The following is a 55,864-nucleotide window of genomic DNA, read 5'->3' on the forward strand; positions in this document are numbered from 1 at the left end:
GCTGGCCGAGCATCCGCACCTGGAAAACCCGGTGGGCGACCCAGCGGTATTCCTTCCTCAGTTGGCCGGGCGGGTCGATATCGCCTATTGCTGCCTGGGCACCACGCTGAAGCAGGCCGGCTCCGAATCGGCGTTCCGTGCGGTGGACCTGGACATGGTGGTGGCGTTCAGCAAACGTGCCCGGGAAATGGGCGCGCGGCATCTGTTAGTGGTCAGCGCGCTGGGGGCCGACCCGAAATCGTCGATTTTCTACAACCGGGTCAAAGGTGAGATGGAAGAGGCGCTGAAGGCTCAGGACTGGCCGCAGTTGACCATCGTGCGGCCGTCGTTGCTGCTGGGCGAACGCATTCAGCCACGCCTCAGTGAGCAGTTGGTTTCGCCGTTTTCCAAGCTGATACCGGGTAAATACCGAGGGATCGAGGCTTGCACCCTGGCACGAGCGCTGTGGCGCCTGGCGCTGGAGGAAGAGGACGGGATACGGGTTGTGGAGTCGGATGAGTTGCGCAGGTTGGGCAAGAAATAGGCGTTACCTATGACGGCCTCTTCGCGGGTAGCCCGCGAAAGGGCCGTTACAGGCCACCGGTGGCCTGGAAGCCTACACCGGCTGCTGTCAGCAACGACAACGGCAACAACAGGGTATCGAGCAACATGCTCCCCGGCAGGTCCAGCCCAGGATAGGCTGGTGCATCAGCCCCGTAGTGGTCTCGCGGGCAGCACCCACCATTGATCACGTACAAATCCAGCCGGGTGCCGGCATACACCACCGGCGCCCCGGGCTTGGCGGCATCCAGCGTGCGTACCGTGGCGCAGCCCCCCAGCATCACCAGCGCCAGCCCCCCCACCAACGCTCGCTTCAATCATCCACCCCAAAGTGGTGTTCACCCCAGCGCGGCAACATGTCCTGGGGAATGTTCAGCAGGTTGAGAATACGCGCCACGACAAAGTCGACCAGGTCGTCGATGGTCTGCGGCTGATGGTAGAAGCCCGGTGCCGCCGGCAGGATCACCGCGCCCATCTGCGACAGCTTGAGCATGTTTTCCAGGTGGATGGTGGAAAACGGCGCTTCGCGTGGCACCAGGATCAGTTGCCGACGCTCCTTGAGGGTAACGTCGGCAGCGCGTTCGATCAGGTTGTTGCAGGCACCGGTGGCAATGGCCGACAAGGTGCCGGTGGAACAAGGCACTACCACCATCGCCGCCGGGGCACCGGAGCCGGAGGCCACCGGCGACATCCAGTCTTCCTTGCCATACACGCGGATCTGCCCGTCGGCGGCGCCGGTGTATTCGGTAAGGAAGGCCTGCATCGCCTGGGGCTTGGCCGGCAACAGCACGTCGGTCTCGGTGGCCATTACCAGTTGCGCGGCCTTGGAGATCAGGAAGTGCACTTCGCGGTCTTCGCGCACCAGGCAATCGAGCAGGCGCAGGCCATACTGGGCGCCCGAGGCGCCCGTCATGGCCAGGGTGATGCGTTCCGGCCCGCTCACTTCAGCGCCTCGGCCAGTTTGCCGTGCAGGCCGCCAAAGCCGCCGTTGCTCATGATCACCACATGAGTGCCCGGGCGGGCCTGGCCCTTGACCCGCTCGATGATCGCGTCAAGGCTGTCGGCTACCACACTCGGGACCTTGCACTGCGCGGCGGTGGCCGCCAGGTCCCAGCCGAGGTTGGCCGGGGCGTACCAGATGACCTGGTCGGCGTCGTTGACGCTCTCTGGCAAACCGTCACGGTGGGCGCCCAGCTTCATCGAATTGGAGCGTGGTTCGATCACGGCAATCACCGGGGCCTCGCCAACACGCTTGCGCAGGCCATCGAGGGTGGTGGCGATGGCAGTCGGGTGGTGGGCGAAATCATCGTAGATGGTCACGCCCTGCACTTCGGCCACCTTTTCCATGCGCCGTTTTACGCTCTTGAACGCGCTGAGGCCTTCGATGCCCATGGCCGGGGCCACGCCGACATGGCGGGCGGCGGCCAGGGTGGCCAGCGCGTTGGCAACGTTGTGCTGGCCCGTCAGTGCCCAGTCCACCACGCCTTGCGCTTCGCCTTCGAACAAGACTTCGAAACGCGAGCCGTCGGGGCTGAGCAGGCGCGCCTGCCACTGGCCACCCACGCCTGTGGTCTGCACCGGGGTCCAGCAGCCCATGCCGATCACCCGCTCCAGCGCTTGCTCGGTGGTAGGGTGAATCACCAGGCCTTCGCTCGGGATGGTGCGTACCAGGTGGTGGAACTGCCGCTCGATCGAGGCCAGGTCCGGGAAGATGTCCGCGTGGTCGAACTCAAGGTTGTTGAGGATCGCGGTACGCGGGTGGTAATGCACGAACTTCGAGCGCTTGTCGAAGAAGGCGCTGTCGTACTCGTCGGCTTCGACGACGAAGAACGGCGTGTCGCCCAGGCGGGCCGATACCGAGAAATTCTGCGGCACACCGCCAATCAGGAAGCCCGGGCTCATGCCGGCGTGCTCCAGCACCCAGGCCAGCATGCTGCTGGTGGTGGTCTTGCCGTGGGTACCGGCAACGGCCAGCACCCAGCGGCCTTGCAGCACATGGTCGGCCAGCCACTGCGGGCCGGAAACATAGGGCAGGCCCTTGTTCAGCACGTATTCCACTGCCGGGTTGCCGCGTGACATGGCGTTGCCGATGACCACCAGGTCGGGTGCCGGGTCCAGCTGGGCCGGGTCATAGCCTTGGGTCAGTTCGATGCCCTGGGCTTCGAGCTGAGTGCTCATCGGGGGATAGACGTTGGCGTCCGAGCCGGTGACGCGATGGCCAAGTTCCTTGGCCAGCACCGCCAGCGAGCCCATGAAAGTGCCGCAAATACCGAGAATGTGAATATGCATGGTCGACCTCGCAAAACATCGAGGCAGGGTAGCCCAGGGCGCGACAAATCGCACCCGCTGTTTCGCTCAGTCGGCCCTCGCAATGCCGTGTTTGCGCAGTTTTCGATACAAGGTATTACGGCTGATGCCCAAATGCTCGGCGACACGGGTCAAGTGCCAGTGTTTTGCCTCCAGGGTCGCCATCAGCGCTTGGCGCTCGGCATCCTCCAACACAACTGGCCCTATCGCCGGCAAGCCAGATCCCACAGGGTTTGCACGCGCCTCAGGCTTGGTGCAGTACCTGTGGGAGCTGGCTTGCCGGCGATCGAGGGCGAAGCCCTCGCGAACAATAGCGGGGAGATCCGAGAACTCGATTCGGGCTTTCTCGCAAAGCGCCACCAAGGTACGCAGCACGTTGCGCATCTGCCGCACATTACCCGGCCAGGCAAAGTCCAGCAGCGCCTGACGCGCCCTGGGCTCCAGTTCGACACGTTGCCCCTGCGCCTCCTGATGCAGCAAAAAGTCCAGCAGCTGTGTTTTGTCACTGCGCTCACGCACCGCCGGCAACGCCACCTCCAGGCCATTCAGGCGGTAATACAGGTCCTCGCGGAAACTGCCCTGCTCCACCCGCTCCAGCAAGTCGCGGTGGGTGGCGCTGACAATACGGACATCCACCGCTTGCGGCTCGCCACCGATGGGCACCACCTGGCGCTCTTCCAGTACCCGCAGCAGGCGGGTTTGCAAGGCCAGCGGCATGTCGCCGATCTCGTCCAGCAGCAAGGTGCCGCCATCGGCCTGCAGCAGCTTGCCGCGCATGCCTTCTTTGCGTGCTCCGGTAAAACTGCCGCCTCGGTAACCGAACAACTCGCTCTCGATCAGGCTTTCCGGGATCGAGGCACAGTTGATGGCGATGAACGGCTTGCCGCGTCGCCCGCTGGCCTGGTGCACGGCCTGGGCAAACGCTTCTTTGCCACAACCGGTTTCACCACGTAGCAACAGCGGCACGTCACGCTCGAACACCCGTACGCTGCGGCGGAATTCGTTCTGCAGAGCCGGGTCGAGCAGGCAGATGGCCGGTTCCATCGGGTGCATGGGCAAGGGTTGCGCAACAGGCACCGACCACACGGGCGCACGGGCCTTGCCGCGCAGGCTGGCAAACACTTGGCGACCGTCCAGCGTATGCAGCGGCCAGACCGTGCTGCCAGCGGGGGTGGCGCGGCTGAACAGTTCGTCGTGGCTACAGGCAAAAAAACGCTCCACGGGTTTGCCCAGCACGCCACCGCGCACGCTGCCCAGCAGGTTCAACGCGCTCTGGTTGGCAGCACAAATCCGCCCATCGCCGTCGAACGCCAGCAGGCCTTCGCTGAACAGGCCGACCGACTCGGCCTGCAGGTGAAAACGCAACAGCCACTGCTGCTCGAAGTGGCGCAGGAAATAGCAGCTTTCAATCATCTTCGCCGACAGGTTCACCAGCGCCATGGTGTGGAACTGGCTCTGGCGCGAAACGTCAGGCCGCGCGGATGACACATCCAGCACCGCCAGCAACTCGCCATGCGGGTCGAACACCGGGCTGGCCGAGCAGGTCAGGCCAGTGTGGCGGCCGCGAAAGTGCTCGTTCTGGTGAATGGTCAATGCCTGGCGCTCGACCAGGCAGGTGCCGATGCCGTTGGTGCCCTCGCGCGCCTCGCTCCAGTCGGCGCCCAACCACAGCCCGGCACGCTCGAAGCTGCGCCGCTCGGTGGCCGCGCTGACGCAGTTGAGGATCACCCCGCGGGCGTCGGTCAGCAGTACCGCATGGCCGGCGCCGGAAAGCTGCTGGTGCAGGCTGTTCATTTCATGATCGGCAATTTGCAGCACCTGGCGCAGGCGCTCGCGGCTTTCCAGCAAACGCCCATGCTCTAGCACCACGGGCGCCTCGATTACCGAAGGGTCGAGGTGGTAGTCCTCCAGGCAGCGCAGCCAGGAACGGGCGATGGACGGGTCACTGCCCCCCTCCCCGGCCCCACCATGGGCAACGGTATGCACTTGCTGGGCATGGCGAATGAAAGGATTGCTCTGCATTTGTTGTAGTTCTCCGCAGATAGAGAGTCCTGCCAGCATCCTCCACCCGGGAAGCCTTTGCAATGCACCCGCCTGGGACGTGTCGTAAATGGCACAAAGTGTCACCCCTGCGCGTATCGGCGCTGGTACAAGGGCTTATCAGCAGGCCTTGGTAGCTGACCCAAGTCATTGATTTGACTGGCGTGCGAAACGCTGGCCCAACCTTTGCTCTACGCTTTCCAACTCCTCAACAAACATAACAGCCAGGAGACACACCATGCGTTACGCACATCCCGGTACCGAGGGCGCGAAGGTTTCCTTCAAGAGCCGCTACGGCAACTACATCGGTGGCGAGTTCGTAGCTCCGGTCAAGGGGCAGTACTTTGAAAACACGTCCCCGGTGAATGGCAAACTGATCGCCGAATTCCCCCGTTCCACTGCCGAAGACATCGATAAAGCGCTCGACGCCGCCCACGCCGCTGCCGACGCCTGGGGCCGCACGTCAGTGCAGGACCGCTCAAACGTGCTGTTGAAGATCGCCGACCGCATCGAGCAAAACCTCGAACTGCTGGCGATTACCGAAACCTGGGACAACGGCAAGCCAGTCCGCGAAACCCTCAACGCCGACATCCCGCTGGCGGTCGACCACTTCCGCTACTTCGCCGGCTGCATCCGCGCCCAAGAGGGCGGTGCTGCAGAAATCAACGAAGGCACCGTGGCCTACCACATTCACGAACCGCTGGGCGTGGTCGGGCAGATCATCCCGTGGAACTTCCCGATCCTGATGGCCGCCTGGAAACTTGCCCCGGCCCTGGCCGCCGGCAACTGCGTGGTGCTCAAACCTGCCGAGCAGACCCCGCTGGGCATCACCGTGCTGGTCGAACTAATTGGCGACCTGCTGCCAAAAGGCGTGCTCAACGTGGTGCAAGGCTTTGGCCGCGAAGCCGGTGAAGCCCTGGCCACCAGCAAGCGCATCGCCAAGATCGCCTTCACCGGGTCCACCCCGGTGGGCTCGCACATCATGAAGTGCGCAGCCGAAAACATCATTCCATCCACCGTGGAACTGGGCGGCAAGTCGCCGAACGTGTACTTCGAAGACATCATGCAAGCCGAGCCGAGCTTCATCGAGAAGGCGGCCGAAGGCATGGTGCTGGCGTTCTTCAACCAGGGCGAAGTGTGCACCTGCCCATCCCGGGCACTGGTACAGGAGTCGATCTACCCGCAGTTCATGGAAGTGGTGATGAAGAAGGTGCTGCAGATCAAACGCGGCGACCCGCTGGACACCGACACCATGGTCGGCGCCCAGGCTTCGCAACAGCAGTTCGAGAAGATCCTCTCGTACCTGCAGATCGCCCAGGACGAAGGTGCCGAGCTGCTGACCGGCGGCAAGGTGGAAAAACTGGAAGGCTCGCTGGCCACCGGTTACTACATCCAGCCGACCCTGCTCAAGGGCAACAACAAGATGCGCGTGTTCCAGGAGGAAATCTTCGGTCCGGTGGTCAGCGTCACCACCTTCAAGGACGAAGCCGAAGCCCTGGCGATTGCCAACGACACCGAGTTCGGCCTGGGTGCCGGCGTGTGGACCCGCGATATCAACCGTGCCTACCGCATGGGCCGCGGGATCAAGGCTGGCCGCGTATGGACCAACTGCTACCACCTGTACCCGGCGCATGCGGCGTTCGGCGGCTACAAGAAGTCCGGTGTTGGCCGTGAGACCCACAAGATGATGCTGGACCACTATCAGCAAACCAAGAACTTGCTGGTGAGCTACGACATTAACCCGCTGGGCTTCTTCTAAGCCCGTCAGCCAGAGCGGTTCGCGTTCACGAACCGCTCTGGCTCGCTTCCTGCAGTACCCATCACCATCGGCCCGGAACCCTTCCGGCCACCAAGAAAAAGAACAGGTGAAACTATGCCAAGCGATCATTCCGCCGGCTCGCCGGCAGGCTCTTCTGTCGACTTCGAAAAAGTCGGCTCGGACTATTTCCAGCAACGTGAACTGAAAAAAGGCGCCGCCGGCTGGGTACTGCTGGTCGGCCTGGGCGTGGCCTACGTCATTTCCGGCGACTATGCCGGCTGGAACTTCGGCCTGGCCCAGGGCGGCTGGGGCGGCATGTTCCTCGCCACCTTGCTGATGGCCACCATGTACCTGTGCATGTGCTTTTCGCTGGCCGAACTGTCGTCGATGATCCCCACCGCAGGCGGCGGCTACGGCTTTGCCCGCAGTGCGTTCGGCCCGTGGGGCGGCTTTCTGACCGGTACGGCGATCCTCATCGAATACGCCATCGCCCCTGCCGCCATTGCCGTGTTCATCGGCGCTTATTGCCAGTCACTGTTCGGCATCGGCGGCTGGATGATCTACCTGGCGTTCTACATCGTGTTCATCGGCATCCACATCTTCGGTGTGGGGGAAGCGCTGAAGCTGATGTTCATCATCACCGCCATCGCCGCCATCGCCCTGGCGGTGTTCCTGGTGAGCATGGTGCCCCATTTTGATGCAGCCAACCTGTTCGACATCGCCAAAACGGACGCGGTGGGCGCCAGCAGCTTCCTGCCGTTCGGTTATGTGGGCGTGTGGGCGGCCATTCCTTATGCCATCTGGTTCTTCCTGGCTGTCGAAGGTGTGCCGCTGGCCGCCGAAGAAACCAAGAACCCCAAGCGTGACCTGCCACGCGGCCTGATCGGTGCCATGCTGGTACTGTTGGCCTTCGCCCTGCTGATTCTGGTAGTCGGCCCCGGCGGTGCAGGCTCCGAAGCACTGAAAGCGTCCGGTAACCCGCTGGTCGAGGCACTGTCCAAAGCCTATGGCGGCAGTACCTGGATGGGCGGTTTCGTCAACCTGGTCGGCCTGGCCGGGCTGATCGCCAGCTTCTTCTCGATCATCTACGCCTATTCCCGGCAGATCTTCGCCCTGTCCCGCGCCGGCTACCTGCCGCGCAAGCTGTCGGAAACCAACAAAAGCAAGGCGCCGGTGCTGGCCTTGATCATCCCCGGCATCATCGGCTTTGCCCTGTCGCTGACCGGCCAGGGTGACCTGCTGATTCTGGTAGCCGTATTCGGCGCTACCCTTTCTTACGTGCTGATGATGGCCGCACACATCACCCTGCGCATCCGCCGGCCGAAGATGGAGCGCCCATACCGCACCCCCGGTGGCATCTTTACCTCGGGCGTCGCGCTGGTGCTGGCCTGCATCGCTGTGGTTGCCGGCTTCCTGGTCGACCCACGGGTGGTGATTGGCGCCGCAGTGATCTATGCGGTATTAATTGCCTACTTTGCTTTCTACAGCCGCCACCACCTGGTTGCGGGCACACCGGAAGAGGAATTCGCCGCGATCCAGAAGGCCGAAGAGGCCCTGCACTGATTGCCGCCACCCGCCGCAGGGCAACCTGCGGCTCTGGAGATTCTGTATGGCAAGTTTCGTACACACGGTCGGCCACCTGGTCTACCGCTTCGACAGCCTCAAGGAAGTGATGGCCAAGGCCAGCCCGGCACGCTCCGGGGACTACCTGGCAGGCGTTGCAGCCAGCAACGACGGCGAACGCGTTGCCGCGCAGATGGCGCTGGCCAATATCCCGCTGACGCACTTTCTCAATGAAGCGCTGATCCCTTACGAAGATGACGAGGTTACCCGCCTTATCGTCGATACCCACGATGCCCAGGCGTTCGCACCGGTCAGCCACCTGACCGTGGGCGGCCTGCGTGACTGGCTGCTGAGCGAAGAGGCCGATGAAGACAGCCTGCGCGCCCTGGCGCCCGGGCTGACACCGGAAATGGCAGCAGCGGTCTCGAAGATCATGCGTGTCCAGGACCTGGTGCTGGTGGCGCAGAAGATCCGCGTTGTTACCCGTTTTCGCGGCACCATGGGCCTGCGCGGGCGCCTGTCGACCCGGCTGCAGCCCAACCACCCGACCGACGAGCCGGCCGGTATCGCCGCCAGCATCCTCGATGGCCTGCTGTACGGCAACGGCGATGCCATGATCGGCATCAACCCGGCCACCGACAGCATCGCCTCGATCTGCGCCCTGCTGGAAATGCTCGACGCCATCATCCAGCGCTACGACATCCCTACCCAGGCCTGTGTGCTGACCCACGTCACCACCTCGATCGAGGCGATCAACCGTGGCGTGCCGCTGGACCTGGTGTTCCAGTCCATCGCCGGTACCGAGGCGGCCAACGCCGGGTTTGGCATCAACCTGAACGTACTGCAGGAAGGCTACGAAGCGGGCCTGTCGCTGAAGCGCGGCACCCTTGGGCAAAACCTGATGTACTTCGAAACCGGCCAGGGCAGCGCGCTGTCGGCCAACGCCCACCACGGCGTCGACCAGCAAACCTGCGAAACCCGCGCCTATGCCGTGGCCCGCCACTTCAAGCCGTTTCTGGTCAACACCGTGGTCGGTTTCATCGGCCCGGAGTACCTGTACAACGGCAAGCAGATCATCCGCGCCGGCCTGGAAGACCACTTCTGCGGCAAGCTGCTGGGCGTGCCGATGGGCTGCGATATCTGCTACACCAACCACGCCGAAGCCGACCAGGACGACATGGACACCCTGCTGACCCTGCTGGGGGTGGCCGGGATCAACTTCATCATGGGTATCCCCGGTTCCGACGACATCATGCTCAACTACCAGACCACCTCGTTCCACGACGCGCTGTACGCGCGCCAGACCCTGGGCCTGAAGCCCGGGCCGGAGTTCGAAGCGTGGCTGGCCCGCACCGGCATCTTCACCCAGGCCGATGGCCGGGTGCGCTTTGGTGACAACCTGCCGCCGGCCTTCCGCCAGGCCTTGGCACAGCTTGCATAGGGATGACCATGGACCCTCGCACACCTACCCCCGACAACCCTTGGCTGGCCCTGCGCAACCTGACCCCGGCACGCATCGCCCTGGGCCGCACCGGCACCAGCCTGCCGACCGGGGCGCAGCTGGACTTCCAGTTCGCCCATGCCCAGGCCCGCGATGCCGTGCACCTGGCCTTCGACCACGCCGGCCTGGCGACCCAACTGAGTGACCGTGGCCGTGACAGCCTGGTGCTGCACAGTGCCGCCAGCGACCGCCACCAGTACCTGCAGCGCCCGGACCTGGGCCGGCGGCTCAACGAAGACTCGATTGCCACCCTGCGCCAGCACGCACAGGCGAACCCCGGCGGCGTCGACCTGGCCATCGTGGTTGCCGATGGCCTGTCGGCGCTGGCTGTTCATCGCCACACCCTACCGTTCCTGAGCCGTTTCGAGGAGCAAGCGGCCGCTGATGGCTGGACCAGCGCCCCTGTGGTGCTGGTACAGCAGGGCCGCGTGGCAGTGGCAGACGAGGTCGGCGAATTGCTGGGCGCACGGATGACCGTGATGCTGATCGGCGAACGCCCAGGGCTCAGCTCGCCCGACAGCCTGGGCCTGTATTTCACCTACGCGCCGAAGGTCGGCCTGACCGATGCCTACCGCAACTGCATTTCCAACATCCGCCTGGAGGGCCTGAGCTATGGCATGGCGGCGCACCGCTTGCTGTACTTGATGCGCGAAGCCTGCAAACGCCAGCTTTCCGGGGTGAATCTGAAGGACGAAGCCGAGGTCCATAGCCTGGAAAGTGAAGACAGCGCCAACCAGAAAGGCAACTTCCTGCTCGGCAAAGGGTAAAAAACATGTCACGGAAGGCGGATTGCACTTGTGACGCGCATTGGGCAGCATGCCCTTGAACGCTGCAGGCATTCCGCTGTTTCCCTAAATGGACTCTGAGGGCCGCACATGCGCATCATCAAGGCAACCCTGGAACACCTCGACCTGCTCACGCCACTGTTCGTCAGATACCGTGAGTTCTATGGGCAGCTGCCCTATCCCGACAGCTCGCGCAGCTTTCTGGAAAAGCGCCTGAAACGGGATGAATCGGTGATCTACCTGGCGCTACCGGATGATGACGACAGCAAGCTGATGGGCTTCTGCCAGTTGTACCCCAGCTATTCGTCGCTATCGCTGAAGCGGGTATGGATACTCAACGACATCTACGTGGCCGAAGACTCGCGGCGCATGCTGGTGGCTGACCACCTGATGCGTGAGGCGAAGAAAATGGCGAAAGAGACCAACGCCGTGCGCATGCGGGTTTCGACCAGCGCGGACAACGAAGTTGCGCACAAGACCTACGAATCCATCGGTTTTCGTGAAGACACCGAGTTCAAGAGCTACATCCTGCCAATCAGCCAGGATTGACAGTCCCGGCCCTTTCGCGGGCGTGCCCGCGAAAAGGCCAGCACAGGAAGCACCTGCCGTAACCCCCCGCTACAAACTCCCCGGGCATGATCCTGACTTAGCCGTATAATGCCCCACCTGTCATGTGTGAAAATTTACCCATCCCCAGGTAACCGAGCCTACGCCCCAGAACACAGGTGCTGTACATGGATTTCAACCCGCTGGACCTTATCCTGCATCTCGATGCCTACCTCGATCTGCTGGTCACCAATTACGGTCCCTGGATCTACGCCATCCTGTTTACCGTCATTTTCTGTGAAACAGGGCTGGTGGTAATGCCTTTCCTGCCAGGCGATTCGCTGCTGTTCATCGCTGGCGCCGTGGCCGCTGGTGGTGGCATGGACCCGGTGCTGCTGGCCGGCCTGCTGATGGCTGCCGCCATCCTGGGGGACAGTACCAACTACGTGATAGGGCGAACGGCCGGCGAGCGGTTGTTCAACAACCCCAACTCGAAGATCTTCCGCCGCGATTACCTGCAGCGTACCCACGACTTCTACGAACGCCACGGCGGCAAGACCGTGACCATGGCGCGCTTCCTGCCCATCCTGCGTACCTTTGCACCGTTCGTCGCCGGCATCGCGCACATGCATTACCCACGCTTCCTCGGTTTCAGCATCGCCGGTTCGCTGCTGTGGGTGGGAGGCCTGGTTACCCTGGGTTACTTCTTCGGTAACGTGCCGTTCATCAAGCAACACCTGTCGCTGATGGTGGTGGGCATCATCATCCTCTCGCTGGTGCCGATGATCCTCGGCCTGCTGCGCGGCCGCCTGGGCCGGGCCGCCAAGGCTCACTGACCGCCGCTCATGTGGTCGTTCAGCGCCTGGCGGCGCAAGCGCACCCTGGCGCGCTACCCTATCTCCCCCCAGCAATGGCAGGCCGTACGCGAGCGCCTGCCGATGCTGGACGGCATCAGTGACGCCGAAGACCACTGGCTGCGCGAAGCCTGCATCCTGTTCCTGCTCGACAAGCACCTCACCTGCCTGCCCGGCGTCGAACTGGACGACGAGCAGCGCCTGCTGCTGGCCGCCCAGGCGCAACTGCCACTGCTGCACCTGGGCGAGCTGAACTGGTACCAGGGTTTCCACGAAATCATCCTGTACCCCGACGACTTCAAAAGCCCCCAGCGCCACCGCGATGCCAGTGGCGTGGAGCACGTCTGGGACGGCGAGCACAGCGGCGAAGCCTGGCAGCAGGGGCCGATCATCCTGGCCTGGAACGGCGTGCTGGCCAGTGGCGGCTGGGAGGCCTACAACCTCGTCATCCATGAGCTGGCGCACAAGCTCGACATGCTCAATGGCGATGCCAACGGCCTGCCCCCGCTGCACAGCGGCATGCCGGTGGATGAGTGGGCAACGGCCATGCAACAAGCCTACGACGACCTCAACCGCCAGCTGGACGCCAACCCCGACGCCGAAACCGCCATCGACCCCTATGCCGCGGAAAACCCGGCGGAGTTCTTTGCGGTCACCAGCGAATACTTCTTTAGTGCCCCCGACCTGCTGCAGCAGGCTTATCCATTGGTCTACCGCCAGTTGTCGCTGTTCTACCGGCAAGACCCGCTGGCGCGCCTGCGCCAGCTACAGGCCGAACACCCCGAATACCGCGAAAGCCACGCCTGACGGGGCCGCACATCAGGCCAGGCGTGGCATGCCCCGGCAGAATGTGCCTATAATCGCCGCCACTTTTTTGGTCAAACACGGGGGCACTGCCCAATGAGCTACAGCAAGATTCCGGCGGGCAAAGACCTGCCGAACGACATCTACGTCGCCATCGAGATCCCGGCCAACCACGCGCCGATCAAATACGAAATCGACAAGGACAGCGACACCCTGTTCGTCGACCGTTTCATGGCTACCCCAATGTTCTACCCAGCCAACTACGGCTTCATTCCGAACACCCTGGCTGACGACGGTGATCCGCTGGACGTGCTGGTTGTTACCCCTTACCCGGTAGCGCCAGGCTCGGTTATCCGCGCCCGTCCGGTTGGCGTGCTGAACATGACCGACGACGGCGGCGGCGACGCCAAGGTCATCGCTGTTCCTCACGACAAGCTGTCGCAGCTGTACGTTGACGTGAAGGAATACACCGACCTGCCAGCCCTGCTGATCCAGCAGATCGAGCACTTCTTTGCCAACTACAAAGATCTCGAGAAGGGCAAGTGGGTCAAGATCGAAGGTTGGGAAGGCGCCGACGCCGCCCGTGCCGCGATCACCAAATCGGTTGCTGCCTACAAGGGCTGATACCGGTTGCAGGAAGAACCCCGCCATGGCGGGGTTTTTTTATGCCTGAATGGGCGATGCTCAGGGTGCTGGTAATGAATCCTACGCAGTCCTACATCAACTCCCTACAAACCACCTCTTTTCGTACAACCCCTGTCAACACCCGGTTCATATCCTTGCTGACACCCCCGCCGCTACACTCGCTACCATGAACACTTCCGGCGACCGCCTCAAAGCCCTGCTCCACGAATGTGGCCTGACCCCTTCCGATTTTGCCGCCCAACGCAGCGTCACACCGCAGCACGTCAACAACTGGTTCAAACGTGGTGTGCCTTTGGCCCGGCTGGACGAACTGGCCGACTTGTTCTGTGTGCACCGCCGTTGGCTACGCACCGGAGAAGGGCCCAAACATCCCAACCCGATCCTGCGCAGCGGCGCGCCCCGGCCGACGCCCGTCAACCCGCCCTCTCCGCTGTCGGTGGAACATGGCCGGGCAGTGAAGGTGCCTTACTACCAGTTGCAACAAGGCCAGCTGTCGCCGGTGGCCAGCAAACACCTGCGCTTGCCGGCAAAAGCCTTGAGGGGGCTGGGTGTGCATGCTGCCAATGCGATCTGCCTGGCAATGCCGGCCAGCAACATGCTGCCCCTGATTCCGCTGAATGCCAGCCTGGCCATCGACCTGGGCATGACCCGAGTGGTCGAGGGTGAAACCTATGCCCTGCTGCACAACGGCATGCTCAGGGTGAACAACCTCAGCCTTGGCCAGCACGGTACGCTGTACCTGCACAGCCATGACCGGCGCAACTACGCAGTCGAACGCTACACCCCCGCACAGTGCCAGGCGCAGGGCCTGGAAATTCTTGGCTGGGTGTTTCACTGGTCGCATTTCCGCCAACAGCGGCCTGGCTGAAACACCCTGTGCCATTTTTTGCTGGGCATCCTGCGCGTGCCCTTGTATGCTACGCGGCACATTCAGCCCCGACCGGCGCAAGCCGCGGTCCAGAGGGCTCTGGCGATATCCCACACGGGCATCTGCCATTTCTTTCAGGCCCTTGATGGCCACTCAGTTAAGGCGATTGCGGCTTACCATAAATTAGTCGGAAGCGTCCCCGAGAAGCCGGCCACAAGCCGGCTTTTTAATGCCTCGCCGAAAGCCATCCCAAGCCCTCTGCGGCCTACCTCCCTCCTTCAAGAAGCTGACGAAAAAGTAATGTCGGACTCAGTTTTCTGACAGCGGCAACTCGCTAGTTTGGTCGTGGGCTGCGACACCCAGCAGCCGGGATATCCGCACCCCACACGACTGGACGCAACGGCATGCAAAGCAAAACCACAAGACGCACCTTCGTCAAAGGCCTGGCCGCTACCGGACTGCTCGGCGGGCTGGGCATGTGGCGCACGCCGGTGTGGGCCTTGACCAGCCCTGGCCAGCCAAACGTGCTGACAGGCAGCGACTTCGACCTGTACATCGGTGAACTGCCGGTCAATATCACCGGCACAAGGCGCACAGCGATGGCCATCAACGGCTCCATACCTGGCCCAACGCTTCGCTGGCGCGAAGGCGATACCGTTACGCTTCGCGTGCGCAACCGTTTGAAGCAGGACACCTCCATCCACTGGCACGGCATCATCCTGCCGGCCAACATGGATGGTGTGCCTGGCCTGAGCTTCCATGGCATCGCCCCGGATGGCCTGTATGAGTACAGGTTCAAAGTCCATCAGAACGGCACCTACTGGTACCACAGCCACTCAGGCTTCCAGGAACAGGTTGGGGTGTACGGCGCGCTGGTCATCGATGCGAAAGAACCCGAGCCGTTCACCTATGACCGGGATTACGTGGTGATGCTCAGCGACTGGACGGATGAAGACCCTGCCCGGGTGCTGTCCAAGCTCAAGAAACAGTCTGACTACTACAATTTCCACAAACGGACGGTGGGTGATTTCGTCAACGACGTGAGCGAAATGGGCTGGTCCGCTGCGGTGGCGGATCGCACGATGTGGGCCGAAATGAACATGAGCCCCACCGATCTCGCGGACGTGAGCGGATACACCTACACCTACCTCATGAATGGCCAGGCCCCGGGCGCCAACTGGACGGGGGTATTCAAGCCTGGCGAAAAAATCCGCCTGCGCTTCATCAACGGCTCCGCCATGACGTATTTCGACGTGCGTATTCCCGGCCTGAAGATGACCGTGGTTGCGGCGGATGGGCAATATGTGAAGCCGGTAGCGGTCGACGAGTTCCGTATCGCGGTTGCTGAAACCTACGATGTGATTGTCGAGCCCGAGGATGAGCAGGCATACACCCTCTTTGCTCAATCCATGGACCGCACCGGTTATGCCAGGGGCACCTTGGCTATCCGCGAAGGCTTGCAAGCGGCTGTTCCAGCTGTTGATCCACGCCCGCTGATTTCCATGAGTGACATGGGTATGGATCACAGCGGCATGTCGGGGATGGACCATGGCAGCATGGCTGGCATGGACCACAGCCAGATGGCCGGCATGGATCACGGCAGCATGGCTGGCATGAGTGGAGCCATGCAGGGCCATCCTGACTCAGAGACCAACAACCCCTTGGTCGACATGCAGACGATGAGCCCCACGCCAAAACTGAGCGACCCGGGCATCGGGCTGCGTAACAACGGCCGACGTGTGCTGACGTATGCGGACCTGCGCAGCACCTTCATTGATCCCGACGGCCGAGAACCTGGCCGCACCATCGAGTTGCACCTCACAGGCCACATGGAAAAGTTCGCCTGGTCGTTCGACGGGGTCAAGTTTTCCGATGCCGAGCCGCTGCGCCTCAAATACGGGGAGCGCCTTCGTATCACCTTGGTCAACGACACCATGATGACTCACCCCATCCACCTGCATGGCATGTGGAGCGACCTGGAGGATGAGAACGGCAACTTCATGGTGCGCAAGCACACCATCGACATGCCGCCTGGCTCGAAACGAAGTTACCGCGTGACTGCGGATGCTTTGGGGCGCTGGGCCTATCACTGCCACCTGCTGTTCCACATGGAAATGGGCATGTTCCGAGAAGTCCGCGTGGACGAATGAACTGGAGATCCGAGATGAACAAACCTATGAAACGAAGCGCGTTTTTCCTCTCTGCTGCGATGGCTGGCCTGCTGGCTGTTTATGCCCCGTCGTCGTGGGCCGGTGACAACCATGAGCAACACACCCAGAAAGCCGCAGATGCAGCAAAAGCCAAGGGCGCTCAAGGCATGGACCACGGTTCCATGAAGGGCATGGATCACAGCGCCATGAAGGGCATGGACCATGGCTCGATGGAAGGTATGGATCACAGCAAGATGATGGAATCGCAGGGCAGCGACAACGCCAAGGCAGGGAAAGATGGCCAATAGCCCGGCGCGACCCTCGCTGCTGGCCCTGGCCGTTTCACTCGGCATGCTGGGTGCTGCACCCAGCTTCGCCGCTGGCGAAATGGACCATTCGGCGATGGGGCACGGCTCCATGTCGGGCATGGACCCTAGCCAGATGAATCATGGCAGCATGCAGGGCATGGATCATGGGGGCATGGATAACTCGAAGATGAACCATGGTACTGCCAGCCCTGCGACGACCAGCCGAACGCCGATTCCCGAATTGACGGATGCAGACCGGCAGGCGGCATTCCCCCCATTGGGCGGGCATCAGGTACACGACAGCGCGCTCAATAGCTTCTTCTTGCTGGACCAGCTTGAGTATCAGGATGCAGACGAAGGCAGCACCCTGGCCTGGGATGCTACCGGGTGGGTCGGCGGCGATATCAACCGGTTGTGGATTCGCTCCGAAGGCGAACGCACCAACGGCGTCACCGAAGATGCCGAGTTGCAGCTGCTCTATGGCCGCGCTATCAGCCCCTGGTGGGATGTAGTTGCCGGGGTGCGCCAGGATTTCAAACCGCAATCACCGCAAACCTGGGCGGCGTTCGGCATCCAGGGCATGGCGCTTTACGGCTTCGAGGCCGAAGCCACCGCGTTCCTGGGTGAGAACGGTCAAACCGCCGCGCGCCTGGAAGGCGACTACGACATTCTGCTGACCAATCGCCTGATCCTTCAGCCCACCGCCGAAGCCAATTTCTATGGCAAGAACGACCCTGAGCGAGGCGTGGGTTCTGGCCTGGCGAATACCGAGGTCGGGCTGCGGCTACGGTATGAAATCGTTCGCCAGTTCGCACCTTACATAGGCATCACCTGGAGCCGCTCCTACGGCAAAACGGCTGATTTCGTCCGCGACGAGGGTGGTGATGTGGATGAAGCGCGTTTCGTTGCCGGCATTCGCATGTGGTTTTGAGAGCCCGACATGAAAAAAACAATTACAACGCTTGTTGCAGCAGGCGCCATCGCCGGTGCGGGCGTATTGGGCGCAGCTTACTTTGGCCTGGTGAACGTCGGGGCTGATGATCCCCATTTCCCGGCCGTGCATGCCTTTCTGGCCATGGCCCGGGATCGGTCCATCGAGGTACGGGCCAGGGATATCGAGGTACCGGACCTCAAGAATGAAAACCTGATTCGCATCGGCGCCGGTAACTACAACGCCATGTGCATTGGTTGCCATCTGGCCCCTGGCGTCGAAAAGACCGAGCTGAGCCAAGCGCTGTACCCGTCGCCTCCTGATCTGAGCAAGCTCGGCGCCAGCGGTGATCCCGCTGTTGCGTTCTGGACCATCAAGCACGGCATCAAGGCTACGGGAATGCCAGCTTGGGGCAAGAGCATGGATGATTCGTATATCTGGGGCATAGTGGCTTTTCTCGACCAACTACCGCAGATGAATGCTCAGCAGTACCAGGCGATGGTCGCAAGCAGTGGCGGCCACCAGCATGGGGGCGGTGAGAGTGACATGCACAACCATGAAGGCCAGCATGGGCAAGACCAAGCCGGCAGTGATCACCACTCGAAGCCGGCGTCGAAGACGCATGCTCATCGTGATGGGTCAGGAAAAATCGGCCCTTGAAATGTTCACCTTGAATGCTGCACAGGGCAGACAGGTGCATGCCGACAGGGTTGCAGCGCCTGGTAGATCGAGGGCCGCGCGGGCGGCGCTCGATTTCATAAACGATGCAAAACCGTCGACGTAGACCTACACGCCACAACACCAATCAGAAGTCATACCGCGCCCCAACCATCATGCTGCGCGACGGCCCGTAGAAGTTGAACGTGGAGGTCGACCCCACCCGCGACAGGTAATCCCGGTCGAACAGGTTGTTGACGTTGAAGGTGGCGGTCAGCTTCGAGGTCAGCGGGTACGACAGCATCGCATCCACCGTGGCATAGCCCGGTGCATCGATGCGCACGCCGCCATTCTCGGAATAGAAGTTGCTCATCGCCGAAATGCCGCCACCAATGGCCAGGCCGTTCAGCGGGCCTTGGCTGATGGTGTACTTGCTCCACAGCGAAGCCTGGTTGCGCGGCATGATGAAGAAGGTAGTTTCTGCATCACCCTTGAGGGTTTCGGTTTCCATCCAGGTGTAGCCGGCCAGCAGCTCCCAGTTTGGCGTCAGCTTGCCGCTTACTTCCACTTCGGCACCTTTGACGCGGGTTTTGCCGGAGGCAACCGAGAAGTTGGTGTCTACGCCATCTTCGTCGTATTCGGTAGTGGCGCGGTTCTTGTCGGTCAGGCGGAACACCGAGAAGCGGGTGTTCAGGTCGCCGCCGAAGTAGCTGCTCTTGAGGCCGAATTCGTATTGCTCGCCTTCACGCGGTTTCAGCACCCGACCGTTGCTGTCGGTGTCGGACTGCGGCTTGAACACCTGCGAGTAGCTGGCGTACAGGGCGTGGTTTTCGGTCAGGTCATAGACCAGGCCGCCATACGGGGTGAAGTGGCCATCCACGCGCTTGCTGTCGTTGGTGGTGGCACCGGTGCTCAGGGTGGTGGTGTAGAAATCACCGCGATACCAGCTGAAGCGGCCACCGGCGATCAACGCCAGGCGTTCGATCGGGCGGAAGGTGACCTTGGAGTACAGGCCGTATTCCTCTTCCTGCATGCCGGTCTCGGTGCTGTAGTTGGGCGACGGTTTGGCGAACTGCTTCGGCGAGTAGGTGTTGACGTTGATGACGCCCAGGTTGGTGGTGCCGTTGAGGTATTCGGTGTCGTAGTTCTTGTAGTCGGTACCGACCACGAATTCGCTGACCTGGCCGAGGGTTTCGAACGGCTGGCTGTAGCTGGCGTCCAGCGAGTAGGTGTCCTGAGTGAAGTCACGGGCGCTGGCGCGCTCGGAGTTGGCACCGGTGGTGGCGTTGGTCGCGGTGAAGGCGTACAGGTAATTGGTGTCGCGGTGCGAGCCACGGGCGGCGACACGGCCATAGCCGCCGTTGTCGAAGCGGTGGGTCAGCTCGGCGACCAGGTCGGTGGTCTTGCCGTCGAAGTAGTTCCAGTCGGCACCCAGGAAACGGGAGTGGCTGAAGTCCGGCACGTCGCCAGACAAGGTTGCCGGATAGCCGTTGTGCGGGGTGATGTTCTTCACTTCGTGCATCAGGCCGAACGACAGCGTGGTGGCATCGTCCAGGTCGACATCCAGCGCGCCGTAGTAACTGTTGCTGGTGTTGGCGTTGTAATCGACTTCGCCATTGGTATCGTCACGGGATGCAATGAAACGCCCGCGCACGCGGCCGGCATCATCCAGCGGCCCGCTCAGGTCGATTTCTTCGTGGTTGGTGTCCCAGGTGCCGTAGCTGCCTTCAATATGGCCCTGGAATTCGGCGGTCGGGCGCTTGCGCACCATGTTGACGATGCCGCCCAGCTCGCTGGTGCTGCTGAACAGCCCGGCCGGGCCACGCATGATTTCGACACGGTCGAACGCCGCCAGCGACGGCACGGTGCCGAAGATGCTGGCCATGGGGGCCGGCAGGCCGTCGATGTTGAACTCGCTGTATTCGTAACCACGGGCGTAGATCGAAGACCGGCCGCTGTCGTTGGTCAGGGTGCGCAGGCCGGCGGTGTACTTGGCCAGGTCATCCAGGTGTACGAATTGGCGGTCCTTGACGTAATCCTGGGTGTAGACGGTGATCGATTGCGGAATGTCCTTGAGCGCCGCAGGGGTCTTGGTGCCCACAGTCGCGGCATCGACGCTGTAGCCGCCGGTTGCTTCCGAGGGCAGCATGTCGTACAGGCGGTTGCCTTCGATGGTCAGTGCCGGCAGGTCAAGCGCGTTGTCCTCTACCGCCGCCTGGGTCGCGACCGTGTCAGCCAGTGCCGACACCGAAAATGGCGCCAGCAAGCCCAGCACCAACAAGCCCCGCACCTGTCGCGAGTTCCCCACACGTTTGAAACTGTTCATGACACACCTTTCGCCCAAATGACAGTAATTCGCAAACGAAACAAGTTGCTTTTTGCGAACGATACCGGAGCGAAAACAGGGGTGCAGCAGGATTAACCTTCTTAACACAACCGGGCGTTGCCCTCCCCCTGCCAGCAATGGGATGATTCGTAACTGATAGAAGTTCTCATTCAAGGCTCAACGTGCCCACCTCACTTCTCCTCGTCGAAGACGATCCACGCCTGCGTCAGGACCTGGAACACCATTTCCTCAACCGTGGTTTCCAGGTGCATGCCTGCGCCAGCGGCACTCAGGCCCTGAATGCCATAGCACGCGCGCAGTTCGAACTGGTGTTGCTGGACATCATGCTGCCGGGCATCGACGGCCTCAGCCTGCTCGACGCATTGCGCCGCCAGCAGGCGGTGCCGGTCATGCTGATGTCGGCGCTGGGGGCGGAACAGGACCGCATCAGTGGCTTCACCCGAGGTGCGGACGACTACCTGCCCAAGCCCTTCAGCCTGGCGGAGCTGGACGCACGGGTCGATGCCCTGTTGCGGCGCGTGGCGTTCGATCGCGGCACGGCGCTGCGGGCCGACGTGGGCGAGGTAATGCTGGACCACCACCGCCAGGACGTTATCCACAACGGTAACGCCGCAGGCCTCACGGCTTCCGAATTCCGCTTGCTGGTGACGCTGCGTGCCCACCCCGGCGAAGCCTTGAGCAAGCCGTTCCTGTACCAGACCGTGCTTCACCGGGCCTATACCCGCCTGGACCGGGGCCTGGATGTGCATGTGTGTAACCTGCGCCGCAAACTGGCCGACATCAATGCCCAGCACCTGCAGATCCAGGCCGTGCGCGGCCAGGGTTACATCCTGGTCGACACGGAACAGCCCTGATGCGCCGCCACCCGTTGCTGTGGAAACTGGCCGTGCTGCAAGTCGGCTTCTGCCTGTTGCTGGTCTGGCTGATCTGGACCTGGGGCCTGTCGGTGGAGCGCAGCACCTATTTCCTGTCCCCGGCCGACCAGGACTACCTGGCGCGCTATGCGCAACAAGCCGAAGACGCCTGGGACCAAGGCGGTGCGGTGGGCGTCGAGAGCTGGCGCAAGCAACTGGAACACGCCGAGAACACCTGGGTGGCAGTGATCGGCCCGCACCTGCAAAGCCTCGGTACCACCCCGCTAAGTGCCGAGCAGGCCAGCCACCTGACCTTCATGCGCAAACTCGATTGGCCGATGAGCCGTCGCCTGCAAGATGAACTGCCCTACGTCAGCATCGAATTTCCACGACACCCCGAGCACGGCCGCTTGGTGCTACAACTGCCTGAGCGACTGCTACCCACCGGCCTTACGCCGTGGACCCACGTGGTCACCCACGGCGTAGCCCCCGCACTGCTCGCCCTGCTGCTGGGCCTGGCGTTGTACCGGCATTTGGTAGTGCCGCTGAACCGCCTGCGCGACCGCGCCGACGCCCTGCGTGCCGATGACCTGGACAGCCCCGCCCTCCCCCTGCAAGAGCGTCGGGATGAGTTGGGTGAACTGGCACAGGCCTTCGAGCACATGGCCGGGCGCTTGCGCCAGAGTCTGGAGCAACAGCGCCTGCTGTTGCGCACGCTGTCGCACGAACTGCGCACGCCGCTGGCACGACTGCGTATCGCCCATGACAGCGACTTGCCGTCGCATCAGTTGCGCGAGCGTCTGGACCGCGAAGTCGCCGACATGCAGAAGTTGCTGGAAGACACCCTGGACCTGGCCTGGATGGACACCGAGCAACCCAGCTTGCCGACCGAACCGGTATTGATGGTTTCAGTGTGGGAAGCCCTGTGCCAGGACGTCTGCTTCGAAAGCGGCTGGGCCCCTGCGCGCCTGCCCTGTTCGCTTGGTATCGACTGCCAGGTACAAGCCCACCTGGACAGCCTTGCACAAGCCTTGGAAAACCTGCTGCGCAATGCCATTCGCCATTCGCCACCCGAAGGCCGGGTCAGCCTGGATGGCTGGCGCGAAGGCGAGGTTTGGCACCTGCGCCTGAGCGATCAGGGCCCCGGCGTGCCGCACGCGGAGCTCGAACGCATCTTCAAACCTTACCAACGCCTTGCCGACAGCGGTGCCGGGTTCGGCCTGGGCCTGGCCATTGCCCGACGCGCCATCGAGCTGCAAGGCGGCCGATTGTGGGCCAGCAATGGCCACCCGGGCCTGTGCCTGCATTTGACCTTGCCGGCCGCCAGCGACTGTTTAGAAAGTTAATGCGCTTTACGCTCAATCAGGACTGATTATCATCTGGGCGCTCCAGCCTCGCGTTCCTCGCCAGGCCCTGACGAGACGCCTGATGAGCAAGATGACCCTGACACTGGCTTTGGCACTGGCCCTTGCGGCGCCTGTTGCCCTGGCACAGCCCGAGCGTAACCAGAAGATGGACACCTCGCTGCTGCAGCGCCAGGACCTGGCCTATCGCTTCACCCAGCTCGACCTGGACTCGGCCGATGGCCAACGCCATTACCGCTTGTGGGTCGGCAAACCAAACCGCCCGGCGCCCGCCTCGGGGTACCCGGTACTGTGGATGCTCGATGGCAATGCCGCGATCGGGGCGCTGCAAAGCCAGCAACTGGACAAGCTCGCCGCCGGCCAGGCGCCTTTGCTGGTGGCCGTGGGTTACCAGACCGAACAACGTATCGAGCGGACCGGGCGTACGTATGACTACACCCCGGCGCTGCCTGGCCAGGCTGAGCAGCGTGACCCGCTGACCGGCGAGCCCAGTGGCGGTGTGGATGCGTTTCTTGATCTGCTGACCGAACGCATGCGGCCGATGGTGGCCGGGCTGGCCCCGATCGACGCGCAACAGCAGACGTTGTGGGGCCATTCCTATGGCGGCCTGGCCGTGCTGCACGCGTTGTTCACACGGCCCGGTGCGTTCAGTGACTATGCGGCGGCCAGCCCTTCGTTGTGGTGGCATGACGGGGCGATCGTGCAGGAGGCGCAGGGGCTTGAGCAGCGCTTGGGCAACAACTCTGCGCGGCTGCTACTGATGCGGGGCAGCGCAGAACCCTCGAACCCCCGGGCACAGCTTAAAGGCGATGCCGAGAAGCCCGCGCGCGAGCTGGCGGCGGACCTGGCCAAGGTAAAAGGCCTTCAGGTGCGCTTTGAACGGTTCGATGGGCTGGATCATGGGCAAATGCTGGAGGCTTCCTTGAACGCGGTGATCGAGCAGCTGGCCAGATAACAGGTAATCCCGTTCCGGCCTGCTGCTCCGTCGCATCGTCAAGGATAGGTGTACTTGAGCACGTACTGGCTCAGTTCACGGAAGGCATCCCCGGAAATCCGGGCTACAAGGTCTGGTGTCCGGCCAAGCGTCTTGCAGCATGCCGCGACCATCTGCTGGCGCACCGGCTCATCGAGCATGCTGGCATGCACAACCTGGAAGAACTGAAGGTAAACGCCAGAACCACTGCCTTCAGGGCTGCGCCGGATTTCAACAGGTGTGTCGTGGTAAGGCGCCCGGAAGAACGGCTGACCCTCGTAGTCCGGCTGTGGGGTCAGCACACCCGGGGCATCACACCGGCTGTGACACAGCACTTTGCTCTGATGATCCGTCTCGAAGCCTCGTTCATAAAGCGTGACTTGCGACCCGGGGGCCTGTAGGCAGGCACTTTCGAATGCGTTCAGGATCTTCCGGGCATTCGCCTGGGAAGCCTGGATCTGCGACAACGCCACGAACCGCTCGATTTCACCCTTGGCGACGCTTTTTACGCCCCGGTCAAGGGTTGCCCAGTGGCTGAATTCTTCTTTGCAGGCAATCATGTGAATCTCGAAGCGGTAACCTGCCTCGACGGCAGCAGGCGGGAAACCGGCGAACGCTTCGTCGTCCAGTGCCGATTCCATGATGATGTTGTAGCGGTTGGCGAAGGCATACTCGAAAACCTTGCCGCTCAGCTCTCTGACGAAGGCTTCGGTGTGTTCGTAAACATGCAACACACCGTGCTCGCTCATCTGTGCGTAGTGCGGGTGCAGTTTGCGGAACTCAGGCAAATAAAGCCGCACATGGTTCTCGTAGCGCTCGCTGGGCAGCAACTGCTTCTCCAGCAAGTAAGTCTTGCCCGACCCTTGCGCCCCCGCAACGATTAGCATGTTCGGGGCGGGGTCACTTTCAGGCCCATCCGCCTCGCGTGCCTTGTCGAACAGCGTGTTGTCGAGCAGGGCAAAGGCATCAGTCACGTCGTTGGCAGTGAACGGGTAAAGCGTGGCCATATCTGCAATCCTCAAGTATCTGCCCCAAGCGGGCTGCCCGGCACTCTAGAAGTTGCGATGGCGTACCGTGTGGTAGATGGCTATGGCATCTCTGGCCAGCCCGCCGAAGGTCGTAGACGCGTGGGTTGCCAGTGGGGTGGCCATGTGCGTTATGCTTGGCCGGTCTTCAGGGCGGGGTGAAAGTCCCCACCGGCGGTAAATCGAAAGATGAGCCCGCGAGCGCCCCGGCCATGCCGGGGGTCAGCAGATCTGGTGCGACTCCAGAGCCGACGGTCATAGTCCGGATGAAAGAAGGCGTCAGGCAGGGGCCATCCGGGCGCCCTTGCGCGCGCATTTTGTTCGCCCCGAGACGTTCATCGATCATTCACGAGGAGCGTTTCATGTCCACCCTTCAACACCCGCAATTCCCCAACGTTTGCGCCGCCATCGCCGCCTTCCAGGCCGGGCGCCCTGTATTGCTGCTCGATGACGACGACCGCGAAGACGAAGCGGACATTATTGCGGCTGCCGAAAACATCACGCTGCAAACCATGGCCATGATGATCCGCGACTGCAGCGGCATCGTCTGCCTGTGCCTGGACGAAGCCACCGTTGACGAGCTGCAACTGGCGCCGATGGTGCAGAACAACCAGGCCCGCCACGGCACCGGTTTCACCGTCACCATCGAAGCGGCAGAAGGCATCACCACCGGGGTTTCTGCCCAGGACCGCATCACCACCATTGGCGCGGCGTTGCGTTCCAGCGCCGAACAACGCCATATCGTCAGCCCAGGGCATGTGTTCCCGCTGCGCGCCCGCAATGGCGGGGTGTTGACCCGCCGTGGGCACACCGAAGGCTCGGTGGACCTGGCACGCCTGGCCGGCCTGCGCCCGGCAGCCGTGCTGTGCGAGCTGATGAACCCCGATGGCAGCATGGCCCGTGGCGAGCAGGTGGCGGTGTACGCGCGGCAGTACAACTTGCCGGTGCTGACCATCGAGGAGCTGGCGCGGTACCGGGAGGCGATGCTGGAGCGGGAAGCCGAGCCTGCCTGATAGGCCACCTTGCGCCCTTTCGCGGGCACGCCCGCGAAAGGGCCCTTGAACTTGCCTCATTGCCCCGGAAGTTTGCTCCCCCCGCCCCGCTCTGCTAGTGTCGCGCCGTTCTGATATGCCACCGAGACAGTCGCCATGGCCCGCAAAAAAGCCTCCCTCGATTTCGAGCAATCCCTCGCAGACCTGCAAGCACTGGTCGAGCGCCTGGAGAACGGCGAGTTGTCGCTGGAAGAGTCGCTGGCCGCCTTCGAGCAAGGCATCGCCCTGACCCGTGACTGCCAGGGTGCCCTGGCCCAGGCCGAACAGAAGGTGCAAATTCTGCTGGAGCGCGATGGCGAGCTGGCTGCACAGCCCTTCGACGCGGAGCCAGAAGCATGATCGGCACCTACCAGGCCAGTTGCCAGGCACGCGTCGACGCAGCCCTCGAACCCCTGTTCGTCGCCCCGACCAAAGAGCTGGAACGCCTTTATGCCGCCATGCGCTACAGCGTGATGAACGGCGGCAAGCGTGTACGGCCATTGCTGGCCTATGCAGCCTGCGAAGCCCTGGGTGCCCCGGCCGAGCAAGCCAACGGCGCAGCCTGCGCGGTCGAACTGATTCACGCTTATTCGCTGGTGCATGACGACCTGCCGGCCATGGACGACGACGACCTGCGTCGCGGCCAGCCAACCACTCACAAAGCCTTCGATGAAGCCTGCGCCATCCTGGCTGGCGACGGCTTGCAGAGCCTGGCGTTCAGCGCCCTGCTCGACCCAGGCCTGAGCCCGCAGGCCGACAGCATTCGCCTGGCCATGGTGCAGGCCCTGGCCAAGGCCGCCGGGCCAGCCGGCATGGTCGGCGGCCAGGCCATCGACCTCGGTTCGGTGGGCCTGAAGCTGGACCAGCAAGCGCTGGAGTTCATGCACCGGCACAAGACCGGCGCACTGATCGAAGCCAGCGTGCGCCTTGGCGCATTGGCCAGTGCCCGTGCCGAACAGGCGCAGCTAGAGGCCCTGCAGACTTATGCACAGGCCATCGGCCTGGCGTTCCAGGTACAGGATGACATCCTCGACGTGGAAAGCGACACCGCCACCCTGGGCAAACGCCAGGGCGCTGACATAGCCCGTGACAAACCGACCTACCCGGCCCTGCTGGGGCTTGAAGCGGCCAAGGCCTATGCGATCGAACTGCGCGACCAAGCGCTGGTCGCACTGGATGGGTTCGGCGACAAGGCCGAGCCACTGCGGGCGTTGGCGCGTTACATCGTCGAACGCCGCAACTGATTTTCGGGGCCGCTGTGCGGCCCATGCAACACCCGTCTGAATGGGCAGCTTTTCCTACAATGGGGTAAACTGCCGCGTCTTCACACACCTATAACGACTCGCCTGATGCCCACGACGTTTCAAGAGATCCCCCGCGAACGCCCGGTCACGCCGTTGCTCGACCGCGCTGACACGCCTGCCGGCCTGCGCCGGCTGGCCGAAGCCGACCTGGAGACCCTGGCCGACGAACTGCGCCAGGAACTGCTCTACACCGTGGGTCAGACCGGTGGGCATTTTGGTGCCGGTCTGGGCGTGATCGAGCTGACCATCGCCCTGCACTACGTATTCGACACCCCGGACGACCGACTGGTGTGGGACGTGGGCCACCAGGCCTACCCGCACAAGATCCTCACCGGGCGCCGTAACCGCATGCTCAGCCTGCGCCAGAAGGACGGTATTGCCGCCTTCCCGCGCCGCAGCGAAAGCGAGTACGACACCTTTGGCGTCGGCCACTCCAGCACCTCGATCAGCGCCGCACTGGGCATGGCCATTGCCGCCCGCCTGCAAAACAGTGCACGCAAGTCGATTGCGGTGATCGGTGATGGCGCGCTGACAGCCGGTATGGCCTTCGAGGCGTTGAACCACGCCCAGGAAGTCAACGCCGACATGCTGGTGATCCTCAACGACAACGACATGTCGATTTCGCGCAATGTCGGTGGCCTGTCCAACTACCTGGCCAAGATTCTCTCCAGCCGCACCTACTCGAGCATGCGTGAAGGCAGCAAGAAAGTGCTGTCGCGCCTGCCCGGCGCCTGGGAAATCGCCCGGCGCACCGAGGAATATGCCAAGGGCATGCTGGCCCCCGGCACCCTGTTCGAAGAGCTGGGCTGGAACTACATCGGCCCGATCGACGGCCACGACCTGCCGACAATGATCGCCACCCTGCGCAACATGCGAGACCTGAAAGGCCCGCAGTTCCTGCATGTGGTGACCAAGAAGGGTAAAGGCTTCGCCCCGGCCGAGGTCGACCCGATCGGCTACCACGCAATCACCAAACTGGAGCCGGCCGACAAGCCTGCCGCGCCGAAAAAAGCCAGCGGGCCGAAATATTCCGCCGTGTTCGGCCAGTGGCTGTGCGACATGGCCGCCGCCGACAACCGCCTGGTGGGTATTACCCCGGCGATGAAGGAAGGCTCGGATCTTGTAGCCTTCAGCGAGCGCTACCCGGAACGTTACTTCGACGTAGCGATTGCCGAGCAGCACGCCGTCACCCTGGCAGCCGGCATGGCCTGCGAGGGCGGCAAGCCGGTGGTGGCGATCTACTCCACCTTCCTGCAGCGCGCCTACGACCAGCTGATCCACGACGTGGCGGTGCAAAACCTCGACGTACTGTTCGCCATCGACCGCGCCGGCCTGGTTGGCGAAGACGGCCCGACTCACGCGGGCAGCTACGACTTGTCGTACCTGCGCTGCATCCCGGGCATGCTGGTGATGACCCCGAGCGACGAGAACGAGCTGCGCAAGATGCTCAGCACCGGCCACCTGTACAACGGCCCGGCGGCTGTTCGCTACCCGCGTGGTACCGGCCCGAATGCGCCGATCAGCGGCGACCTCGAACCGCTGGAAATCGGCAAGGGCGTGGTTCGTCGCCAAGGTGAGAACGTCGCCCTGCTGGTGTTCGGCGTTCAGCTGGCCGAGGCCATGCAAGTGGCCGGGCAGATCAACGCGACTGTGGTCGACATGCGTTTCGTCAAGCCGCTGGACGAAGCCTTGGTGCTGGAACTGGCTGGCAGCCATGAATTGCTGGTGACCATCGAAGAAAACGCCATCATGGGCGGCGCTGGGGCTGCGGTGGGTGAGTTCCTTGCCAACGAAGGCGTGGTCAAGCCATTACTGCACCTTGGGCTGCCGGACATCTATGTCGAGCATGCCAAGCCTGCGCAAATGCTGGCTGAGTGTGGGCTGGATGCAGCCGGGATCGAGGCTTCAGTGAAAGCCCGCATGGCCAAGCTCGGCCTCTAGGGCCTATTCGCGGGCACGCCCGCTCCCACAGGTATATCACCGCCCTTAAGAGCAGTGGATTACCTGTGGGAGCGGGCGTGCCCGCGAATGCTATGGTGCAGAAAATGAGAAACCCAACCTTTGCCCCCCTGCTTTGCCTCCCTCTCACGCTGCTGGCCGCCGAACGCGACGACGCCCTCAAGCTCCCCGACGTACTCATTAGCGCCAGCCGCCAAGTCGAATCACGCACAGCCACCAGCGCCGCCAACACCGTCTTCACCCGCACCGACATCGACCGCCTGCAACCCACCAGCGTCACCGACCTGCTCGCCCGCGCGCCCGGCGTACAAGTGGCCCCGACCGGTGGACGCGGCAGCCTGCCGGGCATCTTCATCCGCGGCACCAAGGCCGCCCAAAGCCTGGTGCTGGTCGATGGTATGCGCATCGCCAACGCCACCTCCGGCGACAGCGGCCTGCAGTTTCTAGACGTCGACCAGATCGAGCGTGTCGAAGTGCTGCGCGGCTCGCGCTCGGCGGTGTATGGCAGCGATGCCATTGGCGGGGTGATCCAGATCTTTACCCGCCGTAGCAATGGCCCCGGCCTACAGCCGCGCCTGCGCATGGCCGCTGGCAGCAACCAGACATTCCAACGCAGCGTGGGCCTTGCTGGTGGTAACGGGGCGACCCGGTTCAACCTTGGCGCTAGCCTGGATGAAACCGCCGGTATCGACTCGACCGGACCGTCTTTCACCAGCGATGGTGACCACGATGCCTACCGCAACAAGTCGCTGAACCTGAGCCTGAGCCACACTTTTGACGAGCGTTTCGAGGCCGGCCTGAACCTGCTCGATAGCCGCGGCCGTAGCGAGTACGACAACCCGTTCGGCGGTTTCGACCCGGTCACCTTTGAAAGCTTCGGGCAAAAGCCCTACACCGATTTCAGCGTCAGCAGCCTGGGCAGTTACTTCGATGCCCAGCTTACCGACACCTGGCATTCACGGCTGGAACTGGCCCACAGCGAAAACCGTGACGACAAACGCGACAAGCTCAGCGCCGAACGCTTTGTGTTCAACACCTACCGGGACCAGGTCACCTGGCAGAACGACCTTGCGCTGGGCGAGCAACACAGCCTGCTGCTCGGCGGCGACTGGTACGAAGACCGCGTGCACGCCAGCACCGATTTCACCGAGGACAGCCGCTGGAACCGTGCCGCCTTCCTCCAACACCGCTACCGGGGCGAGCAGTTTTCCACCGAAGTGGGCGTGCGCCATGACCGTAACCAGCAGTTCGGCGGCCAGACCACCTGGAGCGGCAGCCTGACCGTACCGTTGAATGCGCAGAACGACGTGCTGCTGTCCTACAGCGAAGGCTTTCGGGCGCCAACCTTCAATGACCTGTATTACCCCCAGTTCAGCAACCCGGACCTGGATCCCGAACATTCCAGAAGCTACGAGCTGCAATGGCGCAGCCAGCTGACAACAGACAGCCGCCTGGAAGCCTCGCTGTACCGCACAGATTTGCGCGATGCGATCGTGTTCGGCCAGGACTCGATACCGCGCAATGTCGCCTCGGCGCGCATCAACGGCTTCGAAATGGCCTTGGCGCAACAATGGGGGGCGTGGCGCAGCCAGTTGGGCCTGGCACTGATCGACCCACGTGACCGCGACAGCGGCCACACCCTCGCCCGCCGTGCCCGCCGCACACTGAGCCTGGACCTGGACCGTGAACTGGGCCGTTTCAGCGTGGGGGCAAGCTGGCAAGCGGTCAGCAGCAGCTATGACGATGAAGCCAACCGCAACCGCATCGGCGGCTATGGCCTGCTCGGTTTGCGCGGTAGCTGGGCAGCCACGGATGAAGTGAAACTGGAAGCAAAGCTGGATAACCTGCTGGACCGCGCCTACAACCGTGCCCTTTATAGCTATGAAGGCGCCTACCACCCGTACCGCGAAGAGGGCCGCACACTGCTGTTCAGCGTTACCTGGACGCCGGCGCTTTAGCCGCGAGCAACGCGCACAAGCGGGCGGTGGCTTCGATCATCTGCCCGCTGGGCCGCTCTAGCCCCTTGTCGGGCACCACCAGCAGGCGGCCATCGGCAACCGCACGCAGTTGCGGCCAGGCCTTCCAGCTCGCCAGCTGTACTTGATCGCCCGCCAGGATGACCTGCGGATTACGCAGCAGTACAGACTCCACGTTCACCTGCGGCGCTGGCTGACTGAGGTCGGCGAACACATTGCGCGCCCCGCACACGGCCAAGGCGTCGCTGACCACCTGCCGGCCACCCAAGGTGTACAACGGCCGATCCCACACTTGATAGAACACCTGCAAGGGCTCGTCTCGCCGGTACTGCTGGCGCAACTGCTGCAGCCGATTGCGCAGGGTTTGAGCGTACGCATGGCCTTGCTCGGCACGCCCGATGCGCCCGGCAATGGCCTCGATCTGTTCAATCAGTTGCTCGATGTCATGGGGTTCGGCACTGAAAGTGGCAATGCCCAGGCGCTTGAGCTGGTCGCGCTGGGCGGGCGGCACGCTGCCAGGCCACAGCAGCAACAGGTCGGGGCGCAGGCTGAGCAGGCGCTCCATGTCCAGTTGCCCTTGGCGCCCGACCGAGGGCAGGTCGCGCAGCGCCGCCGGCCGTTCGCCACCGTCGAGCACACCCACCAGCAGGTCGTCGGCCTGCAGCTCGAGCATGATTTCGGTCATCGACGGTGCCAGACTGACGACCCGCATGGGTTCAGCGGCCAGTGCGGTGCAGGCTACCAGCACCAGAAGGCCAGCCAGCAGACGCATTAACCGAGCTGACGCGGAATGCGATAGAGGTACAGCACCACCACGGTGGACAGCGCCAGCAGGATCTGCGGCACCGCTTCGAGGCCGACCAGCACCGACAGCGCGGCAACCCAGGCCGGAAAGCAGGCGTACAGCATGGCCATGCGCCGAACCCGCGCCAGTTCGATCCAGGCGGCGGGCTCTTCGCCCGTGCCAAGTACCTTGGAAGTGGCGATCAGCGCACGCTTGTAAGCCCCGAAACGCGGCAGGCTGAGGAACATGGTCGCCGCGCCGGCAATGAACAGTGGCATGGCCAGCACCGGGATCAGTGCGTCACCGCCACCAAAGGCCCAGGCCATCACCGGCAGCGGCACCAGGCCCACTGCCAGGTACTGCCACCAGGCCAGCGCCAGGCGCTGCTTGACCTCGGCGCGGGTCACGCCTGGGGCGCCTCGCCCTGGTGTTCGTTGCCCAGCATGTGGCCCAGTTTGCCGGCCTTGGTCGCCAGGTAGTAGCGGTTGTGTGGGTTGTGGCCTGTGTGCAGCGGCACACGCTCGGCAACCACGATGTTCATGTCGGTCAGGGCTTTGACCTTGCGCGGGTTATTGGTCATCAGGCGCAGCGACTTCACGCCCAGGTGTTCCAGCATCGGCAGGCACATGGCGTAGTCACGCTGGTCGGCGGCAAAGCCCAGGCGCTCGTTGGCTTCGACGGTGTCGGCGCCGCCATCTTGCAGCTCGTAGGCGCGGATCTTGTTCAGCAAGCCAATGCCACGGCCTTCCTGGCGCAGGTACAGCAGCACGCCACGGCCTTCACGGGCGATGGCCTGCAGTGCGGCTTCCAGCTGCGAACCACAGTCGCAACGCTGGCTGAACAGGGCATCGCCGGTCAGGCACTCGGAGTGCAGGCGCCCCAGCACCGGCTGGCCGTCCGCGATGTCACCCAGGCTGAGCACCACGTGCTCACGGCCAGTGGCTTCGTCGAGAAAGCCATGCATGGTGAAGGTCGCGAAGGGAGTCGGGAGTTTAGAGGCGGCAACAAAGACGACGGGCACGTTGTGCTCCTGGAATAAGTTGAAAATTTCTCGTGGGCCGATTGTATCAGCCAGTTGCAGGCTGTGGGCGGGCTGAATACGGTGGGTTAAGATCGAAAAGTTCGATGCTTAGCAGCGATGATGGGGCCAAAAGCGCCCCTCTCTCAATGGGGGCGACTGTCCGCAGTGAACGGATAGGGCTGCTTCCAATGTTCGAAAATCGGCTTCAGCTCGCCACTGCGCACCAATTCGGCCATGCGCTTGTCGAACAGGTTGCGCAGGGCCTTGGCCTGGTCGCTTCGGGCAAAAGCCAGGTACAGCGGAAGTTCGGCCACATGGGTACGACGGAAGCGCTCGGGCTGCGAAGACTGGCTCAGCACATAATCGACTTCGGTCTGTGCATCGATGTAGAAGTCCACACGGTCATGCTCGAGCATCGGCAAGATGCCTTCGCGGCGCTGAATCTCACGAAACTCATGCACATCCGGCAGGTAGCTGCCGTAGTCATAGCCTCGTACCCAGGCCAGGCGGTATTTGCCAACGTTCTCTGGAGTCGGCACAGGCTTGCTGGCTAGCCCCAGGGCGTAGATATGGTCCATGTCGAAGTGCCAGCGCGGGTACAGATTGTCGTCGTTCTCGTCCTTGTACGAGCCGACCCAGGCATCGGCTTCGCCGCGTTTGACCAGCCCGATTGCCCGGCTGTAGGGCGCGGTCTGGGTCACCACCTTGACCCCGGCCGGCTCGAACACCTTGCGTAGCACGTCCCAGGCGACCCCGCTACCGTCGGCGTTGGTGTAATCAAGCCACTCCTCGCTGACCAGGTGGATCTGCTTCGGCACACCGTCAGCAGCGTTCACCCACGGGGCAACACTCAGCAGCATTGCCAGCAGCACAGTCCTTATGGCCATTCATGCGCTCCCTGTTTCAGGCAACCGCCCACACCAGAACCTGCATGCCCAGCCACGCGAACACGCCGGCCAGGATATCGTCGAGCATGATGCCGACGCCCCCGTGCACATGACGGTCGATCCAGCGGATCGGCCACGGCTTGAGGATGTCGAAGAAGCGGAACATCAGGAACCCTGCCAGCAGCCACTGCCAACCTTCCGGCACCAGCCAGAGGGTGATCCACATGCCGACAATCTCATCCCAGACAATGCCTTCATGGTCGTGTACGCGCAAGTCATTGGCGACTTTGCCGCACAACCAGAAGCCAAACAGCATGCTCACGCCGAGCAGCAGCCAGTACCCCCAGTCGGGTAGCATCTGCCACAACGGGATGAACGGTATGGCCACCAGCGAACCCCAGGTGCCCGGGGCCTTGGGCAAGGTGCCGGACCCGAAGCCGAAAGCGATGAAGTGCCACGGGTTGCGCCAGACCGAAGGCGGAACGAACTCCGCAGGCACCTGGTTGGGGTGATCGGTCACGGTGTCTCCCTAAAGTGTTGATAGCCCCGCTGAACGGGGGTAATGTCCCGGCCCTGCGCGTCGCGCAAGGTTACGCCCTGCCCTTCGAGCACGCGGCCAATGGTGTGCACCTCGACGAAACCGAGGTTGGCCAAGGGCGGCAGCGCCTCAGGTGGCAGCGTGAAGGCCAGCACGTAATCGTCGCCACCCGCAAGCGCAGCCTGCACTGCCGCCTCGCGGCCGAGGAACGCCTCTACAGCAGGAGACACTGGCACCTGGGCCAGGTTCACCTCCAGCGCCACGCCGGACGCCTTGGCGATATGCCCACAATCTGCGAGCAGGCCATCGGAGATGTCCAGGGCAGCGGTAGCCTGGCCGCGCAGGAGCGTGCCCAGGGTGAGCTGCGGCATCGGCGACCAGTAATGGGCAAGCAGCGGCTCAGCCAGTTCGGCGGGTGCCTCGCGCTCACCCAGCACCAGCGGCAATGCACCGGCGGCCTTGCCCAGCACACCGCCGACGCACAGCAAGTCGCCTGGCCGTGCACCGCTGCGGCGCAACGCCTGGCCAGCCGGCACGCGGCCGAACACGGTAACGGTGATGCTCAGCGGCCCCCGGGTGGTATCCCCTCCGATCAGGCTCATGCGGCAGCGATGGGCCATGCGGCTTATGCCGTCCGCATAGGCGGCCAGCCAGTCTGGGCCAACATCCGGCAGGGTCAGGGCGAGGGTGAAGCCGATTGCGGTCGCGCCCATGGCCGCCAGGTCACTGGCCGCCACGGCCAACGAGCGCTGGCCCAGCAGAAGCGGATCGCAGACCGCAGGAAAGTGCACCCCGGCGACCAGGGTATCGGTCGACACCGCCAGTTGCTCGCCTGGGGGAAGCTGCAGCAGGGCGCAGTCGTCACCGATCCCCAGTGCCACGCCCTCGCCGCCCTGCGCACAGGGCGCGGCGGCGAAGTAATGGTTGATCAGCTCGAACTCACCCATGGGCAGGCAGCGCCGGAATCAGCGCTTGTTCGCCTTGACTTCTGCTTCACGCAGGGCCGGAGCGAGCTTGTCCAGCACGCCGTTGACGAACTTGTGGCCATCGGTGGCACCGAAAACCTTGGCCAGCTCGACACCTTCGTTGATCACGACGCGATAAGGCACATCGACGCGCTTGATCAGTTCCCAGGTGGACAGACGCAGCACGGCCAGTTCGACCGGGTCGAGCTCTTCCAGTGCGATGGTCATGCAAGGCACCAGCGCCTTGTCGATTTCGCCCTTGATTGCCGGGACCCCATGCAGGATCTCGCGGAAATAGGCACCGTCGACATCGGTGAAATCGTTATCCACCCGGAACTGCGCTTCGATCTCGTTCAGCGAATGCTGGGCCATGTGCCACTGGTAGAGGGCCTGGGTCGCGAGCTTGCGGGCTTCGCGGCGCTTGGCGCTCTTCGAGGGCTTGCCGGCATCCGCAGGTTTTGGATCGCGCGGGTTGAAACGATCGCTTTCGTCGCTAATCACTTGGCCTCCAACTGCGCCAGCAGGCTGACCATTTCCAGAGCGGACAGGGCAGCTTCAGCACCTTTGTTGCCGGCCTTGGTGCCGGAACGCTCGATGGCTTGCTCGATGGAGTCGACGGTCAGTACGCCGAAGGCCACCGGAACACCGAACTCCATGGACACCTGGGCCAGGCCCTTGGTGCATTCGCCCGCCACGTATTCGAAGTGCGGGGTACCACCACGGATCACGGCGCCCAGGGCAATGATCGCGTCGTAGGCGCCTTGCTGGGCGACCTTCTGTGCCACTAGCGGGATTTCGAATGCACCCGGGGCACGGATGATGGTGATGTCGCTTTCGCTGACACCGTGGCGTACCAGGGCATCAACGGCACCGCTTACCAGGCTTTCGACGACGAAGCTGTTGAAGCGGCCAACCACCAAAGCATAGCGACCTTTGGGGGCGATGAAGGTACCTTCGATGGTCTTCAGGGTCATTCCGATATTCTCATCTTCAAGAGCGAGGCCGCATGCTGGCGGCCTCGACAGGGGTATGGACTCGAGCTGGAGGGCGTCACTGCCGCCTCAAGTCACTCGGAGGGCACGTATTCTACAACTTCCAGATCGAATCCGGATATCGCATTGAACTTCATCGGCGAACTCATCAGGCGCATCTTGCGCACACCGAGGTCCCGCAGGATCTGCGAACCGGCACCCACGGTGCTGTAGGTGGTCGGTGCCTTGGCCGGCGCATCGCCCGCGCTTTCGCGGATGTGCGCCAGCAGCACGTCGCCGTCCAGCGGGTGGCCCAGCAGCAGCACCACGCCGCTGCCGGCCTCGGCCACGGCAGCCATGGCCGCACGCAGGCTCCAGCGGCCCGGTTGCTTGACCAGCAGCAGGTCGCGCAGCGGGTCCATGTTGTGCACGCGCACCAGGGTCGGCTCTTCAGCGCAGATCTTGCCCAGGGTCAGGGCCATGTGCACGTCGCCTTCCACCGCGTCGCGGTAGGTGACCAGGTTGAACTCACCCAGCTCGCTTTCCACCGGCTGCTCGGAGACGCGCTGCACAGTGCGTTCGTGGATCATGCGGTAGTGAATGAGGTCGGCGATGGTGCCGATCTTCAGGCCGTGCTCGGCGGCGAACACTTCCAGTTCCGCGCGGCGCGACATGGTGCCGTCGTCGTTCATCACTTCGCAGATGACGCCGCTTGGCTCGAAACCGGCCATGCGCGCCAGGTCGCAGGCGGCTTCGGTGTGGCCGGCGCGGGCCAGGGTACCGCCAGGCTGGGCCATCAACGGGAAGATGTGGCCTGGGCTGACAATGTCTTCGGCCTTGGCATCCTTGGCGGCGGCAGCCTGCACGGTGCGGGCGCGGTCAGCGGCGGAAATGCCGGTGGTGACGCCTTCGGCGGCTTCGATCGACACGGTGAACTTGGTGCCGAAGCCCGAGCCGTTGCGCGGCGCCATCAGCGGCAGCTTCAGCGTTTCGCAACGCTCGCGGGTCATCGGCATGCAGATCAGGCCACGGGCGTGCTTGGCCATGAAGTTGATGTGCTCGGGCAGGCAGCACTCGGCTGCCATGATGATGTCGCCTTCGTTTTCGCGGTCTTCGTCATCCATGAGGATGACCATTTTGCCCTGGCGGATGTCTTCGACCAGTTCTTCGATGCTGTTGAGCGCCACGCGGCACCCCCTTCTCAATCAGGATTTCAAGAAGCCGTTGGCGGCCAGGAAGCTTTCGGTAATGCCACTGCCCTTGCTCGGTTCAGCGGCCTTGTCACCCAGCAGCAAGCGCTCCAGGTAACGGGCCAGCAGGTCGACCTCAAGGTTTACCCGACGCCCTGCGCGGTAGTCGGCCATGATGGTTTCGGACAGGGTGTGCGGGACAATGGTCAGCTCGAACTCGGCGCCATTGACCTCATTGACCGTCAGGCTGGTGCCGTCGACGGTGATCGAACCCTTGTGGGCGATGTACTTGGCCAGTTCCTTGGGTGCACGCACGCGGAACTGGATGGCGCGGGCGTTATCGCTGCGCGAGATGATTTCACCAACCCCGTCGACGTGGCCGCTGACCAGGTGCCCGCCCAGGCGGGTGGTGGGGGTCAGGGCCTTTTCCAGGTTGACCTTGCTGCCACTCTTGAGGTCGATGAACGCGGTGCGCTTGAGGGTTTCGACGCTGACGTCGGCCCAGAAGCCGTCACCCGGCAGTTCGACAGCGGTCAGGCACACACCGTTGACGGCGATGCTGTCGCCGAGCTTGACGTCACCCAGGTCGAGCTTGCCGGTTTCGACGTAGACGCGCACGTCGCCACCCTTGGGGGTGAGGCTGCGGATGGTGCCGATGGATTCGATGATGCCGGTGAACATGGGGTCTTCCTCAAAAACGGTTTGCACGGGGCAAGCCCGGCATTATACGCCGGGCGCCGGCAGGGGGATGGCCGTGACCCGCCAGTCATCGCCCACTGCGCGCATTTCGGTAATTTTCAGCCGCGGTGCTTCGCTCATCTTGTCCAGCGGCCAGTCCAGCAACGGGCGGGCGTTGGAGCCGAGGAAAGTGCCGGCGACGAACAGCTGGAACTCGTCGACCAGGCCTTGCCGGGCAAAAGCACCCACCAGGCCCGCACCGGCTTCCAGCAGGATTTCGTTGACGCCACGGGCCGCCAGGGCTTGCAGCAGCGCAGGCAGATCGACCTGGCCATTGTCACCCGGCAGGCTGAGCAACTCGTGGCCGGCAGCGGCATAGCGCGGGTCATCTGCGACAGCCGTCACCACCAGCACCGGGCCGGCCTGGAAGAACGGTGCATCCAGTGGCAGGCGCAGGCGGCCATCGACCAGCACGCGCAGCGGTGGGCGGCTGAGCGCCAGGGCGGTGGTTTCGGGGTCGAGGCCCAGCTCGTCACCGCGCACGGTCATGCGGGCGTTGTCGGCCAGCACACTGGCAGCGCTGGTCAGCACCACGCTGGAACGGGCGCGCAGGCGCTGCACCGCAGAGCGGGCAGCCGAGCCGGTGATCCACTGGCTTTCGCCACTGGCCATGGCGGTGCGGCCATCCAGGCTCATGGCCAGTTTGGCGCGCACGAACGGCAGGCCATGTTCCATGCGTTTGAGAAAGCCCGGGTTGAGTGCGCGGGCATCGGCTTCGAGCACGCCGCTGGCCACTTCGATTCCCGCCTCCGCCAAACGCCGCAGGCCTTGCCCCGCCACTTGCGGGTTAGGGTCCTGCATGGCGGCCACCACCCGCGCCACACCGGCCTTGACCAGCGCTTCGGCACAGGGCGGCGTGCGGCCATGGTGGCTGCACGGCTCCAGGGTGACGTAGGCGCAGGCACCGCGGGCACGCTCACCCGCCTGGCGCAGGGCATGCACTTCGGCATGCGGCTCGCCGGCGCGCACGTGCCAGCCTTCGCCGACCACTTCGCCGTCGCGCACGATCACGCAGCCTACACGCGGGTTCGGGTGGGTGGTGTACAGGCCTTTGCGCGCCAGCTCCAGCGCGCGGGCCATATAGTGGGCGTCAAGGATGGCGGCTTGGCTGGGCATGTTCACTCTTTAGCTGGCTCACGGGCCAGGCGGTCGATTTCTTCGCGGAACTCGTCCAGGTCCTGGAAGCGCCGGTACACCGAGGCAAAGCGGATATAGGCCACTTCGTCGAGCTTGCGCAGCTCGGCCATGACCATTTCACCCACCACCAGCGATTTAACTTCGCGCTCGCCAGTGGCGCGCAGCCGGCTCTTGATGTGCGCCAGGGCTGCTTCCAGGCGCTCGACGCTGACCGGGCGCTTCTCCAGGGCCCGTTGCATGCCGGCACGCAGCTTGTCTTCGTCGAAGGGCTGGCGTGTGCCGTCCTGCTTGATCAGCCGGGGCAGCACCAGCTCGGCGGTTTCGAAGGTGGTGAAACGCTCGCCACAGGCCACGCATTCGCGGCGGCGGCGCACCTGCTCGCCCTCGGCGACGAGGCGAGAGTCGATGACCTTGGTGTCGTTGGCACCGCAAAAGGGACAGTGCATGGTGGCAGGCAACAAAAAAAGGGAGGGCCATGGTAGCGCATTGCACTGGCAAGACAAGCCAAAGGGGTTAACATCCATGGGAATTCTGCCCGCGAAGGACTACCCCATGCACTACCGAGCGCTCGTCGTGCTGTGCTGCGCCGCCCTGCTCGCCGCTTGCGGCAGCGACAGGCCCAAAACCGATACACCTGCGGCGCCCACGCCAGCCCGCGCGGCCAAACAGGCCGAAGTACTCGGCCCGTTGCCGGCCTACCAGCGCGAACTGAGTGGCACCTTGCTGGAAATCCCGGCCGGTGCCGACGTGGAGCTTGCCTTGCTGGTCATCGACGAACGCGACCGCCCGCAACGCCTGCTGGCCAGCAGCAACCTGACCGGTACCGGCCAGGCCCTGCCCTACCACCTGCGCTTCAACCCCGAGGCCTTCCCGGCCGGTGCGCGGGTCGAGCTGCGTGGCCGGGCCAGCAGCTCCGGCCAGCTGATCATGCACCTGCCACCGGTGCGCATTACCCAAGCCCAGACCCAGGCCACCGGCCCGCTACGTTTCGAGAAGGCGCCGTAAGTGGCTCCGCTGGCCCTGCAACAGGCCCTCAGTGGCCTGATCGGCGAAGCGCGCCTGGTGGTCAGCGAGCTGCCCGGCTGCGACCTGAATCTGTGGCTGATCGACCACCAGAACATGGACCGCGCCTTCAGCAGCGAAGAAACCCGGCGCATTCTTGAAGAGCCGCCCTACTGGAGCTTTTGCTGGGCCAGCGGCCTGGCCATGGCCCGCTACCTGGCCGAACGCCCTGAATGGGTGGCAGGCAAGCGCGTGCTGGACTTTGGCGCCGGCTCCGGAATCGCCGGCATTGCCGCCGCACGCGCGGGTGCGCGGGAAGTGGTGGCCTGCGACCTCGACCCGCTGGCCCTCGATGCCTGCCGCGCCAATGCCGCGCTGAACGGGATTGAGCTGAACTACAGCAGCGACTTCTTTGCCGAAGACGACCGTTTCGACCTGATCCTGGTTGCCGATGTGTTGTACGACCGCGCCAACCTGCCGCTGCTGGATGCCTTCCTCTGTCGCGGCCGCCAGGCGTTGGTGGCCGACTCGCGGGTACGCGACTTCAGCCACCCGCTGTACCAGCAGTTGGGCGTGCTCGAAGCGCTGACCCTGCCAGACCTGGCCGAGCCACACGAATTCCGCAGGGTCAGCCTGTACCACGCCAGCCGCGACACCTTATAGTGGTGCCATACACGAGTTTGCGAGAGTCGCGATGACCCAAGATACGCCTTACATTTTCGACGCTACAGATGCCACCTTCCAGCAACTGGTGATCGAGAACTCCTTCCACAAGCCGGTGCTGGTGGACTTCTGGGCCGAGTGGTGTGCGCCGTGCAAGGCGCTGATGCCATTGCTGGCCAAGATCGCCGAGGGTTACCAGGGCGAGTTGCTGCTGGCCAAGATCAACTGCGACGTGGAGCAACAGGTGGTTGCCCAGTTCGGCATCCGCAGCCTGCCGACCGTGGTGCTGTTCAAGGACGGCCAGCCGGTTGACGGCTTTGCCGGTGCCCAGCCGGAATCGGCGATTCGCGCCATGCTCGAACCGCATGTGCAGATGCCTGCCGCACCTGCAGCTTCGCCACTGGAACAGGCCAAGGCGCTGTTCGCCGAAAGCCGCTTTGCCGAAGCCGAAGCGCTGTTGCAGGCGCTGCTGGGTGAGGACAACAGCAATGCCGAGGCGCTGATCCTGTACGCCCGCTGCCTGGCCGAGCGTGGTGAACTGGGCGAGGCCCAAGTGGTGCTGGATGCGGTCAAGACTGATGAGCACAAGGCTGCACTGGCCGGTGCCAAGGCCCAGCTGACCTTCCTGCGCCAGGCAGCCAGCCTGCCAGAAGTGGCGGACCTGAAAAGCCGCCTGGCACAGAACCCACAGGATGACGAAGCGGCTTACCAGCTGAGCATTCAGCAGCTGGCGCGTCAGCAGTATGAGGCGGCACTGGAGGGGTTGCTGAAGCTGTTCCAGCGTAACCGTGGCTATGAGAACGGGCTGCCGCAGAAGGCGTTGCTGCAGGTGTTCGAGTTGCTCGGCGGCGATCACCCGCTGGTTGGCGTGTATCGCCGCAAGCTGTCGGCGGCGATGTTCTGAGAATGCCGGGGGCCGCTTTGCGGCCCCAAAATTCTGACCCTTTTACCCCACCCAGTGATAAACCGGCGCATCCACGCCACTTTCCACTTTCACTTCACTGCTGTGCCGCAAGCGCACCAGCAGCCGCTTGCCCGCCGCCGCACTCCCCGCCAGTCCCTCCAGCCTGTCCAACAATTCCGGCCCGCTCATCTGCCCCGCCAGGCGCAACACCTCACGTGCGGCAGTCCATTGCCCATCATCCTGTCTCGATGCCGCCACGGTTTGCGTTGCTGCGGCCTGCGCCACCACTGGCACCTCAACCTGCCGCCCCAACTGCGCCCACTCCTCAGGCGCCAACTCGATGGTCAGGTCCACCGGCCAGTTACCAATCTGTCCACGAATTCTCATGATGCATTCCTTGAACCCAGGTCAATGCACCCATGCTACCGCAACATGAAACCTGTGCCACGCAGGCTGGCGGCGCGCAGAAAAGTTGTTATAACATAACTCATTCCTTCAGCCCGCCCCGGAGCCGTCCATGCGTCGCCTGCTGCTTGCCCTGCCCTTCGCCTTGCTGCCACTGGCCGTGGCCCATGCCCACGATGACCATGATCACGACCACGCCCATGGCACCCTCGGCGCCCACGAGCATGGCGTCGCCAAGCTCAACGCCGTGCTCGATGGCAATACCCTGGAGCTGGAACTGGACAGCCCGGCAATGAACCTGGTCGGCTTCGAACATGCCGCCAACAGCGACGCCGACAAGACCAAGGTCGCCGCCGTGCGCCAGCAGCTCGAACAACCCCTGAAGCTGTTCGGCCTTTCTGCTGCCGCTGGCTGCAAAGAGGATCAGCGAGAACTGGAAAGCCCGCTGTTCGGTGACGCCCCGAAAGCCGACGAAGATGGCGACGAACATGAGCACGGCCACCAGCACAGCGACATCGGCGCCCACTACCAGCTGACCTGCGCCAACCCCGACAAACTGGCGCAAGTGGACCTCGCGCCGCTGTTCAAGGCCTTCCCGGCCACCCAGAAGATCAACGTGCAACTGATCGGCCCGAATGGCCAGAAAGGTGTGGAAGCCACGCCGGCCAAGGCAGCGGTCGCTTTCTGAATGAGCCAGTCGCTGATCGAACTGCACGACCTGGTATACGCCTGGCCAGGTCAGCCGCCGCTGCTGGATATTCCGGCCTTCCACCTGGACACGGGTGAAGCCCTGTTCCTCAAGGGCCCCAGCGGCAGTGGCAAGACCACCTTGCTGGGCCTGCTGGGCGGCGTGAACGTACCGGCTCAGGGCCGCATCCAGTTGCTTGGCCAGGACCTTGGCAGCCTGGGCCAAGGGGCGCGTGACCGCTTCCGCGTCGACCACACGGGTTATATCTTCCAGCAGTTCAACCTGCTGCCGTTCCTGTCGGTACGCGAAAACGTCGAACTGCCCTGCCGCTTCTCAAGCAGCCGCAAGGCCCGCGCCGAGCAGCGCCATGGCAGTGTCGACCAGGCAGCCAGCACGCTGCTGGCCCACCTGGGGCTGGATGACTCCGGCCTGCTCGCCCGCCGCGCCGACAGCCTGTCGATCGGCCAGCAGCAACGGGTGGCCGCCGCCCGCGCACTGATCGGCCAGCCCGAGTTGGTGATCGCCGACGAACCGACCTCGGCGCTGGACGCCGATACCCGTGAAGCGTTCATCCGCCTGCTGTTCGAAGAATGCCGCGCCGCCGGTGCCAGCCTGCTGTTCGTCAGCCACGACCAGAGCCTGGCGCCACTGTTCGACCGCCACCTTTCCCTGGCCGACCTCAACCGCGCCGCCAAGCCCCGGGAGGCCTGATGTACCTGCTCCGCCTTGCCTTGGCCAGCCTGGCCAACCGCCGTTTCACCGCCTTCCTCACCGCGTTTGCCATCGCCCTGTCGGTGTGCCTGCTGCTGGCCGTGGAGCGCGTTCGCACCGAGGCCCGCGCCAGCTTCGCCAGCACCATCAGCGGTACCGACCTGATTGTCGGCGCCCGCTCCGGCTCGGTGAACCTGCTGCTGTATTCGGTATTCCGCATTGGCAACGCGACCAACAACATCCGCTGGGACAGCTTCCAGCACTATGCGCAGGACCCGCGGGTGAAGTGGGCGATCCCTATCTCGCTGGGCGACTCGCATCGCGGCTACAGGGTGATGGGCACCACGACGGATTACTTCGAGCATTACCAATACGGCCGCCGTCAGCACCTGGAATTGAGCCAGGGGCGTGAGTTCGCCAGCGACCCGTTCGAGGTGGTACTTGGTGCCGAAGTCGCCGAGGCATTGCACTACAAGCTGGGCGACAAGCTGGTGCTGGCCCATGGCGTGGCAGCGATCAGCCTGGTCAAGCATGACGACAAGCCGTTCACCGTGGTTGGCGTGCTCAAGCGCACCGGCACACCGGTCGACCGCACACTGCATATCAGCCTGGGCGGCATGGAAGCCATCCATATCGACTGGCACAACGGCGTACCGGCCCGTGGCGCCGGGCGCATCAGTGCAGAGCAGGCACGCACGATGGACCTGCAACCTGCCGCCATAACCGCGTTCATGCTGGGCCTGAACAACAAGATCGCGACGTTCAGCCTACAGCGGGAAATCAACGAATATCGCAGCGAGCCGCTGCTGGCGATCCTGCCTGGGGTGGCCCTGCAAGAGTTGTGGAGCCTGATGGGCACGGCGGAACAGGCGTTGTTCGTGGTGTCGCTGTTCGTGGTGCTGACCGGCCTGATCGGCATGCTCACGGCCATTCTCACCAGCCTCAACGAGCGCCGGCGAGAAATGGCAATCTTGCGTTCGGTCGGGGCCAGGCCGTGGCATATCGCGGGGCTGCTGGTGCTGGAGGCACTGTCACTGGCGGCGGTCGGGATCGTGGCCGGACTGGGCTTGCTGTATGCGGGTATCGCCGTGGCACAGGGGTATGTGCAGGCCAACTATGGGTTGTATTTGCCGCTGGCCCTACCGAGTGCCCATGAGTGGACGCTGCTGGCTATCATCCTGGGGGCGGCGTTGCTGATGGGGAGCGTGCCAGCTTGGCGGGCCTACAGGCAGTCGCTGGCCGACGGCCTGTCCATTCATCTTTAAGAGCCTGTAATGATCAGAAACCTCACTGCCGTCTTCGCGGGCAAGCCCGCGAAAAGGCCGGCAATGCACATGCTGCTGACCCTGTTGTTGCTGGTAGCGATGCCTCTATGGGCCGCCGAGCCCAAAGAGCTGGACTGGCCCGCCCTGATCCCCGAAGGCGCCCCGGTCATCCCGCCGCAATTGGCGCCGTTGCATGACATGTCACAGCTCAGCAACGCCCTGTCTGCCGAATCCGCCCCACCCGCGCGCCAGCAGGCCCCCGACGCGCCGGTGGTAAAAAGCCTTGATGGCCAGCAGATCAAGTTGCCCGGCTACATCGTGCCCCTGGAGGTCAGCGAGGAAGGCCGCACCACCGAATTCCTGCTGGTGCCTTACTACGGCGCGTGCATCCATGTGCCCCCACCACCGTCTAACCAGATCGTGCATATTTTCAGCGAAATGGGCGTGCGCATCGAAGACCTCTACCAGCCCTACTGGATCGAGGGAAAGATGCAGGTTAGAGCCTCCAGCAGCGAACTGGCCGATGCCGGTTACCAGATGGAGGCCGAGAAAATCTACGCATATGAGCTGAGATGAGAACTGTTTCGAATTCATGAAGACGCTTCTTTGAGCTGGGTCAAACTTTCTGTTTAACCAGCTCCGTACCATTGGACTACTCGATTAATAACGTCCTTTGGGAGCTTCCATGAACAAGTCCTTGCTCGGCGCCTCGCTTGTGGCCCTTGCGCTCGCCGCCCCTGCCGCCCACGCCTACCAGGCAGGGGACATGATTTTGCGCGCAGGCGCCATTACCACTGCCCCGAACGAGAGCAGCGGCGACCTGAAGTTCGACGGCAACAAGGTGTCGGGCACCAAGGCGACCCTGGACAGCGATACCCAGCTGGGCCTGACCTTTGCCTACATGCTCACCGACCACATCGGCCTGGAGCTGCTGGCAGCCACCCCGTTCAAGCACACCGTGGGCGTAAAAGGCCTGGGCGGCGGGCTGGACGGCAAGCTGGCAGACATCAAGCAACTGCCACCGACCCTGTCGCTGCAGTACTACCCAATGGAGCCGAACTCGCGCTTCCAGCCGTACGCCGGCGTGGGCATCAACTACACCCTGTTCTTTGACGAAGACTTGAGCAGCGCACGCAAGCAACAAGGCTTCAGCAACCTCAAGCTGCAAGACTCGGTCGGTATTGCCGGCCAGCTGGGCATGGACTACATGCTCACCGACAACCTGCTGGTCAACGCCTCGGTCTGGTATGTCGACATCGACACCAAGGCGAGCGTCAACGGCCCGACCGCACTGGGCTACAGCAAGACCAAGGTCGACGTAGACGTCGACCCGTGGGTGTACATGGTCGGCCTTGGCTACAAGTTCTGACCGGAACACGGCAGGGCGGCTTCGGCCGCCCTTTCTCGTTGCAGCCACAGCCAGTACCCCAGCGCGACCGCACTGATGGCCATGCCAAGCCCACACACCGCAGGCCACCCCCATCGGGCATACACGCCGCTCGCCAGCACCGCACCCAAGCCGCTACCGACCGAGTAGCAGCACATATAAGCACCAATCAATCGGCTAGCCATCGCACCACGCCCTGCCAGCAACACGCTCTGGTTGGTGACATGCACTGCCTGCACGGCGAAGTCCAGCATCAACACACCTAGCACGAAGACCATCAGCGACTGCCCGACAAAGGCGGTGGGCAACCACGACAGCGTCAGCAACGCCAGCGCCAGCCCGGTGGTGCGCGCTCCCAGCCCCAGGTCGGCCAAGCGTCCAGCGCGCGCTGCCGCCAACGTACCCGCCACGCCTGCCAGACCGAACAGGCCAATCTCGGTATGGCTCAACGCCAATGGCGCAGCGCTGAGAGGCATGACCATGGCGCTCCACAGCACGCTGAACGCGGCGAAGATCAATACGCCGAACACACCGCGCTGGCGCAACAGCCTGTCGTGCCGAAACAAGCGGAATTGGGACACGATCAGCGCCCGGTAACCGGGACGCTGCACCAACGGCTGCCCGCTTGGCAAACAGCACCACAGCACCAACGCCAGTATCAGCAACAGCACTGCGGCCACTAGATAAACACTGCGCCAGCCGGCCAGGTCAGCCACCCCACCCGCCACCAGGCGCGCCAACAGAATGCCCAGCACCACGCCGCTCGTGACGGTGCCTACCGCTTGCCCTTGCTCACCAGGCGAGGCCAGGCTGGCGGCATGCGCCACCATCACCTGCACCATCACGGCCATCAGCCCGGTGATGGCCAGTGCCAGCAGCAGCATAGCCCAGTTTGCCGCCATGCCGACGCCGACCAGCGCCAAGGCCGAGAATAGCAACTGGCCGAGCAACAGGCGTTTGCGGTCGATCAGGTCCCCAAGCGGCACAATCAGCAACAGCCCCAGGGCATAGCCCGCCTGGGTTGCACCCACTACCCAGCCAATCTGCTGCTGTGCCACACCCAGTTCGGCGGCCATCGATTCGAGCAAAGGTTGGGCGAAGTACACCGTCGCCACCGCCATGGCGCTGGTGATGGCAAGCAGCAGGGTTATCCAGCGTGTCATCGGGATGGCCTCAACAATGTAGTTTCGAATTGAAACCACTTATGGCTATTTAGCAAAAGTGGTTTTAATCTGCAACCAGACATTCAGGACAGGCCTGCAACATGCTCGATGAAAACAATGCGCAATGCCCGGTAGCCCGTGCCCTGGAGGTACTGGGTGACCGCTGGGCACTGATGATCCTGCGCGATGCCTTCGATGGCCTGCGGCGTTTCAGCGAATTTCAGAAGAACCTGGGGCTGGCGAAGAACATCCTCGCCTCACGGCTCAAGCTGCTGGTGGAAAGTGGGTTGCTGATGACGCAGCCCGCTTCGGATGGCAGTGCCTACAAGGAATATGTGCTGACCGAGAAAGGGCGCTCGGTGTTTCCTGTGGTGGTGGGCCTGAGGCAGTGGGGGGAGCGGTTTTTGTTTGAAGCGGGTGAGGTGCGTTCGGAGCTGGTCGATGCTGTCAAAGGGCAAGCTATCGAGAACTTGCAGGTACGAGCTTTGGACGGGCGGGTACTGAAGGCCGAAGATTGCCTGCGCCGAGTGGTGCGGCATGGATGATTCTGGGGCCGCTTAGCGGCCCCAGCGTTTTCAGCTTTTACCCAGAAGCCGCGCCAGCCCTTCAACCATTGGCGTCGCCTGCGGGAAATCGAACCGCGCCAGCAAGCGCTGGTTATCCGCCCGCGAATGGCGAATGTCACCCGAACGCGCCGCCACATAGCTAATCGCCGGCAAGCTCCCCACCACCTTCTCCAGCGCCGCCAGCAACTGGTTCAGCGAAGTGGCCTGGTTGAGGCCGATGTTCACCGCGCCCTCCTCCACCTGCGGCTGTTCCAGCGCCTGTACCATCACCTGCACCAGGTCACCCACGTAAAGAAAGTCGCGGGTCTGTTCGCCATCACCGAAGACGGTGATCGGCAAGCCCTGCACCGCGCGCTCGCAGAAGATGCTGATTACCCCGGAATACGGCGAAGACGGGTCCTGGCGTGGCCCGAAGATATTGAAGAAGCGGAACACCACCGGCTCCAGGCCATGCTGACGACGGTAGAAGTCCAGGTATTGCTCACTGGCCAGTTTGTCCACGGCGTAGGGGGTCAGCGGCGCCTTGGGCGTGTCTTCGGCAATCGACTCGCCCTCGCCATTGTTGCCGTACACCGCTGCACTTGAAGCAAACAGCACCCGGCGCAGGCCATGCACGCGCATCGCTTCGCACACGTTAAGGGTGCCGATGAAATTGCTCTGGTGTGTGCGCACCGGGTCTTCGACCGAGGCCTGCACCGAGGCCACTGCCGCCAGGTGCACCACGGCACTGCAGCCGGCTGCGGCCTGGGTGACCAACCCGGCATCGGCAACATCGCCTTCGATCAGCTCCAGCCGTGGGTGGTCGACCTGCAGGTTACTGCGCCGGCCAGTGGAAAAGTCATCGAGAATGCGTACGGCGTAGCCTTTGTCCAACAACGCATCGCACAGGTGGGAGCCAATGAAGCCGGCACCGCCGGTGATCAGGATGGGGGCGTCAGCCATGGCGGTAGAACCGGTCCAGTAGAGGCGGCAGGCCGGCGCGCCAGGCACGCGGCTTGATGCCGAAGGTATGAAGGATTTTCTTGCAGGCCAGTACCGCGTGCTGCGGCTCTTCGCTGGCATCCGGCCGTGCGGCATGAGCCTGCGGCGTTGGCGCCTGAACCGCGAGCTGGCGGTACTGGCCCGCTTCGGCAAGGATCGCCTGGCCTAGCGCCAGCGGCGTGGTCGCCTCGTTGCCGGCGTAATGGTAGGTGCCCCACAGCGGCGCACTGCAATCGAGCTGCTTGAGCACCGACAGGATCACCCGCGCAGCATCGTCGACAGGTGTCGGGTTACCACGCCGGTCATCGGCCAGCAGCAGCTCTTGCGGTTGCTCGGCACGGGTCAGGAAGCGGCCCAGCGACCCGTCGATGCTTTCGTCGAGCAACCAGCCAAAGCGCAGTAGCACATGCTGCGGGCAGGCCGCACGCACGCTCTGTTCGATGCGCCACAACGCCTGGCCACGCAGGCCCAGCGGCACTGGCTCGTCCTTTTCGCTGTAGGCCGTGGCCCGCGAACCGTCGAACACGCGGTAGCTGGAAGGCTGTACCAGGGTGATCTGGTGGTGCTGGCACAGCTCTGCGAGCCGCTCTACTGCCCGCTCCTGTTGAGCCAGGCGCTGTTCGCTGACCGACTCGGCCTGGAACCAGTCGAAGTAATAGGCCAGGTTGACCACGGCGTCGGGGCGGTGATCGTCGAGCAACTGGGTGAGGCTGGCCGGCGTCCAGCCGTTTTCGGGCGGGCGCGGCGCCAGGAATGCGATGTCCTCCTCGGCCCCAAGACGAATCAGCGCTTGCCCGAGGGCATTGCCACCACCCAACAGCATTAGGCGCATACGCATAGAGTCAGCAGATCCGGAGAGGTTGATGAAGGAAAGGGGTCATTTTGCGGTTTCCTCTGCGGGAAGTCCAACCACAGGCCTTATTCAGTTGCCTGCATGGCCTCTGTGGGAGCGGGTTTACCCACGAAGAGGCCAGTACAGGCGCTACATCTATTCAATCTCAAACAAACTGTTGCGCAGTGGCCCAACGCTCAAACGCTCACGCACATCGTCATCTATACGTGGATCATCCGGCCGGTACAGTTTTACCTGCCGATAGGCATTGATGCGATTGATCTCTTCCCCCAGATACTCCCACACCACCCGGGTACAGGCCGGGTTGCGTCGGTCGCCGCTGGACACTCCAGCCTTCAGGCCATTCAGGCGGGTGATGCGGCTTTTGAAGCTGGGGATGAGGATGGTCTGGCTCATTTCGTTGTACGTGAGCGACTCGTAGTCGATCAGGAACAGCCGGTCCTGCAACTGGAACGCAGCCCCCAGGTAGCGGCAGCGTACCTCGGCGTGCTGGTCGGTGGTGCTGGAGCGTTCCTGGCGTTCCTGGCGCTCGAACAGGAAGCGGCCGCGCTCCTCCCACAGGTGCACCAGCGACACCAGGATGGTGCCCGGCACCGACATGCAGTTGGAATACTCGAAGTAGTAACCGCAATAACGCGACAGGTTGCCGGCGTGGTCGTGCAGCGGACGGAACAGTTCGCTGATCGGGTCGCTGGGCTGGTCGGCCAGCGTCGACACCCGTGCGCCGATGAGCCTGGCGAACTGCTCGGCCGGCAAATTCAGTTCGTAATCCTCGACGCCGAAGAAGTCACCGATGCGCTTGAGGTTGTAAGCCGTCGGACGGCTCTGCCCGCTCAGGTACTTGTTGAACTGTGCCCGGTTGATCGACAGCTGTCGGCAAACTTCGGAAATAGAGCGGTAGTGGCTGCAAGCCAGCTTGAGGTTGGTAGCGAAATGATCGCTCATGTGCGGGACCCAGGTGACGCGAATGACGCCATTGTAGCATCAAGTCGCGCCAACTGAGACCAACCCGCGAAATTGTAACCACTCTTGTCATGGCCAACCATGCGCCCCAACGAATAGCGGTGCGCCTGCCGTCCGCTGGTCTTTCCACACGAAGAATAAGAATCGAGGTCATTCTCCAATGCTCGAAGTACTCAACGATTTCCTCTCGGGGAAACTCCTCATCGTGCTGATCGTAGGGCTGGGTAGCTACTTCACCATCCGCTCCCGATTCGTTCAGTTCCGCCATTTCGGCCACATGTTCGCCGTGTTCAAGGAATCGCTGCGTGGCCAGGCAGGCCAGCTGAGCTCCTTCCAGGCCCTGATGCTGAGCCTCGCCGGCCGCGTTGGCGCAGGTAACATTGCCGGTGTCGGTATTGCCGTGACCCTGGGTGGCCCAGGTGCCGTGTTCTGGATGTGGGTCACCGCATTGGTGGGCATGTCCAGCAGCTTCTTCGAATGTACCCTGGCCCAGGTGTACAAGCGCGCCGATGGTGACGGCCTGTACCGTGGCGGCCCGGCCTACTACATCCAGCATGGCCTGAACCGCAAAGGCATGGCCATCGTGTTCTCGATCCTGCTGCTGGTCACCTACGGCTTCGCCTTCATCGGCCTGCAGTCGTACACCGTGACCCACTCGCTGCAGAACGCCTTCAACTTTGCCCCGAGCCAAACCGGTATTGTCCTGGCCGTGCTGCTGGCAATCACCTTCATCGGCGGCATCAAGCGCATCGCTGCGGTGTCGGACCTGCTGGTACCGGTCAAGACCCTGGCCTACATCGGGGTGACCCTGTACGTGATCGGCACCCAGATCGAACACGTGCCAGCCATGCTGGAAACCATCTTCAAGAGCGCCTTCGGCCTCGACCCAGCCTTCGGCGGCCTGCTCGGCAGCGCCATCGTCATGGGCGTGAAGCGTGGCGTGTTCGCCAACGAAGCGGGCCTTGGCAGTGCGCCAAACGTCGCTGCCGTGGCTGCGGTGAAACACCCGGGCGCCCAGGGCGTGGTCCAGGCCTTCAGCGTGTTCCTCGACACCTTCGTGATCTGCACCTGCACCGCGCTGCTGATCCTGCTGTCGGGCTTCTATACCCCGGGCTTCGAGGGTGACGGCATTGTCCTGACCCAGAACTCGCTGGCCGCCGTGGTCGGTGACTGGGGCCGTGTGTTCGTCAGCGTGGCACTGTCGCTGTTCGTGTTCACCTGCATCCTCTACAACTACTACCTGGGCGAGAATAGCCTGCAGTTCCTCACCCGTAACCGCGTGGTACTGATGGTGTTCCGTGGCCTGGTGCTGGCACTGGTGGTCTGGGGCTCGATGCAAGACCTGTCGACCGTGTTCGCCTTCGCCGACATCACCATGACCTGCCTGGCCTTCGTCAACCTGGTGGCCCTGGCCCTGCTGTTCAAGGTCGGCCTGCGTGTGATGCGCGACTACGACGAGCAGCGCAAGGCGGGTATCCAGCAGCCGGTGTTCGATTCGACCAAGTTCGCCGACCTGGACCTGGACCGCAATGCCTGGCCTGCCAATCCGCAGGCGGAAACAGCCACTGACAAAACAGTCGGCCAAGCGCAGCCTCAGCGCTGATACGCTGCCCTGCCCAGCCGCCCCTTCTGCGGGCGGCTTTTCTTTCTCCGCTCACCGCTACGGATGTTCTCCATGCGTGCCGTAAAGAATCTTCTCGTTCTCTATACCGGTGGCACCATCGGTATGCTCGAAACCCCGGAAGGCCTGGCGCCAGCCGGTGGTTTTGAAGCACGGATGCGCGAGCACTTCGCGCACATGGCCGATGCGCCCCAGCTGCAATGGACCCTGCAGGAACTGAACCCGCTGCTCGACAGCGCCAACATGCAACAGAACAACTGGCTGGCGATGCGCGATGCCATTGTCGATGCGGTGGATGTGGCGGGCCATGACGGCGTGCTGGTGCTGCACGGCACCGACAGCATGGCGTACAGCGCTGCGGCATTGTCGTTCCTGCTGCTGGGGCTGCCGGTTCCGGTACTGCTGACCGGCTCGATGCTGCCGGCGGGTGCCGCTGACAGCGATGCGTGGGCCAACCTGTGTGGTGCGCTGCGCCAGTTCGAACATGGCCTGGAAGATGGCGTGCGGCTCTACTTCCATGGCCAATTGCTGCATGGCTGCCGGGCCTCGAAGCTGCGCAGCGAGGCGTTCGATGCCTTTGCGGCGCTGCCGCGCCATCGTGATGGTGAGCATGCCGACATGATCCCTGCCGAGCTGGGCTACAAGCAGCCGCGCAAGCCGGTCAACCTGGCGGTCGTGCCGGTGTTCCCGGGGCTGCAGGCCGGGCACTTGCAAGGCTTGATCGACAGTGGTGTGCAGGGGTTGCTACTGGAATGCTACGGCAGCGGTACCGGCCCATCGGATGACCAGGCATTGCTGAATGTACTGAGCGCGGCGCGCCAGCGCGGTGTGATGCTGGCGGCTATCAGCCAGTGTCCTGAAGGTTCGGTGGTGTTCGACACCTATGCGGCGGGCAACCGCTTGCGCGGTGCCGGATTGGTCAGTGGTGGCGGCATGACCCGTGAGGCAGCGCTGGGCAAGATGGTTGCGCTGTTGGGGGCGGGTTTGGATGTGGATGCTGCAGAGCAGTGGTTTGCTCTGGACCTGTGCGGGGAACGGGCCTGAACAGGCGAAAGAAAATGGCGGAAGGCAGCGGGAGTCGAACCTGCCCGGGAACGGCTGCCGTCCCCAACCGGGTTTGAAGCCCGGCCGCGCCACCGGGCGCGATTGCCTTCCTTGAACTCAGTGCCTGGCCTGCTGCTGGGCCAGGGCGCTGTCGGCGCGGATGTGACGCTGGTCGGCCACCCTCCGGGTCAGGCCGATGCGGTCGAAGTATTCCAGAATCTGCACACTGCGCTTGCGACCGATACCCAACATATCGCGAAACGCGGCAACCTGCACTATCGGCGTCTCACTGGCCTGCCCCAGCAGCAGCGCTGCCATGCGCTGTAGCGTCACCTCAGGGTAGAACAGGTCACGCACCACCTGGTGCACCAGGCCCAGCCGTGCAAGCTTGCGCAACAACAGGCGCACATCAGCTTCGGCGCAGTTCTCTTCACTTGCCAGCGTCCTGACCCAGGGCGGGTCGTATTGCCCCGCCAGCAACCTCGGCTCCAGGCGCGCCCACAACTCACTGTCGGCTTCGCTCAATTGCACCTTATGATCGGGCAAATGCAGCCAAGGCCCGCTGCTGGCGATGCTGCCGTCTTCAAGCAACTCATCCAGCAGGCTGACGAAGGCCGGTCGCTCCAGGGGCAGGGCTGCAAAACGGCGCAGGCGATCACGGTCCGGGCCGAGCTGGTCGGGCTCTTGTTCGTGGAACCGTGCCAACTGCTCCATCACCTGCTGCTTCAGCACGTGCCACTTGGCAGTGGCGAACAGCAGTTGGCCCTGCCGCGTGGCCACCACCGAAACTTCTTCCGGCAACTGCCAGGTTTCTCGCAGGCGATTGAACTGCCGCTCAAGCCGCTGGGGGTCGATACCGCCCGGTGCACTGGCAAGCAGCGCCGGCAGCGCCTGCTCCAGTTCTTCGGTATCGCGCAGCACCTGCAACTGGCGCAGGCGCTCATCGCTGCGGCGTTGGCGGCTTGGCGCGAACGGGTCCAGCACCTTGCCACCGCCCAAGGTGCGCTGGGCACGCTGGTCGCGCAGCACCAAACGGTCGCCATGCACCGCCTGCAGCGGCGCATTGAGCAACAACTGGGCAAACATGCGCTGGCCGGCCGCCAGGCTTTCACCTTCAAGCAAGGCGACCCGGGCCGTCACATCCTGAGTCCCCAGGTGTACGTGCACCGCGCTGAAATGTTCGAACGTACGTGTCTCTCCCGGTAACAGGCTCAGCTCGATATCCACCCGTACGCCAGGCGCATGCAGCCACTCAGGCACCAGCCAGTCACCCCGGTGTACCTGCTCCAATGCCAGTCGCTCGGCAGCGATGTTCAGCGCCACCCGCTGGCCCGCTTCTGCCACCAACGAGGCCTTGTTCTGTGCATGCAGGCCACGCACGCGCACCGCTTTGCCGGCCTTGCCCAGCAACAAGGTATCGCCGGCACTGACCCGCCCGGCCAGCGCCGTGCCGGTGACCACGACGCCAGCGCCGCTAACCGCGAAAGCGCGGTCGACGGCCAGACGAAAACCACCGCGCACAGCGCGTGCCCGTACATTGGCCTCAGCCTCCAGCAGGGCTTGACGCAGCGCGTCCACGCCTTCCCCGCTGATGCTCGACAATGGGAACTGCCGCGCACCGGCATACGGCCCTGGCGCCAGCAGTTCACTGACTTGCGCCTGCACATCGGCCAGCCGGGCCGGCTCGACCCGGTCGCATTTGCTGATCGCCACCAGGGCCTGGGGAATGCCCAGCAGCTCGATGATCGCCAGGTGCTCGCGCGTCTGCGGCATGACCCCGTCGTCAGCAGCCACCACCAATAGCACCAGGTCGATGCCATGGGCACCGGCCAGCATGTTGTGGATAAATCGCTCGTGGCCCGGCACATCGATGAAGCCCGTCAGCGGCGCGCCTTCGCTCAGTGCCGCATAGCGGTAGCCAAGGTCGATGGTCATGCCGCGGGCGCGCTCTTCCTGCCGCTGGTCGCCGGCCTGGCCAGTCAGCGCTTGCAGCAGTGCGGTCTTGCCGTGGTCGATGTGCCCGGCGGTACCAACGATCACTGCACAGCCCCCAGTTGCAGGGCGGGCAACTGGGCCAGCCACTGGGCTTCGTCATCCAGTTGGCGCAGGTCCAGCCACAGGGCATCGTCATCGATGCGGCCCAGCACCGGCACAGGCAGATCACGCAGGGCCCGCTCCAGTACATGCAAGCTGCGCCCGCGCAGCTTCTTCGACACTTGCGGGCGCAGGCACAGCGCGGCACTGGGCAGGCGCGCCACCGGCTGGCTGCCACTGCCAATCATGCCCAGGGCAGGTTCGACGCTGACGGCCCATTGCTCGCCGAGGC

The 55,864-nt window shown here is 63.4% G+C and carries 58 protein-coding genes, 1 tRNA gene and 1 riboswitch (2 of these 60 only partly in view); of the genes, 33 read left to right on the forward strand and 26 right to left on the reverse strand.

From position 1 onward, the window contains the following. A protein-coding gene (locus B9A31_RS25105) for an oxidoreductase (RefSeq protein ID WP_016715385.1) crosses the window boundary here: on the forward strand, positions 1 to 523 show its 3' portion. 122 nt of this gene lie to the left of the window's left edge; 523 of the gene's 645 nt are visible here — the last part of the coding sequence; the start codon falls outside the window, past its left edge; its stop codon occupies positions 521 to 523. A 46-nt stretch (positions 524 to 569) separates the two neighbouring features. Here the strand turns inward: B9A31_RS25105 and B9A31_RS25110 are convergent, their stop codons facing one another. From B9A31_RS25110 to B9A31_RS25125, 4 genes are all read right to left on the reverse strand, one after another. Further along, on the reverse strand, positions 570 to 857 hold the full coding sequence (locus tag B9A31_RS25110) for a YceK/YidQ family lipoprotein (protein WP_084297499.1): 288 nt from the start codon (positions 855 to 857) through the stop codon (positions 570 to 572). Beyond that, positions 854 to 1,483, reverse strand: a complete 630-nt coding sequence (gene ubiX / locus B9A31_RS25115; protein ID WP_016715383.1) for a flavin prenyltransferase UbiX — start codon at positions 1,481 to 1,483, stop codon at positions 854 to 856. Before ubiX ends, B9A31_RS25110 begins: the two co-directional genes overlap by 4 nt. Beyond that, the gene (gene mpl / locus B9A31_RS25120) at positions 1,480 to 2,829 is read right to left on the reverse strand and encodes a UDP-N-acetylmuramate:L-alanyl-gamma-D-glutamyl-meso-diaminopimelate ligase (RefSeq protein WP_019097905.1); all 1,350 of its coding nucleotides are present in this window, start codon (positions 2,827 to 2,829) and stop codon (positions 1,480 to 1,482) included. The genes ubiX and mpl overlap by 4 nt, the downstream gene beginning before the upstream one ends. A gap of 66 nt (positions 2,830 to 2,895) precedes the next feature. Further along, positions 2,896 to 4,869, reverse strand: coding sequence for a sigma-54-dependent Fis family transcriptional regulator (locus B9A31_RS25125; protein WP_084297500.1), 1,974 nt, complete (start codon positions 4,867 to 4,869; stop codon positions 2,896 to 2,898). 256 nt (positions 4,870 to 5,125) lie between these two features. Here B9A31_RS25125 and B9A31_RS25130 point away from each other — a divergent pair, with 256 nt between their 5' ends. From B9A31_RS25130 to B9A31_RS25190, 13 genes are all read left to right on the forward strand, one after another. Continuing rightward, complete coding sequence (locus B9A31_RS25130; protein ID WP_016715380.1) at positions 5,126 to 6,646, forward strand: acetaldehyde dehydrogenase ExaC; 1,521 nt, start codon at positions 5,126 to 5,128, stop codon at positions 6,644 to 6,646. A 114-nt stretch (positions 6,647 to 6,760) separates the two neighbouring features. Beyond that, positions 6,761 to 8,209, forward strand: coding sequence for an ethanolamine permease (gene eat / locus B9A31_RS25135; RefSeq protein WP_016715379.1), 1,449 nt, complete (start codon positions 6,761 to 6,763; stop codon positions 8,207 to 8,209). Positions 8,210 to 8,255: 46 nt separating this feature from the next. Next, on the forward strand, positions 8,256 to 9,650 hold the full coding sequence (locus B9A31_RS25140) for an ethanolamine ammonia-lyase subunit EutB (protein WP_016715378.1): 1,395 nt from the start codon (positions 8,256 to 8,258) through the stop codon (positions 9,648 to 9,650). Between the two features lie 8 nt (positions 9,651 to 9,658). After that, entirely contained in the window at positions 9,659 to 10,477 is an 819-nt protein-coding gene (gene eutC, locus B9A31_RS25145; protein WP_025754627.1) for an ethanolamine ammonia-lyase subunit EutC, read from the forward strand. Between the two features lie 108 nt (positions 10,478 to 10,585). After that, positions 10,586 to 11,044 carry a GNAT family N-acetyltransferase gene (locus tag B9A31_RS25150; protein WP_016715376.1) on the forward strand — a complete coding sequence of 153 codons (459 nt, stop codon included), beginning with the start codon at positions 10,586 to 10,588 and terminating at the stop codon, positions 11,042 to 11,044. 185 nt (positions 11,045 to 11,229) lie between these two features. Continuing rightward, on the forward strand, positions 11,230 to 11,877 hold the full coding sequence (locus B9A31_RS25155; protein WP_016715375.1) for a DedA family protein: 648 nt from the start codon (positions 11,230 to 11,232) through the stop codon (positions 11,875 to 11,877). 9 nt (positions 11,878 to 11,886) lie between these two features. Further along, a complete protein-coding gene (locus B9A31_RS25160) occupies positions 11,887 to 12,702 on the forward strand; it encodes a M90 family metallopeptidase (RefSeq protein ID WP_016715374.1) in 816 nt (271 codons plus the stop codon). A 93-nt stretch (positions 12,703 to 12,795) separates the two neighbouring features. After that, positions 12,796 to 13,323 carry an inorganic diphosphatase gene (ppa, locus tag B9A31_RS25165; protein ID WP_003255365.1) on the forward strand — a complete coding sequence of 176 codons (528 nt, stop codon included), beginning with the start codon at positions 12,796 to 12,798 and terminating at the stop codon, positions 13,321 to 13,323. Between the two features lie 187 nt (positions 13,324 to 13,510). Further along, positions 13,511 to 14,212, forward strand: coding sequence for a LexA family transcriptional regulator (locus B9A31_RS25170; protein WP_016715373.1), 702 nt, complete (start codon positions 13,511 to 13,513; stop codon positions 14,210 to 14,212). 404 nt (positions 14,213 to 14,616) lie between these two features. Continuing rightward, positions 14,617 to 16,362 (forward strand): copper resistance system multicopper oxidase, encoded by a 1,746-nt coding sequence (locus tag B9A31_RS25175; RefSeq protein WP_019097902.1) that lies wholly within the window; start codon positions 14,617 to 14,619, stop codon positions 16,360 to 16,362. Continuing rightward, the gene (locus B9A31_RS25180; RefSeq protein WP_033693656.1) at positions 16,359 to 16,670 is read left to right on the forward strand and encodes a hypothetical protein; all 312 of its coding nucleotides are present in this window, start codon (positions 16,359 to 16,361) and stop codon (positions 16,668 to 16,670) included. Before B9A31_RS25175 ends, B9A31_RS25180 begins: the two co-directional genes overlap by 4 nt. Further along, positions 16,660 to 17,601, forward strand: a complete 942-nt coding sequence (locus B9A31_RS25185) for a copper resistance protein B (RefSeq protein WP_027609848.1) — start codon at positions 16,660 to 16,662, stop codon at positions 17,599 to 17,601. The genes B9A31_RS25180 and B9A31_RS25185 overlap by 11 nt, the downstream gene beginning before the upstream one ends. Positions 17,602 to 17,610: 9 nt before the next feature. Further along, positions 17,611 to 18,261: a c-type cytochrome gene (locus B9A31_RS25190; RefSeq protein ID WP_027609847.1), complete on the forward strand. Its 651-nt coding sequence runs from the start codon at positions 17,611 to 17,613 to the stop codon at positions 18,259 to 18,261. Between the two features lie 145 nt (positions 18,262 to 18,406). Here the strand turns inward: B9A31_RS25190 and B9A31_RS25195 are convergent, their stop codons facing one another. Continuing rightward, a complete protein-coding gene (locus B9A31_RS25195; protein ID WP_027609846.1) occupies positions 18,407 to 20,584 on the reverse strand; it encodes a TonB-dependent siderophore receptor in 2,178 nt (725 codons plus the stop codon). A 182-nt stretch (positions 20,585 to 20,766) separates the two neighbouring features. On the opposite strand from B9A31_RS25195, the gene B9A31_RS25200 reads away from it, so the two are divergent. The 3 genes from B9A31_RS25200 (at position 20,767) to B9A31_RS25210 (ending at position 23,778) form a co-directional block, all read left to right on the forward strand. Then, positions 20,767 to 21,459 (forward strand): response regulator transcription factor, encoded by a 693-nt coding sequence (locus B9A31_RS25200; protein WP_084297501.1) that lies wholly within the window; start codon positions 20,767 to 20,769, stop codon positions 21,457 to 21,459. Continuing rightward, positions 21,459 to 22,805 carry a HAMP domain-containing sensor histidine kinase gene (locus B9A31_RS25205; protein ID WP_019097898.1) on the forward strand — a complete coding sequence of 449 codons (1,347 nt, stop codon included), beginning with the start codon at positions 21,459 to 21,461 and terminating at the stop codon, positions 22,803 to 22,805. Before B9A31_RS25200 ends, B9A31_RS25205 begins: the two co-directional genes overlap by 1 nt. Before the next feature lie 82 nt (positions 22,806 to 22,887). Continuing rightward, a complete protein-coding gene (locus B9A31_RS25210) occupies positions 22,888 to 23,778 on the forward strand; it encodes an alpha/beta hydrolase (protein ID WP_084297502.1) in 891 nt (296 codons plus the stop codon). 38 nt (positions 23,779 to 23,816) lie between these two features. On the opposite strand, the gene B9A31_RS25215 is transcribed toward B9A31_RS25210, so the two are convergent. Then, entirely contained in the window at positions 23,817 to 24,803 is a 987-nt protein-coding gene (locus B9A31_RS25215) for a zeta toxin family protein (protein WP_027609843.1), read from the reverse strand. Between the two features lie 158 nt (positions 24,804 to 24,961). Further along, a riboswitch (FMN riboswitch) is annotated at positions 24,962 to 25,103 on the forward strand. A gap of 80 nt (positions 25,104 to 25,183) precedes the next feature. On the opposite strand from B9A31_RS25215, the gene ribB reads away from it, so the two are divergent. The 5 genes from ribB to B9A31_RS25240 all read left to right on the forward strand — a co-directional run bounded on the left by ribB (position 25,184) and on the right by B9A31_RS25240 (position 31,073). Then, positions 25,184 to 25,834, forward strand: coding sequence for a 3,4-dihydroxy-2-butanone-4-phosphate synthase (gene ribB / locus B9A31_RS25220; RefSeq protein WP_019097895.1), 651 nt, complete (start codon positions 25,184 to 25,186; stop codon positions 25,832 to 25,834). A gap of 135 nt (positions 25,835 to 25,969) precedes the next feature. Continuing rightward, on the forward strand, positions 25,970 to 26,212 hold the full coding sequence (locus B9A31_RS25225) for an exodeoxyribonuclease VII small subunit (protein WP_003255380.1): 243 nt from the start codon (positions 25,970 to 25,972) through the stop codon (positions 26,210 to 26,212). Continuing rightward, positions 26,209 to 27,096, forward strand: a complete 888-nt coding sequence (gene ispA / locus B9A31_RS25230; protein ID WP_019097894.1) for a (2E,6E)-farnesyl diphosphate synthase — start codon at positions 26,209 to 26,211, stop codon at positions 27,094 to 27,096. Before B9A31_RS25225 ends, ispA begins: the two co-directional genes overlap by 4 nt. 105 nt (positions 27,097 to 27,201) lie before the next feature. Continuing rightward, positions 27,202 to 29,097, forward strand: a complete 1,896-nt coding sequence (gene dxs, locus B9A31_RS25235; protein WP_084297503.1) for a 1-deoxy-D-xylulose-5-phosphate synthase — start codon at positions 27,202 to 27,204, stop codon at positions 29,095 to 29,097. Positions 29,098 to 29,201: 104 nt separating this feature from the next. Beyond that, positions 29,202 to 31,073 (forward strand): TonB-dependent receptor domain-containing protein, encoded by a 1,872-nt coding sequence (locus B9A31_RS25240; RefSeq protein WP_025754618.1) that lies wholly within the window; start codon positions 29,202 to 29,204, stop codon positions 31,071 to 31,073. Here B9A31_RS25240 and B9A31_RS25245 read toward each other — a convergent pair. The 12 genes from B9A31_RS25245 to nrdR all read right to left on the reverse strand — a co-directional run bounded on the left by B9A31_RS25245 (position 31,051) and on the right by nrdR (position 39,768). Continuing rightward, the gene (locus tag B9A31_RS25245; protein ID WP_016715359.1) at positions 31,051 to 31,863 is read right to left on the reverse strand and encodes a cobalamin-binding protein; all 813 of its coding nucleotides are present in this window, start codon (positions 31,861 to 31,863) and stop codon (positions 31,051 to 31,053) included. The genes B9A31_RS25240 and B9A31_RS25245 overlap by 23 nt on opposite strands. Next, entirely contained in the window at positions 31,863 to 32,282 is a 420-nt protein-coding gene (locus B9A31_RS25250; RefSeq protein ID WP_016715358.1) for a hypothetical protein, read from the reverse strand. Before B9A31_RS25250 ends, B9A31_RS25245 begins: the two co-directional genes overlap by 1 nt. After that, positions 32,279 to 32,896, reverse strand: coding sequence for a GTP cyclohydrolase II (gene ribA, locus B9A31_RS25255; RefSeq protein ID WP_012270291.1), 618 nt, complete (start codon positions 32,894 to 32,896; stop codon positions 32,279 to 32,281). The genes B9A31_RS25250 and ribA overlap by 4 nt, the downstream gene beginning before the upstream one ends. Positions 32,897 to 33,039: 143 nt before the next feature. Then, positions 33,040 to 33,783: a substrate-binding periplasmic protein gene (locus tag B9A31_RS25260; RefSeq protein WP_019097890.1), complete on the reverse strand. Its 744-nt coding sequence runs from the start codon at positions 33,781 to 33,783 to the stop codon at positions 33,040 to 33,042. Positions 33,784 to 33,799: 16 nt separating this feature from the next. Next, positions 33,800 to 34,303, reverse strand: a complete 504-nt coding sequence (locus tag B9A31_RS25265; RefSeq protein WP_003255391.1) for a phosphatidylglycerophosphatase A family protein — start codon at positions 34,301 to 34,303, stop codon at positions 33,800 to 33,802. Further along, on the reverse strand, positions 34,300 to 35,268 hold the full coding sequence (gene thiL, locus B9A31_RS25270) for a thiamine-phosphate kinase (RefSeq protein WP_084297504.1): 969 nt from the start codon (positions 35,266 to 35,268) through the stop codon (positions 34,300 to 34,302). The genes B9A31_RS25265 and thiL overlap by 4 nt, the downstream gene beginning before the upstream one ends. 18 nt (positions 35,269 to 35,286) lie before the next feature. Next, positions 35,287 to 35,787, reverse strand: a complete 501-nt coding sequence (gene nusB, locus B9A31_RS25275; protein WP_003255393.1) for a transcription antitermination factor NusB — start codon at positions 35,785 to 35,787, stop codon at positions 35,287 to 35,289. After that, positions 35,784 to 36,260 (reverse strand): 6,7-dimethyl-8-ribityllumazine synthase, encoded by a 477-nt coding sequence (gene ribE, locus B9A31_RS25280; RefSeq protein WP_003255395.1) that lies wholly within the window; start codon positions 36,258 to 36,260, stop codon positions 35,784 to 35,786. Before ribE ends, nusB begins: the two co-directional genes overlap by 4 nt. Before the next feature lie 92 nt (positions 36,261 to 36,352). Further along, a complete protein-coding gene (gene ribBA, locus B9A31_RS25285; RefSeq protein WP_016484697.1) occupies positions 36,353 to 37,444 on the reverse strand; it encodes a bifunctional 3,4-dihydroxy-2-butanone-4-phosphate synthase/GTP cyclohydrolase II in 1,092 nt (363 codons plus the stop codon). An 18-nt stretch (positions 37,445 to 37,462) separates the two neighbouring features. Then, entirely contained in the window at positions 37,463 to 38,128 is a 666-nt protein-coding gene (locus B9A31_RS25290) for a riboflavin synthase (protein WP_003255399.1), read from the reverse strand. Between the two features lie 42 nt (positions 38,129 to 38,170). Further along, complete coding sequence (ribD, locus tag B9A31_RS25295) at positions 38,171 to 39,301, reverse strand: bifunctional diaminohydroxyphosphoribosylaminopyrimidine deaminase/5-amino-6-(5-phosphoribosylamino)uracil reductase RibD (RefSeq protein WP_025754616.1); 1,131 nt, start codon at positions 39,299 to 39,301, stop codon at positions 38,171 to 38,173. A gap of 2 nt (positions 39,302 to 39,303) precedes the next feature. Further along, positions 39,304 to 39,768 carry a transcriptional regulator NrdR gene (nrdR, locus tag B9A31_RS25300; RefSeq protein WP_009685710.1) on the reverse strand — a complete coding sequence of 155 codons (465 nt, stop codon included), beginning with the start codon at positions 39,766 to 39,768 and terminating at the stop codon, positions 39,304 to 39,306. A gap of 106 nt (positions 39,769 to 39,874) precedes the next feature. On the opposite strand from nrdR, the gene B9A31_RS25305 reads away from it, so the two are divergent. The 3 genes from B9A31_RS25305 to trxA are packed head-to-tail and all read left to right on the forward strand — an operon-like array spanning position 39,875 to position 41,891. Continuing rightward, a complete protein-coding gene (locus B9A31_RS25305) occupies positions 39,875 to 40,327 on the forward strand; it encodes a YbaY family lipoprotein (RefSeq protein WP_019096521.1) in 453 nt (150 codons plus the stop codon). Beyond that, positions 40,328 to 40,987, forward strand: coding sequence for a class I SAM-dependent methyltransferase (locus B9A31_RS25310; protein WP_084297505.1), 660 nt, complete (start codon positions 40,328 to 40,330; stop codon positions 40,985 to 40,987). A 31-nt stretch (positions 40,988 to 41,018) separates the two neighbouring features. Beyond that, the gene (gene trxA, locus B9A31_RS25315; protein WP_016715351.1) at positions 41,019 to 41,891 is read left to right on the forward strand and encodes a thioredoxin; all 873 of its coding nucleotides are present in this window, start codon (positions 41,019 to 41,021) and stop codon (positions 41,889 to 41,891) included. Positions 41,892 to 41,933: 42 nt separating this feature from the next. Here the strand turns inward: trxA and B9A31_RS25320 are convergent, their stop codons facing one another. Beyond that, positions 41,934 to 42,278: a hypothetical protein gene (locus B9A31_RS25320; RefSeq protein WP_016715350.1), complete on the reverse strand. Its 345-nt coding sequence runs from the start codon at positions 42,276 to 42,278 to the stop codon at positions 41,934 to 41,936. Between the two features lie 130 nt (positions 42,279 to 42,408). Between B9A31_RS25320 and B9A31_RS25325 the strand changes: the two genes are divergently transcribed. The 5 genes from B9A31_RS25325 (at position 42,409) to B9A31_RS25345 (ending at position 46,329) form a co-directional block, all read left to right on the forward strand. Beyond that, positions 42,409 to 42,984, forward strand: a complete 576-nt coding sequence (locus B9A31_RS25325) for a DUF2796 domain-containing protein (RefSeq protein ID WP_084297506.1) — start codon at positions 42,409 to 42,411, stop codon at positions 42,982 to 42,984. Further along, positions 42,985 to 43,695, forward strand: a complete 711-nt coding sequence (locus B9A31_RS25330) for an ABC transporter ATP-binding protein (protein WP_016715348.1) — start codon at positions 42,985 to 42,987, stop codon at positions 43,693 to 43,695. Continuing rightward, complete coding sequence (locus tag B9A31_RS25335; protein ID WP_027609836.1) at positions 43,695 to 44,960, forward strand: ABC transporter permease; 1,266 nt, start codon at positions 43,695 to 43,697, stop codon at positions 44,958 to 44,960. Before B9A31_RS25330 ends, B9A31_RS25335 begins: the two co-directional genes overlap by 1 nt. Positions 44,961 to 45,023: 63 nt before the next feature. After that, positions 45,024 to 45,536, forward strand: a complete 513-nt coding sequence (locus B9A31_RS25340) for a DUF3299 domain-containing protein (protein ID WP_026020315.1) — start codon at positions 45,024 to 45,026, stop codon at positions 45,534 to 45,536. A gap of 109 nt (positions 45,537 to 45,645) precedes the next feature. After that, a complete protein-coding gene (locus B9A31_RS25345; protein WP_014589498.1) occupies positions 45,646 to 46,329 on the forward strand; it encodes an OmpW/AlkL family protein in 684 nt (227 codons plus the stop codon). Here B9A31_RS25345 and B9A31_RS25350 read toward each other — a convergent pair. Further along, entirely contained in the window at positions 46,317 to 47,510 is a 1,194-nt protein-coding gene (locus tag B9A31_RS25350; RefSeq protein WP_027615787.1) for an MFS transporter, read from the reverse strand. The genes B9A31_RS25345 and B9A31_RS25350 overlap by 13 nt on opposite strands. Positions 47,511 to 47,611: 101 nt before the next feature. On the opposite strand from B9A31_RS25350, the gene B9A31_RS25355 reads away from it, so the two are divergent. Further along, the gene (locus B9A31_RS25355) at positions 47,612 to 48,055 is read left to right on the forward strand and encodes a winged helix-turn-helix transcriptional regulator (protein ID WP_019096680.1); all 444 of its coding nucleotides are present in this window, start codon (positions 47,612 to 47,614) and stop codon (positions 48,053 to 48,055) included. Between the two features lie 30 nt (positions 48,056 to 48,085). Here B9A31_RS25355 and B9A31_RS25360 read toward each other — a convergent pair whose 3' ends face one another. From B9A31_RS25360 to B9A31_RS25370, 3 genes are all read right to left on the reverse strand, one after another. Next, positions 48,086 to 49,018, reverse strand: coding sequence for an NAD-dependent epimerase/dehydratase family protein (locus B9A31_RS25360; protein WP_016715344.1), 933 nt, complete (start codon positions 49,016 to 49,018; stop codon positions 48,086 to 48,088). Continuing rightward, entirely contained in the window at positions 49,011 to 49,895 is an 885-nt protein-coding gene (locus B9A31_RS25365) for a sugar nucleotide-binding protein (protein WP_019096681.1), read from the reverse strand. The genes B9A31_RS25360 and B9A31_RS25365 overlap by 8 nt, the downstream gene beginning before the upstream one ends. 150 nt (positions 49,896 to 50,045) lie before the next feature. Then, a complete protein-coding gene (locus tag B9A31_RS25370) occupies positions 50,046 to 50,855 on the reverse strand; it encodes a helix-turn-helix domain-containing protein (protein WP_016715339.1) in 810 nt (269 codons plus the stop codon). 178 nt (positions 50,856 to 51,033) lie between these two features. Between B9A31_RS25370 and B9A31_RS25375 the strand changes: the two genes are divergently transcribed. Next, positions 51,034 to 52,476: an alanine/glycine:cation symporter family protein gene (locus B9A31_RS25375; RefSeq protein WP_019096683.1), complete on the forward strand. Its 1,443-nt coding sequence runs from the start codon at positions 51,034 to 51,036 to the stop codon at positions 52,474 to 52,476. A 63-nt stretch (positions 52,477 to 52,539) separates the two neighbouring features. Further along, complete coding sequence (locus B9A31_RS25380; RefSeq protein WP_177325295.1) at positions 52,540 to 53,538, forward strand: asparaginase; 999 nt, start codon at positions 52,540 to 52,542, stop codon at positions 53,536 to 53,538. A gap of 15 nt (positions 53,539 to 53,553) precedes the next feature. Here the strand turns inward: B9A31_RS25380 and B9A31_RS25385 are convergent. From B9A31_RS25385 to selA, 3 genes are all read right to left on the reverse strand, one after another. Continuing rightward, positions 53,554 to 53,649, reverse strand: a tRNA-Sec gene (locus B9A31_RS25385). A gap of 6 nt (positions 53,650 to 53,655) precedes the next feature. Then, on the reverse strand, positions 53,656 to 55,578 hold the full coding sequence (gene selB / locus B9A31_RS25390) for a selenocysteine-specific translation elongation factor (RefSeq protein WP_084297507.1): 1,923 nt from the start codon (positions 55,576 to 55,578) through the stop codon (positions 53,656 to 53,658). Next, positions 55,575 to 55,864: the 3' end of an L-seryl-tRNA(Sec) selenium transferase gene (selA, locus tag B9A31_RS25395; RefSeq protein WP_025754605.1), read on the reverse strand. The gene runs 1,138 nt beyond the window's last position; only the last 290 of its 1,428 coding nucleotides appear in the window; its start codon lies off the right edge, out of view; it ends in the stop codon at positions 55,575 to 55,577. Before selA ends, selB begins: the two co-directional genes overlap by 4 nt.

It is taken from the genome of Pseudomonas sp. URIL14HWK12:I5 (assembly GCF_900176445.1).
In the GTDB taxonomy this organism is placed as follows: Bacteria; Pseudomonadota; Gammaproteobacteria; order Pseudomonadales; family Pseudomonadaceae; genus Aquipseudomonas; species Aquipseudomonas monteilii.

Bases quoted from the DNA above. Each gene is read 5' to 3' on its own strand.
- mpl (WP_019097905.1), bottom strand. From the start codon at position 2,829: ATGCATATTCACATTCTCGGTATTTGCGGCACTTTCATGGGCTCGCTG.
- B9A31_RS25125 (WP_084297500.1), bottom strand. From the start codon at position 4,869: ATGCAGAGCAATCCTTTCATTCGCCATGCCCAGCAAGTGCATACCGTT.
- B9A31_RS25130 (WP_016715380.1), top strand. From the start codon at position 5,126: ATGCGTTACGCACATCCCGGTACCGAGGGCGCGAAGGTTTCCTTCAAG.
- eat (WP_016715379.1), top strand. From the start codon at position 6,761: ATGCCAAGCGATCATTCCGCCGGCTCGCCGGCAGGCTCTTCTGTCGAC.
- B9A31_RS25140 (WP_016715378.1), top strand. From the start codon at position 8,256: ATGGCAAGTTTCGTACACACGGTCGGCCACCTGGTCTACCGCTTCGAC.
- eutC (WP_025754627.1), top strand. From the start codon at position 9,659: ATGGACCCTCGCACACCTACCCCCGACAACCCTTGGCTGGCCCTGCGC.
- B9A31_RS25150 (WP_016715376.1), top strand. From the start codon at position 10,586: ATGCGCATCATCAAGGCAACCCTGGAACACCTCGACCTGCTCACGCCA.
- B9A31_RS25155 (WP_016715375.1), top strand. From the start codon at position 11,230: ATGGATTTCAACCCGCTGGACCTTATCCTGCATCTCGATGCCTACCTC.
- B9A31_RS25160 (WP_016715374.1), top strand. From the start codon at position 11,887: ATGTGGTCGTTCAGCGCCTGGCGGCGCAAGCGCACCCTGGCGCGCTAC.
- ppa (WP_003255365.1), top strand. From the start codon at position 12,796: ATGAGCTACAGCAAGATTCCGGCGGGCAAAGACCTGCCGAACGACATC.
- B9A31_RS25170 (WP_016715373.1), top strand. From the start codon at position 13,511: ATGAACACTTCCGGCGACCGCCTCAAAGCCCTGCTCCACGAATGTGGC.
- B9A31_RS25175 (WP_019097902.1), top strand. From the start codon at position 14,617: ATGCAAAGCAAAACCACAAGACGCACCTTCGTCAAAGGCCTGGCCGCT.
- B9A31_RS25180 (WP_033693656.1), top strand. From the start codon at position 16,359: ATGAACTGGAGATCCGAGATGAACAAACCTATGAAACGAAGCGCGTTT.
- B9A31_RS25185 (WP_027609848.1), top strand. From the start codon at position 16,660: ATGGCCAATAGCCCGGCGCGACCCTCGCTGCTGGCCCTGGCCGTTTCA.
- B9A31_RS25190 (WP_027609847.1), top strand. From the start codon at position 17,611: ATGAAAAAAACAATTACAACGCTTGTTGCAGCAGGCGCCATCGCCGGT.
- B9A31_RS25195 (WP_027609846.1), bottom strand. From the start codon at position 20,584: ATGAACAGTTTCAAACGTGTGGGGAACTCGCGACAGGTGCGGGGCTTG.
- B9A31_RS25205 (WP_019097898.1), top strand. From the start codon at position 21,459: ATGCGCCGCCACCCGTTGCTGTGGAAACTGGCCGTGCTGCAAGTCGGC.
- B9A31_RS25210 (WP_084297502.1), top strand. From the start codon at position 22,888: ATGAGCAAGATGACCCTGACACTGGCTTTGGCACTGGCCCTTGCGGCG.
- B9A31_RS25215 (WP_027609843.1), bottom strand. From the start codon at position 24,803: ATGGCCACGCTTTACCCGTTCACTGCCAACGACGTGACTGATGCCTTT.
- ribB (WP_019097895.1), top strand. From the start codon at position 25,184: ATGTCCACCCTTCAACACCCGCAATTCCCCAACGTTTGCGCCGCCATC.
- B9A31_RS25225 (WP_003255380.1), top strand. From the start codon at position 25,970: ATGGCCCGCAAAAAAGCCTCCCTCGATTTCGAGCAATCCCTCGCAGAC.
- ispA (WP_019097894.1), top strand. From the start codon at position 26,209: ATGATCGGCACCTACCAGGCCAGTTGCCAGGCACGCGTCGACGCAGCC.
- dxs (WP_084297503.1), top strand. From the start codon at position 27,202: ATGCCCACGACGTTTCAAGAGATCCCCCGCGAACGCCCGGTCACGCCG.
- B9A31_RS25240 (WP_025754618.1), top strand. From the start codon at position 29,202: ATGAGAAACCCAACCTTTGCCCCCCTGCTTTGCCTCCCTCTCACGCTG.
- B9A31_RS25245 (WP_016715359.1), bottom strand. From the start codon at position 31,863: ATGCGTCTGCTGGCTGGCCTTCTGGTGCTGGTAGCCTGCACCGCACTG.
- B9A31_RS25260 (WP_019097890.1), bottom strand. From the start codon at position 33,783: ATGGCCATAAGGACTGTGCTGCTGGCAATGCTGCTGAGTGTTGCCCCG.
- thiL (WP_084297504.1), bottom strand. From the start codon at position 35,268: ATGGGTGAGTTCGAGCTGATCAACCATTACTTCGCCGCCGCGCCCTGT.
- ribE (WP_003255395.1), bottom strand. From the start codon at position 36,260: ATGACCCTGAAGACCATCGAAGGTACCTTCATCGCCCCCAAAGGTCGC.
- B9A31_RS25290 (WP_003255399.1), bottom strand. From the start codon at position 38,128: ATGTTCACCGGCATCATCGAATCCATCGGCACCATCCGCAGCCTCACC.
- ribD (WP_025754616.1), bottom strand. From the start codon at position 39,301: ATGCCCAGCCAAGCCGCCATCCTTGACGCCCACTATATGGCCCGCGCG.
- nrdR (WP_009685710.1), bottom strand. From the start codon at position 39,768: ATGCACTGTCCCTTTTGCGGTGCCAACGACACCAAGGTCATCGACTCT.
- B9A31_RS25305 (WP_019096521.1), top strand. From the start codon at position 39,875: ATGCACTACCGAGCGCTCGTCGTGCTGTGCTGCGCCGCCCTGCTCGCC.
- trxA (WP_016715351.1), top strand. From the start codon at position 41,019: ATGACCCAAGATACGCCTTACATTTTCGACGCTACAGATGCCACCTTC.
- B9A31_RS25320 (WP_016715350.1), bottom strand. From the start codon at position 42,278: ATGAGAATTCGTGGACAGATTGGTAACTGGCCGGTGGACCTGACCATC.
- B9A31_RS25325 (WP_084297506.1), top strand. From the start codon at position 42,409: ATGCGTCGCCTGCTGCTTGCCCTGCCCTTCGCCTTGCTGCCACTGGCC.
- B9A31_RS25330 (WP_016715348.1), top strand. From the start codon at position 42,985: ATGAGCCAGTCGCTGATCGAACTGCACGACCTGGTATACGCCTGGCCA.
- B9A31_RS25335 (WP_027609836.1), top strand. From the start codon at position 43,695: ATGTACCTGCTCCGCCTTGCCTTGGCCAGCCTGGCCAACCGCCGTTTC.
- B9A31_RS25340 (WP_026020315.1), top strand. From the start codon at position 45,024: ATGCACATGCTGCTGACCCTGTTGTTGCTGGTAGCGATGCCTCTATGG.
- B9A31_RS25345 (WP_014589498.1), top strand. From the start codon at position 45,646: ATGAACAAGTCCTTGCTCGGCGCCTCGCTTGTGGCCCTTGCGCTCGCC.
- B9A31_RS25350 (WP_027615787.1), bottom strand. From the start codon at position 47,510: ATGACACGCTGGATAACCCTGCTGCTTGCCATCACCAGCGCCATGGCG.
- B9A31_RS25355 (WP_019096680.1), top strand. From the start codon at position 47,612: ATGCTCGATGAAAACAATGCGCAATGCCCGGTAGCCCGTGCCCTGGAG.
- B9A31_RS25360 (WP_016715344.1), bottom strand. From the start codon at position 49,018: ATGGCTGACGCCCCCATCCTGATCACCGGCGGTGCCGGCTTCATTGGC.
- B9A31_RS25365 (WP_019096681.1), bottom strand. From the start codon at position 49,895: ATGCGTATGCGCCTAATGCTGTTGGGTGGTGGCAATGCCCTCGGGCAA.
- B9A31_RS25370 (WP_016715339.1), bottom strand. From the start codon at position 50,855: ATGAGCGATCATTTCGCTACCAACCTCAAGCTGGCTTGCAGCCACTAC.
- B9A31_RS25375 (WP_019096683.1), top strand. From the start codon at position 51,034: ATGCTCGAAGTACTCAACGATTTCCTCTCGGGGAAACTCCTCATCGTG.
- B9A31_RS25380 (WP_177325295.1), top strand. From the start codon at position 52,540: ATGTTCTCCATGCGTGCCGTAAAGAATCTTCTCGTTCTCTATACCGGT.